Here is a 57671-nt window from a genome sequence, read left to right as displayed (position 1 = left end):
CGCTCGCGGGTGGTCAGCGCCAAGGTGATCGTGCAGTTCGTCGAGACGATGACCGGCATCCGTGCCGTCAAGGCGTTCCGCAAAGAGAAGCGCAACGACGTCGAGTTCGGCGAGGTGTCGGACGAGTACCGACGCGTCAACCTGAGACTGGTGCGACTGTTCGGCACGTTCGAGCCGGCCCTGATCCTGATCTCGAACGTCACCATGGCCGCCGTGCTGCTGTGGGGGGCGTTCCGCGTCGTCGACGGTGGACTTCTCATCGGGTCGCTCCTGGCCGCCGTGATGTACATCCGCAACTTCTTCAGCCCGCTCGAAGACGTCGCGACGTTCCTGAACTCCTACCAGTCCGCTTCGGCGGCCCTCGAGAAGGTGTCGGGCGTGCTCGAAGAGGAACCGAGCGTGCCCGACCCGGTGAAGCCGGTGGATTTGTGGGAGGCGCGCGGCGGCATCCGCTTCGACGGCGTCGAGTTCTCGTACGGCGCCGGCAAGACGGTGCTGCCCGACTTCACGCTCGACATCCCCGCCGGACAGACCGTGGCGCTGGTCGGCACGACCGGTGCGGGCAAGTCCACCCTCGCCAAGCTGGTGTCGCGGTTCTACGACCCGACGCGCGGCGCCGTGCTGCTGGACGGCGTCGACCTGCGCGAGCTGCACCCGAAAGATCTGCGACGCGCCATCGTCATGGTCACCCAGGAGGCCTACCTGTTCAGCGGCACGGTCGCCGACAACATCGCGCTGGGCAAGCCCGACGCCTCGCTCGACGAGATCCGTGCCGCAGCCCGGGCGGTGGGGGCGGATGCCTTCATCCAGGCGTTGCCGGACGGGTACGACACCGACGTGAACAAGCGCGGCGGCCGCGTGTCGGCGGGGCAGCGGCAGCTGATCTCGTTCGCGCGCGCGTTCCTGGCGAACCCGGCGGTGCTCATCCTGGACGAGGCGACCGCATCGCTCGACATCCCGAGCGAGCGGCAGGTGCAGGAGGCGCTGCAGACGCTGCTGGCCGACCGCACCGCGATCATCATCGCGCACCGGCTGTCGACCGTGGCGATCGCCGACCGGGTGCTGGTGATGGAGCACGGCCGCATCATCGAGGATGACGCCCCCGCCGCGCTGATCGCGGGCACGGGCAAGTTCGCCCAGCTGCACGCCGCCTGGCGCGAGTCGCTGGTCTGAGCGCCACCCCGATCCGCGAGAGACCTCGGCGAGAGAACGAGAACTCCGCGAGAGACCCCGCGAGAGAACGAGAACTCCGCGAAAGAACAACGGACGGACGAGGGTGTGGGGAATACCCGCGCTCTCGTCCGTCAGATGATCTCTCGCGGTGAGGGGTGGGGCCGAGCGCGGTGCGAGGCGTCAGGGTGGCGGGGAGCGCGGCGAGGGGCGGTGGCGAGCGCGGTGAGGCGCGCGTAACGCGTCACGGGTGGTGCCGAGCGCGATGAGGGCGCGCGGCGCGGTGAAGGGGCGCGGCGCGGGAGCACGGCGCGGTGCCGGGTGGTGGCGGGCGCGGGCGAGGCGTCAGAGCTTGATCTCGGCGACGACCTCGCCGTACTCGGTCTCACCCACCGGGGTGAATCCGACGCGCTCGAAGAACTTCGCCGGGCCGCCGCTGCCGGCCTCGTAGATCACGTTCACGTGGTCCATGCCGCGCCTGCGGGCCTCGTCGAGCAACCCCTCGACGGCGAAACGCCCGACGCCGCGGCCCTGCTCGTCGGCATCCACATTGATGCGCCACAGCACCGAGCGGAAGTACTCCTGCGGGAACTCGGGGTCGAAGTTCGCGCTGATGAAGCCCACGACCTCGTCGCCGTCGACCACGACGCGTTGCCACGAGGTGTTCGGATTGACGACCGTCGCGGCGATCCCGTAGCTCACCGGCGAGAGGAACTCCTCTTGCCCCGGCTTCAGTGAGAAGTTGTTGACCGCGACGATCGTCGACGCGGACAGTTCCACCAGTCGCAGGTCACCCATAACGCCAGAGTAACGGCATTTGCCGACACCGCACACGCCCCGGCGCCGGACCAAACCCGACGATCGCCCCGAGATATCTCGATATCAAGATATTTTGGCGCACGCGATAAGCTGAGAAGACCCCTGTCGACGCAACAGAACGAAGAGGCGAGCGGTGACCGACTCCACCATCATCTACACCTACACAGACGAGGCGCCGGCGCTGGCCACGGCATCCTTCCTCCCCATCGTGCGGGCGGTCGCCGGCACCGCCGGCGTCGACGTCGCCACCCGCGACATCTCGCTCGCCGGACGCATCCTGGCCGCGTTCCCGCAGAACCTCACGCCCGAGCAGCAGGTCGGTGACGCGCTCGCCGAACTGGGGGGTCTGGCCACCCTGCCCGAGGCGAACATCATCAAACTGCCCAACATCTCGGCATCCATCCCGCAGCTGAAGGCGGCGATCGCCGAGCTGCAGGGCAAGGGCTATGACATCCCCGACTACCCCGACGAGCCGACCACGGTCGCAGACAAAGACGTCCGCGCCCGGTACGACCGCATCAAGGGGTCGGCGGTCAACCCGGTGCTGCGCCAGGGCAACAGCGACCGGCGCGCACCCCTGTCGGTGAAGAACTACGCCCGCAAGCACCCGCACGTCAACAAGCCGTTCCCCGCCGGATCGAAGACCCGCGTCGCGACGATGGGGCACGACGATTTCAAGAGCAACGAGAAGTCGGTCGTCATCCCGAACGACGACGTGCTCACCATCCAGCACGTCGCCGGCGACGGCACGGTCACGGTGCTCAAAGACGGGCTGAAGGTGCTCACCGGTGAGATCGTGGATGCCACGTTCCTGTCGGCCGCGGCCCTGGACGCGTTCCTCGCCGAGACGTTGGCGACCGCGGCCGCCGAGGACGTGCTGTACTCGGTGCACCTGAAGGCCACGATGATGAAGGTCAGCGACCCGATCATCTTCGGCCACGTGGTCAAGGCGTACTTCCCCGACGTGTTCGCCCGCTACGGCGACGCCCTCGCCGAGGCGGGCCTCAGCCCCGACAACGGCCTCGGCGCGATCCTCGCCGGGCTCGACAAGGTCGACGGCGGCGCGCAGATCGCCGAGGCCATCACCGCCGACCTGGACCGCGGGCCCCGGCTGTCGTACGTGAACAGCGACAAGGGCATCACCAACCTGCACGTGCCCAGCGATGTGATCGTGGATGCCTCGATGCCCGCGCTGATCCGCAACGGCGGCAAGCTGTGGGGGGCCGACGGGGGAGAGGACGACACCCTCGCCGTCATTCCGGACTCGTCGTACGCCGGCGTGTACCAGGCCGTGATCGACGACGTGATCGCGAACGGGCCGCTCGACCCGGCCACGATCGGCACGGTGCCCAACGTCGGGCTGATGGCGCAGGCGGCCGAGGAGTACGGCAGCCACGACAAGACGTTCGAGATCCAGGCCGCGGGCCGGGTGCAGATCGTCGACTCCGAGGGCGAGGTGCTCATCGAGCACGAGGTCGCCCCCGGTGACATCTGGCGCGCCACCCAGACCAGAGACATCCCGGTGCGGGACTGGGTCAAGCTCGCCGTCAGCCGCGCGAAGGCCACCGGCGTGCCCGCCGTGTTCTGGCTCGACGCGAACCGCGCCCACGACGCCCAGCTGATCGCGAAGGTCGCCACCTACCTCGGCAAGCTCGACACCACGGGCGTCACCACGACGATCCTGCCGCCGGCCGAGGCGGCGCGGTACTCACTGGCGCGCATGCGCCAGGGGCTGGACACCATCTCGGTGACCGGCAACGTGCTGCGCGACTACCTCACCGACCTGTTCCCGATCCTCGAGGTGGGCACCAGCGCCAAGATGCTCTCGATCGTGCCGCTGCTGGCCGGCGGCGGGCTGTTCGAGACCGGCGCCGGCGGCTCGGCCCCCAAGCACGTGCAGCAGCTGCTGGCCGAGGACTACCTGCGCTGGGACTCGCTGGGGGAGTTCTTCGCCCTGGCCGCATCGTTCGAGCACTACGCGCACGTGACCGGCAACGCGAAGGCCCAGGTGCTCGCCGACACCCTCGACCGGGCGACCGGCACGTTCCTCGAGAACGACAAGTCCCCGGGCCGCAAGCTCGGCACGATCGACAACCGCGGCAGCCACTTCTACCTCGCGCTGTACTGGGCGCAGGAGCTGGCCGCCCAGGCCGACGACGCCGACCTGGCGGCGGCGTTCGGGCCGGTGGCCGCCGCGCTCGCCGAGAACGAGCAGACCATCGTCGACGAGCTGTTGGCGGTGCAGGGCCACCCCGTCGACATCGGCGGGTACTACCGTCCCGACGGTGAGCGGGTGGCGCAGGTGATGCGCCCCTCGGCCACGCTGAACGCCATCATCGACGGCCTCGGCTGATCGTCGCAGACACGCGACGAGGGGGCGGATGCTGTGGCATCCGCCCCCTCGTGTGTGCGCTGCGGTGTCGCACGTGTGCGCTGCGGTGTGGCACGAGCGCCGGAGCACGTCCGGGGTGGTGGCGGGCGCTATAGCCGGTGACGGCTGCCGCACACCGACGGTGTGGGCGTGTGGCGGTCCGGTCAGTGCTGGACGGTGACCTGCATGCCGTACGGCGCCCAGTCGTACACCCACTTGGCGATGTCGATCGGCATGTTCACGCAGCCGTGACTCATCACGTGCCCGAAGTTGTTGTGCCAGTAGGTGCCGTGGAAGCCGACGTTCGGCGCGAAGTACGTCACCCACGGCACGTCCTTCGTGCAGTACTCCGCGCCGGGGAAGCACCCCATGTCTTGCTTGGCGACCTTCGCGAACACCGTGAAGTGCCCGGTCGGGGTGGCGTGGTTCGCGTCGCCGGTCGAGACCAGGTAGCTGTGCACGAGCGTGCCGTTCTGGTAGAAGTACGCCCGCTGTTCGCTGAGGTCGACCACGGCGGTGCGGGTGATCTTCGTGGTCTTCGCCGCGGTCACCGTCACCGGCAGCGTGTACACGGCGTCGCCCTTGGCCAGCTGCGCGGCGAACGCCGCGGCGATGCCCGAGGTGTCGCCGAGCACGCGGCCGTCGAGCGTCTCGACCTCGTAGTGCAGCACCTTGCCGGCGGTGTTCGTGATGGCGGTGCCGTTCTGCGGCTTGCGGTCGACCTTCGTCGCCAGGGTGTCGACGACCTTCTGGATCGCGGCCTGGTCGGCCGAGATCGTCAGGTCACCGTCGTGCGCGGTCACCGTCAGCCAGGTCGACGCGGTCTTCGCGTCGACCGGCACGGTGCGCTCGTCGCCGACGTAGAAGCCGAGCTTCGGCAGCATCCCGTTGAGCGTTTTCGCCGTGGCCACCGCGGTCTCGGTGCTGATCGCCGGCGCCGCCGGCACCTGCGCGGCCGAGACGGGCACCGTCTGGATCCCCTGCGCGAACGCGTCCTGCAACGCGGTGGTGATCGCGGCGAGATCGACCCGGGTGCCGTCGGCCGCCGGCGTGGTCACGTAGGTGCCCGATGCCGCGTCGAATCGCACCGTCGCGTCGGTGGCGTCGCGGTACAGGCCGGGCGCGACCTTGCGCAGCGCCGCGTCGGCGGTCGCCGCATCGACGGTGACCGGGGCGGGGCGGGTGCCCGAGAACCAGGCTCCCAGGTTCCACATCGGGTGCTCGCGGAACGCGCTGTCGGCCAGCGCCCGTGCGTCGACCTTCGCGCCCAGCTGCGCGCCGCTGAGGGTCGCGTCGATGCCCTCGCCGCGCAGTTCGATGCGCGTCTGGTCGAGGTGCGACTGGATCGCCGCGGCCGCCGCACCCGGCATCATGCCGCCGACCTGCACGCCGGCGACGGCGGTGCCGGGGGCGATGAGCACGAGGGATGCCGCGACCAGTGCGACGAGCACGAGGGCCAGCGGCGTGCCGATCCACAGTCCCAGACGGCGTCGTCGCGTGCGCGCGGGCGCAGGCGCCCACGCGTATGCCGCACCGTCCTGCGGTGCGCTCGATCGATCTGGCGTTTCTGGCACGCCGTCACCCCCGTTTGTGTTCCCCTGATATCCATGGTACGCGACGGCGCCGACACGGAAAGGCGCGCGGAGGAGGGCCAGGAGCCCGGCGGCGGCCGCGACCCGCTCGTCGTCGCGCGGCGGGTGGGAACGACGACGCCGCACGGCAAGATAACGTTTTTGTAAAGACCCTGAGCAAAACCCGGGTACCGGCTTGCATGCGACCCTTTCGTAAGGTCTACTAACAAACATGTCTGCATCGGAAGTGCGGCGCGGCCCTTCCTCTCCCGAACCGGCACCGGCCGCGGTGCCGTACGCCCTCGCGCCGCTGCGTCACCCGCGCCACGGTGCCAAGGTGCTGCCCGAGCACGCCCGTGCCCACAACCGCGCGCTGGTGCTGCAGACCCTGTTCCACCGCGGCGCGATGAGCCGCGCCGACCTGTCGCGTGAGACCGGGCTGACCCGCGTCACCATCTCAGACCTGATCGCCGAGCTCATCGCCGACGGGTTCGTCGCCGAGAAGGGCGTGCGCGAAGTGTCGCGGCCCGGCAAGCCCGCAATGCTCGTCGACCTCGACCACAGCGGCCACCGCATCGTCACGCTCGACCTTTCGGGTCCCGACACCTTCGCCGGTGGCATCCTGACCCTCGACGGCACCATCGTGGTGCGCCGCGAGATCCCGCACCCGGGCGCCGACGGCGACGTGGTCGGCACCATCGTCGCGTTCGCCGCCGACCTGGTGCGCGACTCGCACGCGCCCGTGCTCGGTGTCGGTGTTGGATCGCCGGGTGTCGTCGACGACGCGGGCGTGGTGCTGACCGCACCCAACCTCGGTCTGACCGGCTTCGACCTCGAAGGCACCCTGCGGCGCGCGCTCGGCGTGCCGGTCGTGGTCGCCAACGACGCGAACGCCGCCGTGCTCGCCGAGTACACGTTCGGCGGCGCCGGCGACGACGTGATCCTCGTCAAGGTCGGCCGCGGTGTCGGCTCGGGGCTGCTCTCGGGCGGACGCCCGATGGTCGGCAGCCGCTTCGCCGCCGGAGAGATCGGCCACGTCACCGTCGCCACCGACGGCGGTCCGCTGTGCTCGTGCGGCAAGGTGGGATGCCTCGAAGCCTGGATCTCGGTGCCGTCGCTGACCGCGCGTCTGGCCGGCGCCGACGACGACGCCCGCACCGGCGTGCTGCGCGACGCGGGCGAGCGACTGGGCATCGCCCTGGCGCCCGTGGTCGGCGCGCTCGACCTCTCGGAGGTCGTGCTGTCGGGCCCGGCCGACCTGCTCGACGGGCCCCTGGCCGTCTCGGCGGCCGACACCCTGCGCACCCGCACCCTCGCGAAGGTGCACGAGGGCATCCGCGTACGGATGACCGAGCAGGGCCAGGACATCGTGCTGCGCGGCGCCGCCGTCATGGTGCTGTCCGGACAGCTCGGGGTGTCATAGGCACCGCGTCACCGGCGCCGTGTCGCAGACACCCGCAATACCCCCCCGGATAGGCCACCCGGCCTGTCCACCTCACCAAGAGAAACCGAACAAGGAGAGAGACAGAATGCGCACATCACGCATCGTCGCGGTCGGAGCCGCCGGCATCGCCGCCGCGCTGGCGCTGAGCGCCTGCTCGAGCGGCGGCACCGGTGGCACGGGTGGCGACGACTCGTCGGCACCCGGCACCATCGGCAAGGTCGACGGCTCGGGCCGCACGCTCACCGTCTGGTCGATGACCGGAGACCTGTCGGATGACACCATCGCGGCCATCAACACGAAGTTCGAGGCCGAGACCGGAGCCAAGGTCAAGGTCGAGACGCAGCAGTGGAAGGACATCGCCACCAAGATCACCACGGCGCTGGCCACCGACACCCCGCCGGACGTCATCGACATCGGCAACACCCAGGTCTCGACGTTCGCCGCCAGCGGCGGGCTCGCCGACCTGACCGCGTACAAGGACGCGTTCGCGCAGGGGCAGACCTGGCTGGCCGGCCTGGCCGACCCGGCGACGATCGACGGCAAGCTGTACGCCGTGCCGTCGTTCGGCGCGACCCGCACCGTGATCTACAACAAGACCATGTGGAAGGATGCCGGGGTCACCGCCGCGCCCACCACGTACGACGAGCTGACGGCCGCGCTCGAGAAGGTCAAGGCCAAGAACTCCGCCGCGGACTTCTCGTCGTTCTACCTGCCCGGCCAGTACTGGTACGCGGCCATGCAGTGGGTGTGGGACGCCGGCGGGGACATCGCCGCGCTGAAGGACGGCAAGTGGGTCGGCGGGTTCTCGTCGAGCCAGTCGCAGTCGGGTCTTGAGGCGTGGAAGCAGTTCCAGAACACCTACTCGTCGAAGGCCAGCCAGACGCTGAACACCGACAAGCCCGACCAGGACCAGGTGTTCGCCGACGGCAAGGCGTCCGCGATCATCGGCAACAACTGGGAGATCGGGGCGATCGAGAAGGCCAACCCGAAGATCACCGACGCCGACCTGGGCACGTTCGCCATGCCGGGCGCCTCGGGCACCCAGCCGGTGATGCTGGCCGGCTCGGACTGGGGCATCGCCGCCAAGAGCAAGAACCAGGATCTGGCCCGCGTGTGGGTCAAGATCGCGGCCAGCCCCGACATCCAGAACACCAACGTCGTCAAGGACGGCTGGATCCCCAACAGCGTCGAAGGGTCGAAGGCGGCCGTCGACAGCGGGAACCTGACCGAGCTGCAGACCGCGTTCTTCCAGGCTGCGCAGAACTCGAAGGCCACCCCGGCCTCGGGCAACTGGGCTCAGCTGGAGGACCCCGGCTTCAAGCAGTTCTTCCAGTCGATCGCGTCGGGCACCAAGTCGCCCGCCGACGCCGCCAAGGCGTGGGACGACACGATCAACTCCACGCTGAACCAGTGATCCGCCTCTGACGAAGAGACAGCATGAGCACCTCTCCCGCGACGATCGTCGCAGGTGAGGGCGTGGCCGCCGCCCCCCGCCCGCGGGCGGGCGGGCGGCGGCCCCAGCCCCCTCGCCATTTCTCCAAGCAGTCGCGTTTCGCCCCGCTGTGGCTGCTCTCGCCCGCCGGGATCGTGATCCTCGCGCTCATCGTGGCGCCGATCGTGTTCCTGGTCTACACATCGTTCACCGATTTCAATCAGCGGACGCTGTTCACCGGCGAGTACCACGGCGTGGGGGTCGAGCAGTACACACGCATCTTCACCGACCCGCAGTTCTGGGCCTCGACCGGCCTGACCTTGGTGTTCACGGTGGCCCTGGTCGGCGGGAGTCTGATCATCGGGGTCGGCGTGTCGCAGCTGATGACCAAACTCGGCACGGCGATGCGCTACATCGTCACGATCGTGCTGATCTTCGCCTGGGGCATGCCGAACGTCGCCTCGGCACAGGTGTGGAACTGGCTGTTCCAACCCGGCTACGGCGTCATCAACTGGCTGCTCGCGCAGCTGCATGTCTTCGGCGACACCACCGACCTGTCGTGGTGGAACAGCACGCCGCTGGCCCTGTTCAACATCTGGATGCTCGTGGTGTGGCAGGCGGTGCCGTTCATCGCCCTGACCACCTATGCCGCCCAGACCCAGATCGACGGATCGCTCATCGAGGCGGCACGCATCGACGGCGCCGGGGAATGGCGCATCTACTTCTCGGTGGTGCTGAACAGCCTCAAACCCACCCTCCTGCTGATCACCGTGCTGTCGATCATCTGGGACTTCAACGTGTTCAACCAGATCTGGCTGACCACCCAGGGCGGCCCAGACAACGGCACCGCCACCCTCGGGATCTGGGCCTACCTGACGGCATTCAACCAGTTCAAGATCGGCACCGGCGCCGCCATCGCGGTGGTCACCACCGTGATGCTCATGATCATCAGCGGCTTCTACATCCGAAGCCTGCTTCGCTCGGGAGAAGACCTGTGAGCGCCACCGTCACCGAGACCGAGGCGGTCACCACCCGCACCGCCGCGCCCGCCCGGCCCGCGCGCCGGCGTCGTCGGCCGCACATCGGCGCGAACGTCATCGCCATCGTGTTCAGCGTGGTGTGGGTGTTCCCCGTCTACTGGATGCTGATCACCGCGTTCAAGCCCCGCTCGGACGTGATGACACCGACGCCGCAGTTCCTGCCGATGCATCCCACGCTCGAGAACTTCATCAACGCGGTCACCAAGACGAACTTCCTGCTGAACCTGCGCAACAGCATCATCGTGGTCGGCTGCGCGATCGTGTTCGCGATGCTCATCGCGTTGTTCGCCTCTGCGGCGCTCAGCCGGTTCCGGTTCCGCGGGCGGCGCACGATCATGGTGCTGATCCTCGCCGTGCAGATGCTGCCGGGAGCGGCGCTGCTGATCCCGCAGTTCCTGATCTTCAACGACCTCGGCCTGCTCAACAAGTACATCGGTCTGATCCTGGCCTACGTGGCCGCGGTGCTGCCGTTCTCGATCTGGTCGCTGCGCGGATTCTTCGTCACCATCCCGGTCGAGGTCGAAGAGGCGGCCATGATGGACGGGGCCGGCACCTGGACGATCCTGTGGAAGGTGCTGTTCCCGCTGGTGATCCCCGGCCTGATCTCGACGAGCATCTTCGGGTTCATCACCGCGTGGAACGAGTACATCCTCGCCTACACGTTCATGAAGGACACCACGATGTACACGCTGCCGGTGTGGCTGGTGTCGTTCGCGATCCCGAACCAGCCCGTCGACTACGGGGGTCAGATGGCGGCATCCCTGCTGTTCTCGTTGCCGGTGGTCGTGTTCTTCCTCATCATCCAGCGGCACCTGGTCACCGGGATGTCCGCGGGAGCGGTCAAGGGCTGATGCGCCGCGCGCGAGCAGCCGCCTCCCGTCGGGAGGGCGGCCGATGAGGGTGGGGCTGGATGTCGGCGGCACCAAGACCGACGCCGTCGCCGTGGACGAATCCGGGACGATCACCGGCCGGGTGCGGCTGGCGACCGGATGGGGGCCCGACGGGGTCACCGCCACGGTCGTCGAGGCCATCGGCGCGCTCGCACGCGAGCGCCCAGGCGACGACCCGATCCGCTCGGTCGGGGTGGGCATGCCCGGCCAGGTCGTGCCCGGATCCGCCCACGTCACGCACGCGGTCAACCTCGGGGTGGCCGAACTCGACCTGCCCGGGCGGCTGCAACCGCGGCTGGGGGTGGCGGTCGCCGTCGAGAACGACGTGAAGGCCGCCGCCGTCGGGGCCCACGCGCTGCGCCGCCGACAGGGCGAGACGCTCGCCTACCTCAATCTGGGCACCGGGGTGGCCGCCGGCATCGTGCGCGACGGGCGGCTGTGGCGCGGGCCGCGCGGCACCGCCGGCGAGGTCGGGCACATCTCGGTCGACCCCGACGGCCCGCCCTGTCAGTGCGGGCAGCGCGGCTGCATCGAGGCGCTGGCGGGCGGTGCGTCGATCGCCCGCCGCTGGGAGCGGCCGTCGTCGTTGCCGGTGCGCGACATGATGGATGCCGCCGACGCGGGCGATCACACCGCCCGGCGGCTGCGCGGCGACCTGATGGCCGGCGTGGCGGCGGCCGTGCGCATCCTCGTGCTCACCGTCGACGTCGACGTGGTCGTGCTCGGCGGCGGGATCACTGCGCTGGGCGATAGGCTCAGGAACGGTGTCGTGGCCGAACTCGACGCCAGTGCCGAGGCATCCGCCTTCATGCGCTCGCTGCACCTGCGCGAGCGCGTGGAACTGCTGCCCGCCGGCTCCGCCGCCGCAGCCTTCGGGGCGGCGCTGATCGGTGCCGCCCGTGACCGCGAACACCCCCAGGAGAGCATGATCCATGGCTGAAGTCGTCATCGTCCCCGACGCCGCGAGCGCCGGCGCCCTCGTCGCCGACGAGATCGTGTCGCTGATCACCGCCGACCCCGAGGTGGTGCTGGGCCTGGCGACCGGGTCGACGCCCCTGCCGGTGTACCAGGCGCTGCGCGAGCGGTTGGCCGGGGTGGACGTGTCACGCGTGCGCGGGTTCGCGCTCGACGAGTACGTCGGCATCGACCCCGGGCATCCCGAGAGCTACCGCAATGTCATCCGCCGTGAGGTGGTCGAACCGCTGGGGCTGGACCCCGAGCGCATCCATGTGCCGAACGGGGCGCTGGCGACCATCGAGCACGCGGGCGCGGACTACGAGCGGGCGATCGCCGCCGCCGGCGGCGTCGAGCTGCAGATCCTCGGCATCGGCACCGACGGGCACATCGGGTTCAACGAGCCGGGCTCGTCGTTCGCGTCGGCGACGCGGGTGAAGACCCTCACCGAGCAGACCCGGCACGACAACGCGCGGTTCTTCGATTCGATCGACCAGGTGCCGATGCACTGCATCACGCAGGGGCTGGGCACGATCCTGCGCGCGCGGCACCTGGTGCTGCTGGCATTCGGCGAGGGCAAGGCCGAGGCCGTGGCCGGAGCCGTCGAGGGGCCGGTGACCGCGTCGCTGCCCGGATCGGCGATCCAGCTGCACCCGCGCGTGAGCGTCGTGGTCGACGAGGCCGCGGCCTCCCGTCTGCGCTTCGCCGACTACTACCGGTACACCTGGGAGAACAAGCCCGCCTGGCAGGGGCTGTAGGCCAGGTCAGGCGCGGGTGAGCGCGCGCGTGCGTATCACGAGCGCCCGCTCCGAGGCATCCGCCACGACGGCCGTACTCACGCGGGGCTGGGCCGTGTCGGCCACGCTTACGGGGCGAACACCTTGCCCGGGTTGAGGATGCCCTGCGGGTCGAACACGTCCTTGATCTGCCGCTGCAGCCGCCACTGATCGTCGCCGAGCTCGTCGGTCAGCCACCGGCGCTTGAGCACGCCGATGCCGTGCTCGCCGGTGAGGGTGCCGCCCAGGCGCAGTGCGGCGTGGAACAGGTCGTCCGCGGCATCCCAGATGGCGGCCGGCACCTCGGGTCCGTCGAAGATGAAGTTGGGGTGCAGGTTGCCGTCGCCGGCGTGCGCCACCGTCGGGATCACCACGCCGTGCTCGCGCTCGACGCGCGCGATCTCGTCGAACATCTCGGCCAGCCGGCTGCGCGGCACCGACACGTCCTCGATGAGGGTGGTTCCCAGGGTCTCCATCGCCGGGTGCATCGACCGGCGGATCTGCAGCAGCCGCTCGCCCTCGTCCCGGTCGGCCGACACCTGCACAGTTCCGCCGTGCGCGCGCAGCACGTCGGCGATCGCGGCGGCCTCGGCGGCGGATGCCGCGCCGTCGGTCTGGATCGTCAGCTGCGCGGCGTGCGGGTCGGCCGCGGGCAGATCTAGCAGCCGGTGCACGGCGGCCAGGCACGTGGCATCCATCAACTCCATGATCGACGGCTGGATGCCTGCGGCCGTGACGGCGGCCGACGCCGCGGCGGCGGTGCGCACGTCGGGGAACGTGGCGGTGAGGGTGTGCACCTGGCCGGGCACGAGCCGGCGCAGCTTGAGGGTCGCACCCACGACGACGCCGAGCACGCCCTCGGAGCCGATGAACAGGCTCGTCAGGTCGAGCCCGGTGACGCCCTTGACGCTGCGGTGCCCCAGGTGCAGCAGCCGACCGTCGGCGAGCACGACGTCCAGTCCCAGCACCGCATCGCGCACGACCCCGTACTTCGCGCACAGCAGACCGCCGGCGCCGGTGGCGATGTTGCCGCCCACGGTCGAGATGGCGCGGCTGGCCGGGTCGGGCGCCCACCACAGGCCGTGCGCGGCGAGTGCGTCGTTCAAATCGCCGTTGAGGATGCCCGGCTCGACGACGGCGAGCAGGTCGTCGGCTCGCACCTCGAGGATGCGGTCCATCGCGCGCAGCGACAGCGAGATCTCGCCGGCGCCGGTGTTCGCCCCGCCCGCCAGGCCGGTTCCGGCGCCGCGGGGCACCACGGGGGTGCCGGTCTCGCTCGCGATGCGCAGCGTCTGCTGTACGTCGGCGACGGATGCCGCGTGCACGACCGCGAGCGGGGTGCCTGCGGCCGCGTGGCCCGACTTGTCGGCGCGGGCCGCCTGCCGCGCCGTCTCGGAGGCGTCGACTCGATCGCCGAGCGCGGCGCGCAACCGGGAGAGGACGTCGGTCATGGTGCGCTCGGGTCGGTCATGGTGGTTTCGGCCGGCGGTCAGGTGAGGCGACGGCGTCCGGCGATCACTCCGGCGGTGACCGCGACGACGGCGAAGGCGAGGCCGATCCAGGCCTGACCCATGTCCCACCAGGCGATCGTCGCGGCCGCGTACACGAGCAGTTCGACGACCGCACGGATGAACGGATGCACGCGGATCACCGCGCGCGGCGACACGAACAGCGCCCACAGCAGGATCGCGACGACCGGCAGGCCGACGCCGAACACGATGTTCCAGGGGAAGACCCACCCGGCGAAGCCCCAGAACGCGAGCGTGAAGAACGCGAACAGCTCGCACAGGAACGCGACGAGGTCGACCGCGGACAGCGGCGCGCGCGTGCCCGGGGCGGGTGCGGCGTGGTCGGGGGAGGCCATGCGTCCAGTCTACGCGGGGCCGTGCGGCGGGATGCTCGGTGTGCGACGGGCCGTCAGGGCTTCTCGGCGGCCACTGCCTGCGCCTGGTCCGCAGACAGGCCCGACAGAGCCAGGACCGACGAGGTGATCGTCGAGGAGTCGATGCCGGGGTAGCTCACCGTGATGGCGGCATCGTCCAGGATCTCGGCCAGGGTGGGGTGCAGTTCGATGTGCCCGACGCCCTGGGAGTTCAGCGAGATCGTGCTCGGGCCGCGGTCGCCGAGCCGGACGACGACGTCGGAACCGGGAGTGCCGGTGATCGTCACCGAGACCACCCATGTGGCACCGTCGAGCCCGCCGCCGGACTCGCCGAACGCCAGCGGCACCTGCACCGGCGGAGCGGGGTCGGTGGTGCCGGGGTCCGTCGTGCCGGGGTCGGGGTCGGTCGTCCCGGGGTCGGTCGTCCCGGGGTCGGTGGGGTTACCGGGGTCGGTCGGTTCAGGGTTGGTGGGGTCTGTCGCACCCGGGTCGCCGGGATCGGTCGGCTCAGGGTCGGTCGGCTCAGGGTTGTCGGGGTCTGTCACGCTCGGGTGGCCGGGGTCCGGGTTCGTCGTGCCGGGGTCGGGGTCGGTGCCCGGGTCGTCGGGGCCTGTGCCGGGGTCAGTGGGTTCCGTTGTGCCCGGGTCGGCCGGGTCGGTCGGATCGGTGCCGGCATCCGGCGGCGCTGTCGTGCCGGGGTCGCTGGGGCCCGTTGTGCCGGGGTCGGTCGGCTCCGTCGGATCCGTGCCGGGGTCGGTCGGCACTTCGGGCTGGGTGCCGGGGTCGGTCGGGTCGGTCGGCTCTGTCGTGCCCGGGTCCTCAGGGCCGGTTGCGCCGGGATCCGCAGGGTCTGCACCGGGGTCACCGGGGGCCGGCGCCGGATCCGGCCGGCCCGAGGGAGCGGGCGGCGGTGCGACTTCGGCGGTCGCCGGGGGAGTGGCATCCGTCGCCGGCGGCGCCGGATGGGCGACGGGCGGCTCGGGATCCGTCACCGGCGGGGAGGCGGGCGGGGTACCCGGCAAGATCGGGTCCGGGGTCGGCGCCGACCCGTCGCCCTCGACGTCGGCGACACCCAGTGCCGGTGCCGGCGCGGCACCGTACTGCTGCTGTTGCTGGGCGGTAGGCGCGCTCGGCGCGTCCATGAGTGCCCGGGGAATCACGACCGCCGCGACCGCCACGGTGGCGGCCACCAGCACGCCCGCGGTGGCCAGTCCCGCCATCGCACCGGCCCCGGCGAACACGCCGCCCGAGGCTGTGCCGGCCGACCCGGCGCCGGCGGCCGTGCCGCCCGGCCCTGCAGCGCCCGAACCGGCTGCACCGGCCCCGGCCAGTGCGGTACCCGACGATGCACCGCCCGATCCGGCCGCGCCGGCGAACGCACCGCCCGATCCGGCCCCGGCGGCACCTGCGGCCGCCACTCCCGGCATCCCGGCGAGGACCGCCCCCTCCACGACAGCGGACGGCATCGCGGCCACCGCCGTCACCGGCGCGCCCAGCTGCAACCAGGTCGCGTAGCCGGCCGCCCCGGTGCCGAGCACGAGCGGCAGCAGCACGAGCGCGAGCCGGTCCGAGACATCCTTCGCCTCGGCCGCCACGATCGCACAGCGCGCGCAGTCATGCAGGTGGCGATCGACCTTGGCCCGGTCGCGCTTGCCGAGCCCACCTCGGGAATACGCGCCCAGCCGCTCGATCGTCCACTGGCACGGCGATCCGTCGGCCACCGATCGCAGATGCGCCTGGACCCACGCCTGCCGCAACCCCTCGCGCGCCCGCACCGCGAGCTGGGCGACCGCGTTGGCCTTCATTCCCAGCAACGGCGCGATCTCGGCCGGCTTCATCTGCTCGATCTCGCAGTACCAGAGCACCTCCTGCCACCGCGTGGGCAGGCTGCGGAACGCCTGATGGGTCAGGCCCCGGTCGAGCGCGTCGCTCACGGCCTGCTCGTCGGTGGCCGGGTCGGGAACGCTGTCGAGCTCGTCGATCGCGCCCTCGGTGCGGGCGCGGCCCCAGCCGGCAGCCGTGTTGCGGATGCTGCTGAACAGGTAGGCGCGGAACGAGCCGGTCGGTCCGCCGCCGCGCTGGATCGAGCGGAAGATGCGGGTGTACGCCTCTTGCACGAGGTCGTCGGGGTCGAGCGAGTCGGTCACCGACCGGGCGACGGCGATGCCCGAACGGTAGTGTCGCCGCCACAGTTCGCCGAACGCGTCGACGTCGCCCGCGCGCGATCGCTCGACGAGATCGGCGTCGGCCGTCTCGTGCAGCGCGCGGCGATGCTCGCCGGTGCGGCGACCTCTCATCGACTCTCCCCGACGCGTGACGAAGCGGCGGCTCGGGCAGCCGCGCGTCTTTCATTGTGGTCGACGGCGGCGACGGATGCCACCCCCACCGCCGGTTTTTCATGTTCTGCCGGTGGTTTTTCGGGTTCTGCCGGTGATTTCGGAGCATGCGGGACTTTTTCCGCGAAGTGGCGTCATGATCCCGGCATCCCCGCGTCTCATGGACAGACGAGCCTGTGCGGACCTGGGGAGGGACGTACCGGCGGGACCGCCACCCGAAGGCGGTCGGCGACACGGACGCACTGGGGAGCACCGTCGGTCGCATACCTGCATGTCCCGAGGGGGGATGGTCTGCAGGTGTCGGTCGTCGCCCGCGACCGGCACGCGACGGGTGCCGGATGCCCACTGGGGGAGGGCATCCGGCCCCGTCGCTGCATCGGAGCCGGGCGCGGTTCAGCGTTCCCCGTCAGCGTGGTTGTGCCAGCGCGCCCGAATCGGCGTGCGCTGGTCAGCGCGCGGGTCGGCGTGCGCGAGTCGCCGTGCCCGAGTCGGCGTGCGCGGGTCACGGTTCCCGAGTCGGCGTGCGCGAATTCGGCGTGCCGAGCGAGCGTCTGCGGGCCACGGTGTGCGGGGTCGGCGTGCCCCGTCGACCTGCGTGGCTCCGCGTGTCCGGTCAGACCGGGTCGCCGTCGACCCACACCCGGCGCACGGTCAGGTCCGCGTCCAGCAGCACCGCGTCGGCGGCGTACCCGACGGCAAGCGATCCGAACCGGTCGGCGACGCCGATGGCCGCGGCCGGCACGGCGGTGGCCGCAGCGATCGCGTCGGGCAGTGGCATCCCGACCCGCTGCACCATCAGTCGCACCGCGGCGTCCTGCGTGAGCGTGGAGCCGGCGATCGAATCGCCCTGCGCGAGCCGGGCGACCCCGTCGCGCACGGTCACCGCGAGCCCGCCGAGCTCGTAGTCGCCGTCCGCTGCGCCGGCGGCGGCCATCGCGTCGGTGATCAGCGCGATGCGACCGGGTGCACCCTGGACGAGCAGGCGGATCACATCCGGATGCACGTGGGTGCCGTCGGCGATCACCTCGAGCCGCACCCGCTCATCGCTCAGCGCGGCCACGACCGGCCCGGGCGCGCGGTGGTGGATGCCGTTCATGGCGTTGAACGCGTGCGTGAGGATCGTCGCCCCGGCATCGAACGCGGCCTGCGCGGTCTGCTCGTCGGCATCGGTGTGCCCCACCGCGACCGCGACACCGGCCGCGACGAAGCGTCGCACCGCCGCCATGCCGCCGGGCAGTTCGGGGGCGAGCGTGACCTGTCGCAGGGTGCCGGCGCCCGCCTGAAGCAGGCGATCGACGGATGCCTCATCCGGCGCACGCAGCAGCGACGGGGTGTGCGCACCCTTGTGGCCGACATCGAGGAACGGGCCCTCCAGGTGCGAGCCGAGGATCGTCGGATCGGTCGCGGTCAGCCGCGCGACGGTCGCGGCACGCTCGGCCAACCGGTCGAGGTCGGCGGTGACCAGCGAGAGCACCGCCCGGGTGGTGCCGTGCGCGCGGTGCACGGCACGCGCGGTCGTGATCGCGTCGGGCCCGTCGTCGTACGCGGCGCCCCCGCCGCCGTGCCCGTGGATGTCGATGAAGCCGGGGGTCAGCCACCCGCCGTCCGCGTCGTCGGCGGCACGGGGTGCGAGGGCACGCCACCCGTCGCCGGTGCCGCGGCCCAGCACCCGGCCGCCGTCGAACGCCACCCAGGCATCCTCGGTGACGACCCCGTCGTCGACGAGCGCGGCCGAATGGATGACGCGGTCGACGCTCACCGGTCGGCCCAGGCGATCTCGGGTGAGCGGAAGAACGCGATGCCCGCGCGGGTCCACAGCGGTGAGAGGGCGCCCACCCGTTCACGGAACGAGTCCCAGGTGCGCTCGGGGGCGTCGGGGCCGGGGGCCGCCGACCAGGCGATCTCGGCGGCCGCGGCGATGCGCGGGAAGGCGAGGGTGTCGATGTCGGCGGCGGTGCGCATCGTCTCGGCCCACAGCGGCGCCTCGATGCCGAGGATCGCGTCCTCGCCTGCGCCGGCCACGACCGCGGCGGGATCCCACGCGTACGCGTCGTGCACGCTGGTGGGGCCGTTCGCCCAGGTGAGGCCGAGTGCGGTGTCGGCGTCGTACTTCTGGTCGAGGTAGATCGCGTCGGCCGGCGAGAGGATGAGCTTCGAGCCGGCGCGCACGAACGTGCGTGCCTTCTCGTCGGCGCCGTCGGTGGGCGCGACGTAGCCCCAGTACTGGCCGATCGTCGACGGCGCCAGATCGTCGGCCGTGCCGGCCTCGTGCCAGGCGATCGGCGTCTTGCCGAGACCGGCCACCAGCGCGGTCACCCGCCGCATGTACTCGGCGAAGTCGGCCGGGTCGGTGCCGTGCGCCTCGTCGCCGCCGACGTGCAGGTACGGCCCCGGCGTCAGTTCGGCCAGCTCGCCGTAGACATCCTGCAGGAACGCGTAGGTCGCGGCATCCCTCGTCTTCAGTGACGAGAACCCGACCGCCAGCCCCTGGTACGGCTCGCCCGCGGTGGGCATGCCGCCGCCGAACGTGCGCACCGTGTCGAGCACGGCGTCCGAGAGCACGACGGGCTCGGCCAGCTCAGGGTAGGCGAGGCCGACCGCGTGCGTGTGGCTGGGTCCGTCGATCTCGGGCACGACGATCATGTGGCGGGATGCCGCGTGCGCGACGATGCGCGCATAGTCGGCCTTCGTGTAATACCCGCCGGCGTCGCCGCCGATCGCGGTGCCCGACGCGCGCGCGGTCAGCTCGGGGCGGGAGTCGATCTGGATGCGCCAGCCCTGGTCGTCGCTCAGGTGCAGGTGCAGGGCATTGAACTTCAGGGCCGCGGCCCGGTCGATGTAGCCGAGCACGGTCTCGACCGGGAAGAAGTGACGGGCGACGTCGAGCATCACGCCGCGGTAGGCGAACCGTGGGGCGTCGGCGATCGTCACAGCCGGCGCGGTGACCGGGGAGGTGGGTGCGGGGCTGGGTGCGGTGGTGGGCGCGCTGGCGTCGGTGTCGCCGGGGGCGGCAGTGGCGGTGGCATCCGTGTCGCCGGTTGCAGCGGTGGCGGTGTTGCCCGTGTCGCCGGGGGCGGCGGCACCGGGGGTGGCGGCGGTGCCCGTGTCGGCCGTGTCACCGGGGGCGACGGCGGTGCCGGACGGGCGCAGCAGCTGCGCGAGGGTGTGCACGCCGTAGAAGAGGCCGGCCTCGTCGGCGCCCGAGATCCGCACCCCGTCCGCCTCGATCCGCAACTCGTACGCCTCGGTGCTGCCGCTGCCGATGACCCGGAGCGTGATGTCGCCGTCGCGGGCCGGTCCCGCGCTGACGGCGAGCGTGAGCCCGGTGGCGGTGCGCAGCACGTCGACGGCGAGTTCGGCCGTGGCCCGGGCGTCGTCGTCGGCGACGAGCCGGGCGTCGGGGGTGAGCAGAAAGTCGTCGGCCGAGGCATCCGTGCGAATCGACGCGGGCAACGGGACCAGTGCGGGCATGGGGGGCTCCTCGGCTCGGATCGGGCTCGCGCGCGCCGGGCGTGCACGCCGTGAGCATCGTACCGACGGCCGGTCGAAGCAGTGCCTGACCGGCCAGGGCGTCGACGACCGCGGACGGGCGCGAAGCTTGATGTAAGGAACACTAACAAAACGGCGGAAGAAGACACAGGGGCGCGCGGTGGCACGCGGTCGATCGACCATGTGCGCCCGGCGTGGGCCGAGGCATCCGCTATGCTCGGACATGTCGCGACTGGCGTTGAGGTGGGTCACCACCGGGAAGCGACCGACCGGCATTCGACCGCGCGCCTGGGCCGATGTGGAATCCCTGTTCCTTCAGTTCGAAGAGTTCTGTGACCGCCGAGTCGAGGAGACCGTCATGACCGACCGCTACTTCAACGCCCCGCTCGCCGAGGTCGACCCCGAGATCGCGCAGGTGCTCGAGCGCGAACTCGAGCGACAGCGCGGCTATCTCGAGATGATCGCCTCAGAGAACTTCGTGCCGGTCTCCGTGCTGCAGTCGCAGGGCTCGGTGCTCACCAACAAGTACGCCGAGGGGTACCCCGGTCGCCGCTACTACGGGGGCTGCGAAGAGGTCGACGTCGCCGAGGAGCTCGCGATCGCCCGCGCGAAGGAGCTGTTCGGCGCCGAGTACGCGAACGTGCAGCCGCACTCGGGGGCGACCGCCAACGCCGCCGTGCTGCACGCGATCGCGCGCCCCGGCGACACCCTGCTGGGCCTGTCGCTCGACCAGGGTGGCCACCTCACGCACGGCATGAAGATCAACTTCTCGGGCCGTCTGTACAACATCGTCGCGTACGGCGTCGATGCCACCACCTCGCTCATCGACATGGACGAGGTGGCGCGCCTGGCCCGCGAGCACAAGCCGAAGGTCATCATCGCCGGATGGTCGGCCTATCCGCGTCAGCTCGACTTCGCCGCGTTCCGCGCGATCGCCGACGAGGTGGGCGCCATCCTCTGGGTCGACATGGCGCACTTCGCCGGACTGGTCGCCGCCGGGCTGCACCCCAACCCGGTGCCGCACGCGCACGTGGTCTCGTCGACCGTGCACAAGACGATCGGCGGGCCGCGCTCGGGCTTCATCCTCACCAACGACGCCGACATCGCCAAGAAGATCAACTCGGCGGTGTTCCCCGGCCAGCAGGGCGGACCGCTCATGCACGTGATCGCCGCGAAGGCGACCGCGTTCAAGATCGCCGGCACGCCCGAGTTCGCCGAGCGCCAGCAGCGGGTGCTGTCGGGGGCGAAGATCATCGCCGACCGGCTGTCGCAGCAGGACGTGAAGGATGCCGGCATCACGGTGCGCTCGGGTGGCACCGACGTGCACCTGGTGCTGGTCGACCTGCGCGACGCCGCGATCGACGGCAAGCAGGCCGAGGATCTGCTGCACGAGATCCACATCACGGTGAACCGCAACGCGGTGCCGAACGACCCGCGGCCGCCGATGGTCACCTCGGGGCTGCGCATCGGCACTCCGGCGCTGGCCACGCGCGGGTTCGGCGATGCCGAGTTCACCGAGGTCGCCGACATCATCGCGCAGGCGCTGCTGCCCGATGCGGACGTGGCGGCGCTGCGCACCCGCGTGGCGGCGCTGACCGCTGCGTTCCCGCTGTACCCCGACCTGCAGCAGTAGCCCGACGGATGCCGAAGGCTTTCGCGATCGCGCGGGCTGCGGCATCCACCCCCGCAGCGGTGCGCGTGGCTGCGGTCTGCGGCCGTGCGCGCGGCTGCGGTCCGCGGCCCGGCAGCCCGGGCCATGTCGGCGAGAATCGCGATCGCGGTCGAGAATCGCTGCGATGCGTGCATTCTCGACCGGGATGCCGATTCTCGGGCATGATTCGACACGGTGACGATTCGATGAGGGAGCAGACGATGACGGCACGGATGCTGGACGGCAAGGCCGCCGCGGCGGCGATCAAGGCGGAGCTGGCCGAGCGGGTCGCCGCGCTGAAGGAGCGAGGGGTCACCCCGGGCATCGCGACGGTGCTGGTGGGCGCGGATCCCGCGTCGCAGCTGTACGTGGGGATGAAACACCGTCAGTCCGAGCAGGTGGGGATGAACTCGATCCACGTCGAGCTGCCCGCTACGGCGACGCAGGCCGAGGTGGAGGCGGCGATCGACCGGCTCAACGCCGATCCGGCCTGCCACGGCTACATCGTGCAGCTGCCGCTGCCGAAGCATCTGGACACCGATGCGATCCTGGAGCGGATCGACCCGGCCAAAGACGCCGACGGGCTGCATCCGACGAACCTCGGCCGGCTCGTGCTCAACGTGAACGGACCCATCGACACGCCGCTGCCGTGCACGCCGCGCGGGGTGATCGAGTTGCTGCTGCGCAACGACTACGACCTGAAGGGCAAGCACGTCGTCGTCGTCGGGCGCGGGGTCACGATCGGCCGGTCGATCGGGCTGCTGCTGACCCGTCGCGAGATCAACGCGACCGTCACGCTCACGCACACCGGCACCGTCGATCTGCCCTCGTACCTGCGACAGGCCGATGTGATCGTGGCCGCGGCGGGGGTCAAGCACATCGTGCGCGCCGAGGACGTCAAGCCCGGTGCCGCGGTGCTGGATGTCGGGGTCACGCGCGAGACCGACCCCGTCACCGGCAAGCGGCGGGTGTTCGGAGACGTCGACCCGGCCGTGGCCGAGGTCGCCGGGTGGCTGTCTCCGAACCCTGGCGGGGTCGGCCCGATGACGGTCGCCCTGCTGATGACCAACGTCATCGAGGCCGCCGAACGCTCGGCCGGCTGAAGCCCCGCGACGTCCCGCCCGGGTCGGGCGGCGGCCCGCTCGGTCTGCGAGGTCGGCGACGGGCGCTCGAGCCGGGCGACGGCCCGCGAAAGTGCTTCTGACGGACGAGGATGCGGGTATTACCCGTGCTTTCGTCCGTCAGAAGCACTCTCGGCGAAGGGCGGGCAACTGACCGCTCGATTCGGGCGATGGCCCGCGAGGTCGGGTGAGGGCCCGCTCGGGTCGGGTGAGGGTCCGCTCGGGTCGGGTGAGGGTCCGCTCGGGTCGGGCGGGCGCCCGCGAGGGCCGCGAGGTCGGCGACGGCCCGCTCGAGCGGGGCGAGGGCCCGCGAAAGTGCTTCTGACGGACGAGGATGCGGGGATTACCCGCGCTTTCGTCCGTCAGAAGCACTCTCGATGAAGAACGGGAGCACTCTCGGCGAAGGGCGGGAGCACTCTGGGCGAAGGGCGGGAGCACTCTCGGCGCAGGGCGAGGGCGGCGGCGCTCAGCCCAGGTCGTCGAGCATCTTGCGCTGCTCGTCGGTGAGGCCGTCGCGCAGCTCGGCGCGGCCGGACTGTTCCGCGGCGGCCGGGGTCGTGGCATCCGTCGCCTGCGCGCCCGTCGCCTTGTCGTAGAGGGCGGATGCCTGGGCCTCGACCTTGTCGTCGACCAGGTCGTAGACCGCCCAGCCGATGATGAGGATCACCGGCGGCAGCAGGTATCCCCAGAACCAGCCGTGCACGTTCACGCCCGACAGCAGCACCGTGACGATCCACACCAGGAACGCGACCGCGAGGGCCAGCAGTCCTTGCACGACCTTCTCGCCGACCTTCGTGCGCTGGGCGGCCGAGCGGGCGGCCATGCCGCGGAACCAGCGCGTCACGACGGGCTTGACCCAGATCACGAGCGCCGTCATGACGATGCCCGCCCACAGCGCGGCCCAGCCGACACGCGCGGGCGTGAGCCAGCCGATCAGCAGCAGCACCACCACGTTGAACACGAGGAGCGAGCAGAACCGCACGATCCACTTCTTCATGGCTTCAGGATGGCACGCCGGGCGCCCGTGCGGCGGGTCCGGACGGGCGCAGCCATGTGTTTGGGGCGGATCTGTGCGGTTTCGGCTCCACAGATCCGCCCCAAACGCGCAAATGCGCCCCAAACCGGAATTGGTCGGGGTCGAGACGGGGACCCCACAGGGTGGGGTGTCACACCCCAGACCCCGGCCGCAGGTCAGTACGAGGCGCGGGCGGCGCGGGCGGAGTCGGGGATGAACCGGGCCGCGAGGGCCTCGGACGAGCGGGCGAGCATCGCCACATCGGCCCCGACCGCGACGAAGTCCGCCCCCTGGGCGATGTACGCGTCGGCCACGGCCGGATCGAACGCGTTCACGCCGACCGGCTTGCCCGCGGCCTTGACCGCCGCGAACGTGCGGTGCACGGCATCCACCACGTCGGGATGCGACTGCTGCCCGAGGTGCCCCATCGACGCGGCGAGGTCGGACGGGCCGACGAACACGGCGTCGATGCCCTCGACGGCGGCGATCTCGGCGGCGTGCTCGACCGCGGCCGCGGTCTCGACCTGCACGGTCAGCGACACGTGCGTCGCGCCGTCGCCGAGGTACCCGTCGACCCGGTTCCAGCGGGCACTGCGCGCCAGTGCGCTGCCGACGCCGCGCACCCCCACCGGCGGGTACCGCGTCGCCGCGACCGCAGCCCGCGCCTCGTCGGCCGACGACACCATCGGCACGAGCAGGTTCTGCGCGCCCAGGTCGAGCACCTGCTTGATCGCGACGGTGTCACCCCACGGCACGCGCACCACCGGCGCGATCGGGTACGCGGCCACCACCTGCAGCTGCACGAGCACGCTCTCGAGCGAGTTCGCCGAGTGCTCCATGTCGATCAGCAGCCAGTCCAGACCCGAACCGGCGTCGACCTCGGCGATCAGCGGCGAACCCGAGCACGCCCACATGCCGACGAGGGGCCGGGATGCCTCGGCCAGGCGTTCGCGGAAGGTCGAGCTCAGACGAAGCGACATGTGATGGTTCCCATCGGTCCGTAATCGCACAGCACGCTGTCGCCGCGCTGCACCCACATCGGCCGGGTGAACGACCCGGCCAGGATGATCTCGCCCGCCTCAAGGCGCGAGCCGTGCTGGTGGAACTTGTTCGCCAGCCAGGCCACGCCCGTCGCGGGATGGTTGAGCACGCCCGCCGCGACCCCGGTCTCTTCGATCGTCTCGTTGCGGTACAGCATGGCCGCCACCCAGCGCAGGTCGATCTGGTCGGGCCGCATCGGCACGCCGCCGAGCACCATGCCGCCGTAGGCGGCGTTGTCGCTGATGGTGTCGACGATGGTGCGGCCCTCGAGCTCGATGTGCGAGTTGAGCACCTCGAGCGCGGGAGTCACGTACTCGGTGGCGCGCAGCACGTCGAACAGCGAGCAGTCCGGGCCCTCGAGCGGTCGGTTCAGCACGAACGCCAGCTCGACCTCGATGCGCACGTTCGAGAACCGGTCGAACGGGATGGTGGCTCCGTTCTCGTACACGGTGTCGTCGAACATCACCCCGTAGTCGGGCTCGGTGATGCCGGTCGCCGCCTGCATGGCCTTGGAGGTCAGGCCGATCTTGCGGCCGACGAGGCGCCGGCCCGCGGCGAGGTTGGTGTCACGCCACACGCCCTGGATCGCGTACGAGTCCTCGACGGTGGCATCCGGGTAGCGCGCGGTGATGCGGGGGATGACACTGTTCGTGCGGTCGGCTTCGGCCAGCTCGTCGGCGATCCGGGCGATGACCTCGGAATCGAGCATCCTGTCTCCTTGTCGTGTCGTGTCGTGTCGTGTCGTGCCGGAGCGCTGGGTCGGTTCGACTTGCGGCGCCGCTCGGAGCCCGGATCGTTCGCCTCGGTCGCCGTGCTGCCTCGCTCGACGACTGGGGGATGACCGCCCGGTGTCGGTCCCCCCGCGAGGGAACGAAGGTCCGAGTCGAAACGTCTCGCGTCGTGGGACGTTCGACCGGCTGCGCTCGCGGGGCGACCGAACTCGCGGGGCGACCGGGGGTTGCCTACAGCTGGTGGCCGAGCTTGTACTCGCCCTGCTTCCACTCCGGCATCGATTCCTCGCCCTGCTCGGGGCGGGTGTAGCTGAAGCCGTCGGCGCCGATCGTGACCGCCATCTCCGAGGCATCCGTGCGCGCCACCACCGGCTGCGGGTTGCCGTCGAGGTCGAGCACCAGCGAGGCATCCGTGTACCAGGACGGCACCACCGGGTTGCCCCACCAGTCGCGGCGCTGGTTGTCGTGCACGTCCCAGGTGACCACCGGGTTGTCGGGGTCGCCGGTGTAGTAGTCCTGCGTGTAGATCTCGACGCGGTGGCCGTCGGGGTCGCGCAGGTACAGGTAGAACGCGTTCGAGACGCCGTGGCGGCCCGGCCCCCGCTCGATGCGGTCCGACATGCGCAGCGCGCCGAGCTTGTCGCAGATCGAGAGGATGTTGTGCTTCTCGTGCGTCGAGAACGCGACGTGGTGCATGCGCGGGCCGTCGCCGCCGGTCATGGCGGTGTCGTGCACGGTGGGCTTGCGGCGCATCCAGGCGGCGTAGACGGTGCCGGCCTCGTCCTGGATGTCTTCGGTGACGCGGAAGCCGAGGTCCTGCATGAACTTCGTGGCGCGCGGCACGTCGGGGGTGACCTGGTTGAAGTGGTCCAGGCGCACCAGGGCGCCCGGCGTGTACAGGTCGTAGCGCCAGGCGAGACGCTCGACGTGTTCGACGTCGTGGAAGAACTCGTACGGGAACCCGAGCGGGTCGGTCACCCGCACCGAGTCGCCGATGCCCTTGGTGAAGCCTTCGGCGCGACGCTCCACCCGGCAGCCGAGCTCGGTGTAGAACGCGACCGCCCGATCGAGGTCTTCGGGGGTGCGCACCCGGTAGCTGAACGCGGCGACGGCGGCCACCGGCCCCTGCCGCAGCACCAGGTTGTGGTGGATGAACTCCTCGAGTGAGCGGAGGTAGACGGTGTGCTCGTCCTCCTCGGTCACCGTCAGGCCCAGCACGTCGACGTAGAAGTCGCGGGAGCGCTGCAGGTCGGTGACCACCAGCTCCATGTAGGCGCAGCGCAGGATGTCGGGGGCCGGGGCGGTGGGCGTGGGCACCGGGTTGTCGGTGTCGATCGGGGCCTCTTGCGAGACGTAGAAGCCCGACGAGGTCAGTGTCATGTCGTGACGGTTGGTCATGTCAGCGTCCTTGCGTGAGTGCCGGTCGCAGGCGACCGGTGGGGGGTGGGATCAGCGGGGGTCCGGGTCGTCCAGCTCGACCTCGGTGTGGTGCTGCTGCTTGCCGAAGGTGGGGTTGTGCACCTTGCCGAGCGTGATGTGCACGGCCTGCTGGTCGGTGTAGAAGTCGATCGAGCGGTAGCCGCCCTCGTGGCCGAGGCCCGAGGCCTTGACACCGCCGAACGGGGTGCGCAGGTCGCGCACGTTGTTCGAGTTGAGCCACACCATGCCGGCCTCGATGTTCTGCGCGAAGTTGTGCGCACGCTTGAGGTCGTTGGTCCACACGTAGGCGGCCAGGCCGTACTTGGTGTCGTTGGCCAGAGCCAGCGCCTCGTCGTCGGTGTCGAACGGGGTGATCGCCACCACCGGCCCGAAGATCTCCTCCTGGAAGATGCGGGCCGTGGGTGCGACGTCGGCGAACACCGTCGGGGCGACGAAGTTGCCCTCGGGGAACCCCTTCGGGCGGCCGCCGCCGGCGACCAGACGCCCCTCGGTCTTGCCGAGTTCGACGTAGCTCATCACCTTCTCGTAGTGCTCGGGGTGAACCAGCGCGCCCACCTCGGTGTCGGGGTCGTGCGGGTAGCCGACCTTGACGCGCTTGGCCTGTTCGGCGTACCGGTCGACGAACTCGTCGTACACGTCGCGCTGCACCAGGATGCGGCTGCCGGCCGTGCAGCGCTCGCCGTTCAGCGAGAACACACCGAAGATCGTCGCATCGATCGCGGCGTCCAGGTCGGCGTCGGCGAACACCACGGCGGGCGACTTGCCGCCGAGCTCCATCGACAGGCCCTTCAGGAACGGCGCGGCGTTGCCGAAGATGATCTGCCCGGTGCGGCTCTCTCCGGTGAACGAGATCAGCGGCACGTCGGGGTGCTTCACCAGCGCGTCGCCGGCGTCCTCACCCAGACCGTTGACGAGGTTGAACACGCCCTGCGGCAGGCCCGCCTCCTCGAAGATCCCCGCCCACAGCGACGCCGACAGGGGCGTGAACTCGGCCGGCTTGAGCACCACCGTGTTGCCGGTGGCCAGCGCCGGGCCGAGCTTCCACGACTCGAGCATGAACGGCGTGTTCCACGGCGTGATGAGCCCGGCGACACCGATCGGCTTGCGGTTGACGTAGTTGATCTGACGGCCCGGCACCTTGAAGGTGTCGTCGGCCTGCGCCACGATCAGGTCGGCGAAGAACCGGAAGTTCTCGGCCGCGCGCCGGGCCTGGCCGAGCGCCTGGGTGATCGGCAGGCCCGAGTCGAACGACTCGAGCTCGGCGAGCCGCGCGTCGCGGGATTCGACGATGTCGGCGATGCGGTGCAGGATGCGGGAACGCTCACGCGGCAGCATCCGAGGCCACGGACCCTCGTCGAACGCGCGCTTGGCGGCGGCGACGGCCTTGTCGATGTCGGCCTTCTTGCCGGCAGCGGCGGTCAGATAGGTCTGGTTGGTGACGGGGTCGAGCACGTCGAACGTGTCACCGTCGACAGAATCGACCGTCTGTCCGTCGATGTAGTGCTGGATGCGGTCGGGCAGGTCGGCGGGGACGTGCCGGGCGGCGAGGGTGGTGTCGGTCATGGATGTTCCTCCGTCAGTGGTGGGAGTCGGGATGGCGGGCGGCGAGGAACTGGTCCATCGTGCGCCAGCGGTGGGTGCGGGCGGCCAGCTCGATCTCGAGCGGGTCGGCGTTATCTTCGATCAGCTGCACGATGTGCTCGTGCTCGTCGACCGAGTGCCCGGCGCGGCCGGGGATGAACGCGAAGGTCGAGTCGCGCACGCCCGGCAGTCGGCGCCAGCCGCGGTGCACGAGCTCGAGGATGTGCGGGTTCGGGCACCGCTCGAACAGTGCGGTGTGGAACTGCTGGTTGAGCCGGGTGAACTCGTGCGGGTCGAAGTGATCGAGCAGCCGCCGCATCCGCTCGTTGACCGCGCGGGCGCGGGCCAGATCGGAATCGGTGAGGTGCGGGGCGGCCAACGAGATCGCCGAGCCTTCGACAAGGCCCAGGGTCTGCATCGTGTAGACGTACTCGCTCTCGTCCGCGACGGCCACGCGTGCGCCGACGTTGCGCTCGAACGTCACGTAGCCTTCGGCTTCGAGCCGGCGGATCGCCTCGCGCACCGGCACCACGCTCATGTCGAGCTCGTCGGCGATCGTGCCGAGCACCAGCCGGTAACCGGGCGTGTACTCGTGGTGCGCGATGCGGTCGTGGATGTACGCGTACGCGCGCTGGGACTTGCTGAGGGTCGCGACGGCTGTGCTCATCGGCCCTCCTCACGCTGCTCATAGCGCTCGCGCCAGGCGGCGTTCATGGGGAACAAGCCCTCGATGCGCTCGCCGTCGGCGACCCGGTCGGCGATCCAGCCGTCCTCGTCCTCCTGCGCGAGGGCGGCGTCGACCACCTCTTCGACCAGGCCGGGCGGGATGACGATGACTCCGTCGCCGTCGCCGACGATGACGTCACCGGGCTGTACGGCGACGCCGCCGCATCCGATCGTCACGTCATGGTCCCACGCGACGTGGCGACGGCCGAGCACCGCGGGGTGTGCGCCCTTCGAGAACACCGGGATGCCGACGGCCGCCACGGCGTCGTAGTCGCGCACAGCGCCGTCGGTGACGATGCCGGCGGCGCCGGCCGCATGGGCGCGGATGGCGAGGATGTCGCCGAGCGTGCCGGCCGTGGCATCCCCGCGCGCCTCGATGACCATGACCTCGCCCGCGCCCAGCGCGTCGAACGCCTGCTTCTGCGGGTTGTAGCCGCCGCCGTGGGCCTTGAACAGGTCTTCGCGGTTGGGGATGAACCGGAGGGTGCGGGCGGTGCCGATGAGCTTGGTGTCGGGGTGCATGGGGCGGATGCCGTCGATCACGACGTTGTTCAGTCCACGCTTGCGCAGCTGCGCCGACAGCCCGGCGACGGGGGCCTTCTCGAGCTTGGCGCGCAGCTCGGGAGTGAGCACGAACGCGGCGGCGGCGGGTTGGGCGGCCGGGGCCAGGCCCGCCGCCTCGCGCGAGCCCCAGGCATCCGCCCGCTGCGCGTCGTCGACGGCCGGCACCGAGCCGACGGCGGGGTCGAAGCCGTGCTCGCCCTGCACGACGGTGGTGACCAGGCGGCCGCTGGACGGGGCGCCGGGCGCGGTCGGGGCGTCGACCTCGACCTCGACGACGTCGCCGGGGACGACCACCGACGAGCCGGCGGGGGTGCCGGTGAGGATGACGTCGCCGGGCTCGAGTGTCATGTGTTGGGAGAGGTCGGCGACGAACTGCGCGAGCGGGAAGATGAGGCCGGCGGTGGTGTCGTCCTGCACGAGCTCGCCGTTCACCCAGGTGCGCAGCCGCAGCGCGTGCGGGTCGACGGTGCGCGCGTCGATGAGCCGCGGGCCGATCGGGGTGTAGCCGTCGCGGCCCTTGGAGCGCACGTTCGAGCCCTTGTCGTTCGCGCGCAGGTCGTAGACGCCGAAGTCGTCGGATGCGGTCACCCAGCCGACGTGGTCCCATGCGCGCTCGAGTGGCACGTGACGGGCGGCGGTGCCGATCACCAGCGCCACCTCGCCCTCGAACGCGAGCAGCTCGGTGCCGGCGGGGCGCTCGATGGTGCTACCCGAAGCGGCGACCGAGCTCGCGGGCTTGAAGAAATACGAGGGGGAGGCCGGGCGCCGGCCGCGCTGGTCGGCACGGGACGCGTAGCTGAGGTGGACGGCGATGATCTTGCCGGGCCGGCCCGGAAGACCGGCGAAACGCGGATCGGCGGTGGTCGTGGCATCCGTCGTCGACGTGCTGTCAGTGCTCATGAGCTCCCTCGCCCTTGTGTTGTATCTGAAATCGTATATGATCATCCTGCGTCCGGCAAGAGGATGGTTCCGCTCACCACGACGAGTGGGGCACCCTGGGGTACCGGAGACAGCGCAGTCTCAGCGACAGATCTCATCGACAGAGGAGTCAACAATGAGTTCACCCAACGCGGGTGATGCGGCCGGCGGTCTGACACCGACCGGCACCATCGCCTCGGCCGCCGACCGGCGGCGAGTGGTCTTCGCGACCGTGGTCGGCACCACCATCGAGTGGTACGACTTCTTCATCTATGCCTCGGCGGCCGGACTGGTGTTCGCCGACCTGTTCTTCAAGCCGGCAGGCCCCGGGTTCGCCCAGATCCTGTCGTTCATCACCGTCGGCATCAGCTTTCTGTTCCGTCCGCTGGGCGCGTTCTTGGCCGGGCACTTCGGTGACAAGATCGGGCGCCGCCCGATGCTGGTGCTCACCCTGCTGCTGATGGGCGCGGCGACCACCCTGGTCGGTGTGCTGCCGACGTATGCCGTGATCGGCATGGCCGCGCCGGTGCTGTTGATCCTGCTGCGCGTGCTGCAGGGCATCTCGGCCGGCGGCGAGTGGGGTGGCGCGGTGCTGATGGCCGTCGAGCACGCGCCGAAGGCCAAGCGCGGTTTGTTCGGGGCCTCGCCGCAGATCGGCGTGCCGATCGGGCTGCTGCTGGCCTCGGGTGTGATGGCGCTGATGGCGCTGATCGCCCCCGGCAAGGCGTTCCACGACTGGGGCTGGCGCATCCCGTTCCTGCTGTCGGTGGTGCTGATCATCATCGGCTACTGGGTGCGGCGTCGCGTGTCCGAGAGCCCGGTGTTCCAAGAGATCGCCGAGCGCAAAGAAGAGACGCGCATGCCGATCGTGCAGCTGTTCCGCCACCACGCGCTGCTGGTGATCATCGCCGCGCTGGTGTTCGCAGGCAACAACGCGGTGGGATACATGACCACCGGTGGATACGTGCAGCGCTACGCCACCGACCCGGCCGGGCCGGTGCAACTGGACGCCGGCCCCGTGTTGTGGGCGGTCGCCGGATCGGGACTGACCTGGCTGGCGGCCACGTGGCTCGCGGGCTGGTGGTCCGACAAGCTGGGGCGCCGCACCACCTACATCATCGGGTGGATCCTGCAGCTGGTGGGTGTGTTCCTGCTGTTCCCGCTGACGAACGTCGGCAACGTGTGGGTGCTGTTCGCGGCGTTGGCGATCCTCACCGTCGGCCTCGGGTTCACCTACGGACCGCAGGCGGCCCTGTACGCCGAGTTGTTCCCGGCGTCCATCCGGTTCTCGGGGGTGTCGATCTCGTACGCGATCGGCGCGATCCTGGGCGGGGCCTTCGCCCCGACCATCGCGCAGGCGATCTTCCAGGCGACCGGCTCGACCTGGGGAATCACCTGGTACCTCGCTGGAATGACCGTGATCGGCCTGATCGCGACCCTGTTGCTGCGCGACCGCAGCGGCATTCCGCTCGGCCCGGAGTTCGAGGCCGAGCAGGCCAAGAGCCCCATCCACGGGCTGGCCAGGGCCTGAGCCGCACGGCGTCCCGCCGACGCCGGAGCAGACCTGCCGGTGTGGCGGATCCCCCGGATCCGCCACACCGCAGCGCGCCTGGCCCGGGCGCTGGTGTCCTGCGTCACGTCCCCAGATGGGCGACGTCACGTCCCCAGATGGGCGACCCTCTCATCGTGCCCGGGAGCCGGCCGTGCCTGAAGCCCCGACATATGAGGGCACCGCCCTGGCTGCCCCCGCGCGTCGCCGTCTGCGCGTCGCCGCCCCGCCCAAGCCTCCACCCAGCCCGTCGCCGCCCCGCGCACGCCTCCACCCAGCCCGCCCCCGCCCCCACTTGTGGGGGCACCCACGTACGGTTCTGGCGGCGAACATGAGGCGGCGCTAATGTCAGGCAGAAGAGCCGGGTCGTTCTTGGGGGCTGCGGGCGTATCGTAAGGGGACGCGATGAAAGTCGGACTGGTGGATGACCACGACATCGTGGGGCTGGGGATCGAGGCGGTCGTCGCGCAGATCGACGATCTCGAGTTCGTCGGGGCCGTCGGTACGGTCCGAGAGCTGCTGGCGACGTTCCCGGACGTCGACATCGCGGTTCTGGACCTGCGGCTCGCCGACGGATCATCGCCGGTCGCGAACGTCGAGCGCCTCACCGCCGCCGGCGTGCGGACCCTGATCCTCACCTCGGGCGAGAGCCCGTATCTCATGCGCGCCGTCGCCCGGTGCCCCATCGTCGGTCTGGTCCGCAAGTCGGCGCCTCGCAGCGTGCTCGAAGACACGCTCCGCAAGATCGTCGACGGCGACGTCGAGCTGTCGACAGAGTGGGCCTCGGTCATGGACTCCGATCCCGAGCTGGCCGCGGCCGGCCTGAGCCCGCAGGAAGAGCGGGTGCTCGCGCAGTTCGCGCAGGGAGTCAAGGCGCAGACGGTCGCCTACGAACTGGGCATCACCAAGAACACCGTCGACGACTACGTGCGCCGCATCCGTGCGAAGTACGCCGCGATCGGGCGCCCGGCGCACACCAAGATCGATCTGTACCGACGGGCCGTGGAGGACGGCATCCTTCCCTCGGCTCTGCTGCCGGACGCCCACTGACGATGACCACGGCGCCCGCCCCCGTCGACGACACGGCACTGGTCGACCGGTTCGCGCGGCGTCGGCTGTACCGACTCATGACGATGTCACTGGGCATCACCGCCATCGTCGAAGCAGCGAGCGTCATCCCCGCCATGCTCACGCAGCGGTACGTGCTCACCCCTGCGCTGACGATCGTCGCGCTGGTCGTGCTGGTGGCGCCGGCGGTGCTCGCGCTGTGCCTGTTCGCCCACGCCCGGTTGCGGGTGCTGCGCGGCCTGTGGCGCATTCAGGCGCTCGGGATGCTGGTGGTGTACCTGGCCGTACCCGTCGTGCTGGGCGGCACCCGGCTCGCCGAGGGTTTCGGGCTCACCTGGTTGGGTGAGCTCGAGATCGTGCCGGCCTGTGCGGCCGTGCTCGCCTGGAGATGGCGGGGAGTGCTGGCCTACGCGATCGTCTGGCAGGCCACGATGTTCTCGATCGCACTGCTGTGTGCCGAGAATCCCGTCCTCGGCCGCGCCCTGGGGGACGCCCTGCGTCAGTTGTTCTTCATCGCGATGTTCATGTGTCTGGCCTTCGCGCTGCTGCGCGCCGGGCGTCTGCTCGACACCGCCGTCGACGTGGCGGTGCGCGAATCCCGCAAGGTCGCGGCCGCCGATGCCCGCCGAACGGCGCGCACGCGCGTGCAGATGCTCGTCCACGACCGCATCATCGTCGCGCTGCTCGCCTATGCGGGCGGAGAAAGTCCCCAGCGCGCCCGGGAAGAGGCGGCGACCGCCCTCGACGACATCCGGCGTGCACCGCACGAGACGGCGACCGAGAGCACGCCCCGACAACTGGCGTGGCGGTTGCAGGCGACGACGACCCGCCTGGACCCGAGCATCCGATTCGACTACGTCGCCACCACCGACGGAGACATCCCCGCGGACGTCTGCGCCGCCCTCGAGGAGGCGTTCGCGGAGGCGGTGCGCAACAGCGTGCGTCACGCCGATGCTGGAACGCCGGTGACGCGCCAGGTGCGGGCCGACGTCTCGGCCGACCGGATCGAGGTCGTCGTGCTCGACGACGGCTGTGGATTCGATCCCCGACACATCGCCTCGACCCGACTGGGCGTGCGGCAGGGGATCATCCGTCGCATGCAGGGCGTGCCCGGCGGTCGTGCAGACGTCCGCAGCACGCGGGGGTACGGCACCACGGTGACGCTGCGCTGGGAGCGCCCATGAGCACGCTCGCTGCGGGCCCGCGACGCATACCCGACGACGACATCGGTCACTACCTCGGGTTCTTCACCGTCGTGCCCTGGCTGCTGTTCGCGCTGTATCTGGTCAATCTGCTCTTCTCCGCACTCGTGCTCGGTGCGCCGACGGCGCGCACGCCCGCAGGGCTGGCCGCACTCGCCGCCGTCATCGGCGGCCTGCTGCTGATCGTGCTTCCCTCGCGCACCCCGCTGCCGCGCTGGCGCACCGGGGTGATCCTCGCCGTGATCGTGTTCGCCGCGGTCGCGGTGACCTGGCAGCTGCCCGCCGACGTCACCGATCTCGGCTATCTGACGTGGGAGTACAACCCGTGCGATCTGCTCATGTTCTGCCTGGCGATCCGTGCGCGCATCCTCGCCGCGTGGGTCGGGCAGGTCGCCATGCAGCTGGTCGTCGCCACCTGGAGCATCGCTCAGACCGGGTCGCCGGTGCACGGCCTGCTCTCGAGCTACACTCAGGCCTTCCCGCTGGTGGCATGCTCGGTGTTCGCCTTCGGCCTGCATCACACGGCTCGGCAGATCGTGGCGCACCGCTCCGCCGAGCGGGCACGCGCCGAGCAAGAGACCCGCGAACAGACGGCAGCCGCAGCGCTGGACTCCGAGCTGCAGGCCGTGCGTGCCATGGCCGAGCCGGCGCTGCAGCAGATCGCCGCCGGCGGCTCGCCCGACCCGGCGGGTGTGCGCGCGCTCGAAGCGGCTCTGCGTGACCGCGTGCGCAGTCCGAGCCTGGCGGTCGAGCCGCTCACCTCGGCGCTGCGCCGGGTGCGCGAACACGGCGTCGACGTCCTGGTGCTCGACGACCTCAAGGGCCAGGCGCTGACCGACACCCAACGACGCGCGGCCGCAACGTGGGGGGCGGAACAGATCACACACGCGCACGGCGCCACCATGACCTTGCGGGTGGCCAGCGTGAACGGCACCCCCCACGCTACCCTGACCGTCGACGGCACGAGCATCGCGCATGAAGCGCTGTGAGGGTGTCGGCGACCGGCCGGATAGTCTGCGGGTGTGACCGAGACCGCCGTCCCCGGACGCCTCGCCCTGCTGCGAGCATCCATCGCCGTCGTGGCGCGGGGCGGATTGCGCGCGCTCACCTACCGGGCCGTGGCCGCCGAGGCGGGCGTGTCGCACGGGCTGGTGCGGCACCACTTCGGCACCCGCGACCAGCTCATCGCCGCCGCCCTCGACCACGCCGTCGACGAGAGCCTGCGTGCGACGAGCATGTTCGACGAGGTGACGGATGCCGCGGGCTTCGCCGCCGGCATCGAGACCCTCGCGCAGCAAGACGGCGACATGCAGGCGTTCCAGTACGAGCTGCTGCTCGAGTCGCGCCGCCGACCCGAGCTGCGACCGCATGCGCAGCGGTACTACGACGCATACCGCGAGGCGAACGCCGCCGCGCTGCGCCGGCTCGGGGTCACCGATGCGGCGCTGATCGACGCGATCTGGTTCGCCCTCGACGGCCTGGTGTTCCGGCAGGTCGTGCTGCCCGAGGATGTCGGTCCCGTGCTCGACCGGATCCGCGCGCTGGTGCGGGACGCGGCATCCGCCTGACCCGGCCGTCGCGGTGCGGAACGCGGCATCCGCCCGACCCGGCCGTCGCGGTGCGGGACGCGGCATCCGCCTGACCCGGCCGTCGCGGTGCGGGATGCGGCATCCGCATGACCCGGCACCCGCGTGAGGCCTGGTCCTGCGGCTCCGCTTGATCCGGCCCATGGAGGGGGATCCATGCGCCGCCGCTTCGTCGCCCGCCTCCGCGCGGTGTGCACAACTGCGGGGATTTTCGGCGACACGCCGGGGCGCGGCCGCGGGACACGGCGTGTCGCGAAGAATCCCCGCCGTTGTGCTCGCGGGCACGGATGCCTCGAATCGGGCCGGATGCCTCGAACCGGGTCGGATGCCTCGGGCGCGCACGGATGCTGTGAGAAGACCGTCATCCTGCCCACCGGGCTTGACTATCCAAATGGATAGTGCGTAGGGTGACGGCACCACCACGACCCGGTGGCATCCCTCAGCGACCAAAGGCGGTTCCGCATGTCCTCCGACCTCTCCACTCGCCACGTGATCGTCGTCGGCGCAGGCTTCTCGGGCCTCGTCGCCGCGCGCGAACTCGAAGGCGCCGGCATCCGTGTCACCGTTCTCGAGGCCCGCGACCGCATCGGCGGGCGCGCCTGGACCGAGGAGCGGATGGGCCACACCCTCGAACTCGGCGCCACCTGGGTGCACTGGTTCCAGCCGTTCGTGTGGACCGAGATCGTCCGCTACGGCCAGACGATCTACCCCAGTCCGTACCACGAGCAGGCGTACTGGATCACCGGCGACCAGGTGCACTCCGGACCGGAGTCGGAGATGGATGCCAAGCTCGCCCGGCCGCAGGAGCGGATCTTCGAGGGATCGCGCGAGTTCTTTCCGTACCCGCACGAGCCGCTGCATGTGCTGGACTCCGGCGACGATGAGCTCATCGCCCGGTTCCGCGCCGCCGATGCCGGGAGCGTGCTCGACGCGCTGCGCGACGGCACGTTCACGCAGGAGGAGATCGACCTCGCCGATGCGTACTGGAACGCCGGCTACAACGGCTACTCGGCCACCGCGTCGCCGCTGATGGCCAAGCACTGGGCCGCGCTCAGCGACCACCGACTGCCGCTGCTGGACGAGCAGACGCTGCGGTTCAAGCTCACGAACGGGATGCGCGGCATCTACGAGGCCATCGCCGCCGACGTGCGGGGTGAGATCCGGCTGAACACGCCGGTGTCGGCTGTGACGCACGACGCGGACGGGGCGACGGTGACGTTGGCCGACGGGCAGGAGCTTTCGGCCGACGCCGTGATCGTGACCGCGCCGCTCGGGGCGCTGAAGAACCTGTCGTTCGCGCCCGAGCTGCCCGAGAAGGCGCGCGAGGTGATCGCCGAGGGGTGGAACTGCACCGGCTTCAAGATCTGGATCAAGATCCGCGGCCACCACTCGTTCATCGCCACCGCACCGACGGGGCACCCGATCGCAATGACCCGCAGCGAGTACTTCCTCGATGACGGCACGACGATCCTCGTCGGGTTCGGGCCCGACCGCACGAAGATCGACTGGGACGACCGTGACCAGATCCAACAGATCATGTCGGAGTGGCTGCCCGAGATCGAGGTGATCGAGGCCACCAGCCACGACTGGGGCGGCGACACCTGGACCGGGCAGACGTGGGCGACGCCGCGGTCGGGTCAGTTCCTCGAGGGGTGGAGCCTGTTCCGCGGCACCGACACGCGGCTGCGCTTCGCCGGCGCCGACTGGGCCAAGGGCTGGAACGGCGTCGTCGTGGACGGCGCGATCGAGTCGGGCATCACCACCGCCCGCGGCCTGATCGACGAGTTCCGCGGCGCCTGAGCTGCCGCGGGTTTCGGCCCTGCCTCCACCGAGGGGACGTTGTGGACGAAGTTGTGCTTCTTCGTTCTTCGGCTGCCGCGCCGTACTCCGGGTCTACTCTCGCCCACGGGGCGAGTACCTGAGCGGCACGACGAGAAGAACTGGCTCCGTGCCCTGGTGCTTCTCGTCGTGCGACTCGGCGCGGCTATTTCCGCCAGTGTCCCAGGTAGCTGCTGGCCCAAACGTTGCCGGAGTAGTTCGCTGTCCTTGCGGGGGCATGTCGGCCATCGTTCTGGTCATACACCTGACCGTTGTAGTAGATGCCGATGTGTCCATATGGAGCGCTTCCCCAGACGAGGATGTCGCCATTCTTGAAGCTCTTGTTTGTCGACCAGGCGAAGCCCTTGGCCTTCAGCTGGTTCCCGCCAGTGCCGGCAGACCGATAGTCAACAGCATTGCCCCAGCTGCCACTCTTGATGCCATAGACCCGCCACAGATACTGGCTAACGAGTGAAACGCATTCGCCCGAGAATCCTCCCGCGGCGTTGGCCCAGGTCTTGCCTCTCGTGTCAGAGACGAAAGTCGCAAGGCTGACTCTGGGGCACGCGGCTGTGACCGCGCTGTTGCTGCCGGTGTTGACGTTGGTATCGGCGATGTAGTTGCCGTCAGATGTTCGGTACCAGAGGTTGCTTGTGCCGGCCCACCCCGAGATGCTTTGGCCCCACGTGTAGCATGCGAGCTTCACCTTTGCGGCCTTCGCGTAGGTGCCCTTCTTTGCATAGTTGGTGAGATACGGTCCGCTCATCTTTGCAGTCGCAGCCATAACGGAGTAGCTCTTCCAAGAACTGCAGCTGTAGGCGGTCTTTCCCTTAACGTCTTTGCATGTGGCGCTGAAGCTCTTCGACCCAGCGAGGGTGCCCAGCTTCACTTTGTTGCTTGACGCCCACGTCGTGGGCGTACCTCCACACCCGACGGCGAGTTCGACGCTGGTCGAGGCCTTGCCAGACTTGATGGCAAAGGTATAGTCAGAAATCCAAGATGCCCCAGAGCGCGCTGTCCGCTTCGCCCAGCCAGACCCTCCGTTTGATGATTGGATCCAGATCCCCGTGACCGCGGCGCCGGACTGGCAGGCCACTGTGCCGGAGACCGTCATGGTGGTTGCCGCCGCTGCTGGAAGCGCACCGCTGACCACGAGTGCCAGTGAAGCGAGCAAGGTGAGAACCTGGGCTCGAACACCCCGGACAGTTCGCCTCTTCTTCGGGTCGTCCATGGGAAGTCCCTTCTTACAGATGGATGATGATGTCGCCCAGTGTCACGGAGGGTCGTCAACAGCGTTAGCCCCGATAACTGGGGGCGCGCCGCACGATCTTTCATGGGTCGACGCGGGACCGGTCCGAAGCGGGCTCGGTCAGCCGCCGATCGAGGTGCGGATGGCGTCGGCGGCCTGCCGCAGGCGCTCGGCGAGTTCTGCGGCACGGTGCTGGTCACCCAGCGACACGACCGCGATGGCCGCCGGAGCGTGACCGCGCAGCGGCAAGGGGACAGCGACGGCGTGCAGGTGGGGGATCACCTCGTCGTGACTGACCATGTAGCCCACGGCTTCGGCGTCGTGCAACTGCCTCTCGACCTGCGCGGTGATCGTCGCGGGCCACTGCGTGCGCGGCAGCAGGCTGAGCACCGCCCGGCCCGGTGCCCCGATGCCGAGGGGATGCCGCGACCCGGGCCGCTGGGCGACCGACGCGCCGGCGTGTCGTGGCTCGACGCTGACGAGCGTCACGCACTCGTCGCGGTCGAGCACCACGAGAAAGCAGGTCAGGCCGACGTCGTTGGCCACGGCGGTCAGCTCGGGCAGCGCCTCGGACTGCAGGTCGCGGGCGACACCGGCCGCCAGCGCGGCCAGCCGCGCACCGAGTTCGATGCGCCCCGCGTCGGTGCGCGAGGTCAGACCGTGGTGTTCGAGCGTGCGCACCAGCCGGTACGCGACCGACCGGTGCACGCCCAGGCGCTGGGCGACCTCATCGATCGCGAGCGGGTCACCGGCGTCGCTGAGGATCTCGAGAATCCGGATGCCACGGCTCAGGGTCTGGCTCGCCGGTGTCGAATCGGCCGGTGCCCGACGCGACGCGGTCGCGCTGTCTACGGCCATGTTCCCTCGCTCTCGGACGGGTCGCCGGGGCTTGCCGGGCGACGCCGATTCGTATACGATCTGTTCAATAGTAGAGTGTCGCGTTCCAATATAGAACACAGCGGTCGCGCGCGACACCCTCGACGCCGAGGAGATCCCATGCAGTTCCACCACAACGGTTACGTCTCGGGTGAGCCCCGCGTGCAGCCCGCCGCCGGCACCGGCATCGACCGTCCCGACGACCTTCCCGACGAGATCGATGTGCTGATCGTCGGTTCCGGCCCCGCCGGAATGCTGCTGGCGGCGCAGATGTCGGCGTTCCCCGACGTGGTGACCCGTCTCATCGAGCGCCGCGACGGGCGTCTCGTGCTGGGTCAGGCCGACGGCATCCAGCCCCGCAGCGTCGAGACCTTCCAGGCCTTCGGATTCGCGCCGCACATCATCAGCGAGGCGTACAACATCGGCTGGATGAACTACTGGACGCCCGACCCGGAGCACCGCGAGAACATCATCCGCACCACCCGGCAGGCCGACTATGCGAAGGACATCAGCGAGTTCCCGCACCTGATCGTGAACCAGGCACGCGTGCTCGACTACTTCGCCGAGGCCGCAGCCCGGGGACCCGCGCGCATCACGCCCGACTACGGCGTCGAGTTCACCGGCCTCACCGTGCATCCCGAGGGGGAGTACCCGGTCGAGGTGCAGGTGCGGTACGTCGCCGGCCCGCGCCAGGGCGAGGAGCGCACCGTGCGCGCGAAGTACGTCGCCGGCGGTGACGGCGCCCGCAGCCGGGTGCGCGACGCCATCGGCCGCAAGCACATCGGCAAGTTCGCGATGCACGCCTGGGGGGTGATGGATGTGGTCGTCGACACCGACTTTCCCGACTGGCGCACCAAGTGTGCGATCAACGCCGAGGCGGGCAACATCCTGCACATCCCGCGCGAGGGCGGCTACCTCAGCCGGGTGTACGTCGATTTGGGCGAAGTGCCCGAAGACGACCACCACAAGGTGCGCGAGACCCCGTTGGAGCGGATCGTGGAGCGGGCCAACGAGATCCTGCACCCGTACACGATCACGGTGAAGCAGGCGGCCTGGCACAGCGTCTACGAGGTCGGGCACCGGGTCACCGACAAGTTCGACGACGTCGACGTGGATCAGGACCACGCGCCGCATGTGTTCTTGATGGGGGATGCCTGTCACACGCACTCGGCGAAGGCCGGACAGGGCATGAACGTGTCGATGCAGGACGGGTTCAACCTGGGCTGGAAGCTCGGGTCGGTGCTCACCGGCCGCAGCCCGGAGTCGCTGCTGTCGACGTACTCGGCCGAGCGGCAGCCCGTCGCCCAGCAGCTCATCGACTTCGACCGGGAGTGGTCGTCGCTGATGGCCCGCAAGCCCGAAGAGATCTCAGATCCGCAGGAGCTGGCGAACTTCTACATGGCCACCAGCGAGTTCCCGTCCGGGTTCATGACGCAATACCCGGCGTCGCAGATCGTGGCAGGCTCCGGCCACCAGGAGCTGGCCGCCGGGTTCCCGGTGGGCAAGCGGTTCAAGTCCGCCCAGGTGGTGCGGGTGTGCGACGGCAACGTCGAGCACATCGGCCACCACCACCTCGCCGATGGCCGCTGGCGCATCTACGCGTTCGCCGACGCGGCCGGCCAGGGTGAGGCATCCGCCCTCGCCGACTGGGCGCAGTGGCTGCAGACCTCGCCCGACTCGCCGGTCGTGCGCTACACGCCCGCCGGCGGTGACGAGGACGCCGTGTTCGACGTCAAGGTGACGTATCAGCAGCCGTTCGAGGACGTCGAGGTGCTGAAGGCGCCCGAGGTGTTCCGGCCGCGGTGCGGCACGCTGAAGCTCATGAACTGGGAGAAGGTGTACGCCGCCGGCGAGGGCATCGACATCTTCGCCGAGCGCGGGCTGTCGCGCGACGGCGTGGTGGTCGTGGTGCGTCCCGACCAGTACGTCGCCGCAGTGCTGCCGCTGACCGCGACCGACGAGCTGGCCGCGTTCTTCGCCCAGAACATGGTGCCGGCCGCCGGCTGAGCTCGGGCGGCGCGGCGCGGCCGCGCGAGGCCGCACGTCGCGGCGCTGCCGCGCGCCGCTGAGCATCGCGCCGCACGTCGCAGCGCCCGCATCGCTGAGCGTTGCGCCGCACGCACCGCAGCCACCGGCCCCAGCAGGAGTGCAGCCGAGGCATGCATCGCAGGGGCGCGGTCGAGGCATCCCGTCGCAAGTGCGGACTCCAGCAGCCGCCGCATGCGCGGGCCCCAGCATCCGTCGCAGGCGTGCGGCCGGATGCCGGGACCCGGGCCGCGTCAGGAGTTCACGCGGATGATCTCCTGCTGGTACGGGGCGATCACGTGCGGCGAGATGCGGCAGTCCAGCAGCAGGAACGGGCGCTCGGATGCAGGGGTCGCGGCCCAGGCGGCGAGCCGGTCGAGATCGGCCAAAGTGCGCACGACGACCCCCTCGCCGCCGACCGCGTCGGCCAGCCCGGCGAAATTCACCTCGGGGATGAGCATCGGCGCGGTCGCCAGGCCCTTCAGCCCGTACAGGTTCACCTCGGCGCCGTACGCGCCGTCGTTCCACACCACGGCCATGCCGCGCCCGCCCGCCACGCGCACCGCCGACTCGAGGTCGGCGACCGCCATGAGCCCGCCGCCGTCGCCGGTGGTGAGCACGATGGTCGACTCGGGACGGGCGATCGCCGCGCCCGGCACCGACGGGAACCCCTGCCCGATCGCCTGGAACGCGGTACCGACCATGATCATGCGGTCGGGCGAGGCCACCGGCCAGTACATGTTCGCCCAGCCGATGAAGTGCCCGCCGTCCGAGACGACGACGCGGTCCGCCGGCAGCAGCTGCCCGATCCGCTCGGCGACCGAGCGCGGGTCGAGCCGCCCGTCGGCGGCCAGCTCGTCGCCGTGCTCGCGTGCGGTCAGCGCGGCGACGTCGATGCTCTCACGCCAGCCGCTGGGACCCGCGCCGAGCGCGTCGAGCTCGCCGACCAGCGCGGCGGCGACCACGCCGGCGTCGCCCCGGATGAACCCGCCCACGTGCGGGTGGGTGGCCGCCGGCGCGATGTCGACCTGCACCACGCGTGTGCTCGGCGCGAACAGGTCGCCGAAGCGCATCGTGAACTGGTTGAGGGATGCCCCGAACACGACCGCGACGTCAGCCTCGTGCACGAGCGCCATGGCCCCGTCCGCGCCGAAGCCGCCCGTCACGCCGAGGTCGTAGCGGGCGTCGGGGAACACGCTGCGGCCGAGGGCGGTGGATGCGGTGACCGCGCCGGTGCGGTCGGCCAGCGCGCCGAGCGCTTCGCCCGCCCCGGCCAGATGTGCGCCGCGGCCGGCGAGCAGGAACGGCCGTTTCGCGCCCGCGAGCGCGCGGGCCAGATCCCGGATCGCGGCGGCCGAGAACGGACCGGCCGGCTGCAGCGGGCCCGGGAGGACCGGCTCGGGCGCCACCGGCACGGGGCCGGCTTCGAGCCGGGCGACGTCGTAGGGGATCGCCAGCACGGTGGGCACGCCGTACGAGAGCGCGTGTTCGATCGCGATCACGGTGGTGGCCGCGGCATCCGCTCGTCCCACCGTGTAGGTGCGGGCACCGACCGCCGACGCCATTGCGATCTGGTCGACGTCCCACGGCCGCGGGCCGCTGGTGGGCTCGTCGCCGACGACGAGGATCAGCGGCACATGCGCCTGCACCGCCTCGGCGAGGGCGGTGAGGGTGTTGGTGAAACCGGCGCCGTACGTCGCCGTGGCGGCGGCGAGCCGGCCCGAGGCGCGGAAGTGGGCGTCGGCGGCGACGACGGCGCCGGCCTCGTGCCGCACCGCGGTGTACGAGGCATCCGTGTTGCGCTCCAGCGCGTCGAGGAAGTAGGCGTTGCCGTTGCCCATCACCCCGAACACATGGTCGATGTGGCGGGCGAGGGTCGTGGCGACATGGGCGGAGACGGTGGGCATGGTGTTGCCTTTCGAGACACGGAGGTTTCAGGATCCGTATGTGTCTCGCTCGCCGCGTCGCGCGCTTCGTGCCCCTTTTTCGAGCACCGGCCGGGTATCGCGCAGGAGCTCTGCGGCCGGACGAGTCGAGTATATCGACGGCTGACGGATGCCTCGGGCCCGGGCCGCCTCAGCCGCCGGGGCCGCCTCGGCCGCCTCGGACGCCTCGGCCGCCGGGCTGCCGCTCATCAGCATGGGCGCATCACCCGATCCGCTCCGCTCGAGTCGGGCACAGTGCGGGTGTCGCGGTCGTGGACTCGCACATTGCGCCGACTTCTCGGCTCCGGGATGCCGTGCAGCCGGTCGTGATGCGAACCTCCGCCGGCGACGGCATCCGCTCGAGTCGGCGCAACGTGCGGGTGTTGCGGTCGTGGACTCGCACATTGCGCCGACTTTTCGGAGCGGGATGCCGGTCAGCCGGCCGTGATGCGAACAGCGCGTGCTCGGCGGTCTCGGCTCAGCCGAGATCGATCCGTATGCCCGCTGCGGTGACGGCGACGTGCAGCGAGGTCAGGTCGGGCACGACGGCGACCGCTCCTGCGTCGGTGGCCCGCGGACCCACGCCGATCACGGTCATGCCGGCTGCGAGTCCCGCGGCGATGCCGGTGGGGGAGTCCTCCAGCACGAGGCAGTCGGCCGGATCGACGTCGAGCAGCCGCGCCGCGAGCAGGAACCCCTCGGGGTCGGGTTTGCTGCGCGAGACGTGTTCTGCGGTCACGCGCACCTGCGGCATCCCGAGCCCGGCCGCGGCCATGCGGGCCGAGGCGAGTCCCTCGTCGGCGGAGGTCACCAGCGCGTGGGGCGCGTCGGCGAGCGTGGCCAGCAGCGCGGCCGCGCCCGGGACCGCGACGACCCCGTCGGTCTGCGTGGTCTCGGCCTGCAGCATCGCGGCGTTCTCGGCCCGGTTCACCGCCGGGTCGCGGCCCGGGAGCAGCAGCGCCATGCTCTCGTGTCCTTGGCGGCCGTGCACCACTTCGAGGACGGCGGCCGGGTCGACGCCGTGCGCCGCGGCCCACTGCAACCACAGCCGCTCCACGATCGCGGTGGAGTCGACGAGGGTGCCGTCCATGTCGAGCAGGACGGCGCGGACGGTGATCGCGAGCGGCATTCCTCCATCCTCCCGCGGCCGCCACCTGTCATCGGGCCGCGGCGTGCGCGGTCGCGGTCATCCGCCGGGCGTTGCGCGAACGGTGCGACATCAGCAGCGCGGATGCTGCCAGCGCCGTCGTCGCGGACGCATCCACGGCGACCGGCAGCGGCGCCCGGTGAGCGAGGGGCGGATGCCGCGGCCGCCCCGAGGCCGGTGTCAGTCGTCCGTGTCCGTCACCGGCGGCACGGGCATCCGACCCGGTGCCGGCGGACGCGGCGCAGACCACGACGAGAACCGCGAGACCACCGGCACCAGGGTGATCACGCCGTGGAGGAGCAGACACGGCATGACCGGATGTCGCCACACGGGCGGCTGCGCACGCGCGACGCGCGATCGGGGCCGCGCTGCGGCATCCGTCGTCGACGTCGTCAACGCGTGCATGCGGCGACGATACGGCGCGCCCGAACCCGCGTGCCGGGCGCGCGTCGAGACCGTACGCGGGGGGACATGCCTTTCGCGCTCGCAGTCAACCCGGGCGCTGTGGGCCCGGCGGACAATGGGGGCATGAGGCGGCGTGTGCCGCCGGGATGACCCGAGTTCATGAAGGAGACACCGATGTCCGAAGCCGCGCTGAGCCCCGACGAGGCCGCCCTGCTCGACCGCGTCCAAGCCCCCGAAGGGCAGGGCCGCGAGATCCTCGACGCCGCCACGCGCGAGGTCATCGGTCGCGCACCCGTGCAGACTGTCGCCGACCTCGACGACGCGATCGCGCGCGCCAAGGCCGCGCAGCCGGGCTGGGAGGCGCTCGGCCATCAGAAGCGCAGCGACCTGCTGCTGCAGGCGGCCGACGCGATCGACGCGCGCGCCGAGGCGTTGGCCCGGCTGCTCTCGCGCGAGCAGGGCAAGCCGCTGAACGGTCCGAACGCGCGCTTCGAGCTGGGTGCGTGTTCTGCCTGGCTGCGGGCGACCGCGGCGACCGTGCTCGAGCCCGAGGTGCTCGTCGACGACGGCGAGACGCACGCCGAGCTGCACTACAAGGCCATCGGCGTCGTCGGGGCGATCGGACCGTGGAACTGGCCGCTGATGATCGCGATCTGGCAGATCGCGCCGTCGCTGCGCATGGGCAACACCGTCGTGGTCAAGCCCAGCGAGTACACCCCGCTGAGCGTGCTGGCGATGATCTCGGTCATGAACGAGGTGCTGCCCCCCGACGTGCTCATCGGTGTCTCGGGTGACCGCGAGGTCGGCGCCCGGCTGGCCGCACACCCCGACGTCGACAAGGTGATGTTCACCGGTTCGACTGCGACCGGGCGCAAGATCATCGAGAGCTCGGCCGGCAACCTCGCCCGTCTCACCCTCGAGCTCGGCGGCAACGACGCCGGCATCGTGCTGCCGGGCACCGACCCGAAGGCGATCGCGCAGGACCTGTTCTGGGGCGCGTTCATCAACACCGGGCAGACCTGCGCGGCGCTGAAGCGCCTGTACGTGCACGACTCGATCTACGACGACGTCGTCGACGCACTCAAGGAGGTCGCCGAGCAGACCCCGATGGGCGTCGGCCTGAGCGAGGACAACGTGCTCGGCCCGCTGCAGAACACGCAGCAGTTCGACATCGTCAACCGGCTCGTCGACGACGCGAAGGCCCGCGGCGCCCGCATCGTCACCGGCGGCGCCCCCGCCCCCGAGCTCGGTGAGCTGTTCTACCCGATCACACTCATCGCCGACGCCACCGACGGCATGGCCGTCGTCGACGAGGAGCAGTTCGGCCCCGTGCTGCCGATCGTCAAGTACTCCGACGTCGAGGATGCCATCGCCAGCGCCAACCGGTTGGACGTGGGCCTGGGCGGCTCGGTCTGGGGACCCGACCGCGACGAGGCGCGCAAGGTCGCCGCGCGCATCCAGTCCGGCACGGTGTGGATCAACTCGCACGGCGGCGTGCACCCGATGATCCCGTTCGGCGGTGTCAAGGGCTCCGGCTACGGCCTGGAGTTCGGGGTCGAGGGCCTGAAGTCGGTCGCCGTGCCGCAGATCATCAACGGCTGAGGCACGGCTGACGAGTGCGGCGGGCAAGGGGAGGGATGCCGCATCCCTCCCCTTGCTGCCGCGCGCCGCGATGTGTCGGTCGTGAACCGGGACCGACCAGACGCGGGATGCCACGGCATCCCCCCGGGTCAGCTGTGTGCGCTCAATGCGAGGCGCGGTACTCGCTCGGCGCCACGCCGTACGCGGCCTTGAACGCACGACTGAAGTGCGCGGCGTCGGCGAACCCCCACCCGGCGGCGATGGCGGCGACGGAACGGCCGGCGTGCAGCGGATCGATGAGGTCGCGGCGGCAGCGTTCGAGCCGTCGCATCCGGATCCACGTCGACACGGTCGTGCCATGTTCTTGGAACAGGCCGTGCAGATGACGGGTCGAGATGAAGTGCGCCGCGGCGATGGATGCCGGTGACAGATCGTCGGCGAGGTTGCGGTCGATGTATGCGTGGATGCGCTGCATCAACGCGCGATGCGGGTCGGCGGAATCATCCAGCCCCAGCTCGTGCGAGAAGACGGTCGTGATCAGATCGAGTGCGGTGTGGGCCAGGCGCGCGCCCACAGTGCCGTTGAGCTGCTCGAGATTCGTTCCGAGCTGGCCGAGATACGGCGTCACCACGGCACCCAGGCCCTGGTCGCCGGCGATGCGCACCGCGGTCAACTCGCCGACCATGTCGGGTGGCAGCGTGATGAGCTGGCGGGGGAACATCGCCACCAGGGTTCGGAAGGGTGTGTCGAACACCAAGGAGTACGGCCGGCTGGTGTCGTAGACGGCCAGGCTGCCGGGCTCGAGCACCGCTTCCCGGCCGTCCTGGATGAGCAGGCCGCGACCGGCGAGCATGAGGCTCACCTTGAAGAACGCGCGGTCGTCCCGAGCGATGAGCCCGGCGGTGCGCTCGACGACGTGGGCGGATGCCTGTACATCGGTCATGTGCACGTCGTCGACGCCGGCCGCACGGATGACCCCGCGGAAGCCGTGGGCCGGGGGAGCGGTGACCTGCAGCGGCACGAACGAGTCGTTCACGGCCGCGCGGAACGCGCTGATGTCGTGTGCCACCGCCGTCGTGACCGGGTCGGGCACCATGGTCGCCGATACGGGCATCGTCACCTCGCAGTCTCGGGCGTACCAGGATTATATACGATCCAGCCGGGGTTGTCGCGGATGCTCGAGCCGAGCGCGACGGCGAGTGTGCGCCGGGCCGACGACCGCCGGGGCCACCGGGCTCAGGCTGACGGGCGGGCTCGTGGACAGGTGCGCTGGGACGGGCATGCGGACACGGCCGCCGGGCGGACCTGTCGGGCGGGCGTGCCCCGACGGGCAAGGATCGTGCCGTCCCGGTCATGCCGGCACCGGACGGCAGCAGCCAGGATGAAGGCGGCACGGGCGCCCGAGCCCGCACACGCACCGAAGGAGCTGTCATGTCTGCCCCCACCACTGCGACGACGCGCACCGCCGCGCATCGTCGCCTCGGCGTCTTCGCCGTGGCCTTCATGATCGTCGCGGCATCGGCGCCGCTGACGGTCGTCGCCGGAGGGGTCACGAGTTCGTACTCCGTGACCCACGTGACGGGCATCCCGTTCGGCTACATCGTGCTGGCCGTCGCCCTCGCGATCTTCGCGATCGGGTACGCCGCGATGAGCCGGTTCATCACCAACGCCGGCGCGTTCTACGCCTACATCGCCCAGGGCATCGGCCGGCCCGCCGGCGTCGGATCGTCGGTGCTCGCCCTGATCGCCTACAACGCCATGCAGGTCGGCATCTGGGGGATGTTCGGGTTCCAGGTCTCGTCGTTCATCGAGCAGAAGACCGGATGGGCCAGTCCGTGGTGGCTGTGGGTGCTTGCCGGGATCATCGTCGTCGGCGTCATGGGTGTGAACCGCGTCGACCTGTCGGCCAAGGTGCTCGGTGTGCTCGTGGCGCTCGAGTTCGTCGTGGTGATCATCTTCGACGTGGTCTCGTTCGCGAATCCGACCGAAGGGTTCACCGCCGCGCCGATGACGCCGGGTGCCCTGTTCGTTCCCGGGGTCGGCGCCGTGCTGGCGTTCGGCATCGCCGCCTTCATGGGCTTCGAGTCGGCGGCGATCTACGGCGAAGAGTCGAAGGACCCCAAGCGCACCATCCCGCGGGCGACGTTCCTCGCGGTCTGCGTGATCGGTGTCTTCTATGCGATCTCGTCATGGGCGCTCGCCCTGGCCATCGGCCCCGACAAGATCACCGACCCGGCCGGGATCACCGCCGACCAGGCCGGGCCGCCGCTGTTCTTCGACTTCGTCGCCGCGCACCTGGGTGAGTTCTGGGTCGACATCATGTCAGTGCTGTTCATCACGAGCCTGTTCGCCGCGCTGGTGAGCTTCCACAACGCCGTGTCGCGATACGCGTTCTCACTCGGCCGCGAGGGGGTACTGCCCGCCGTGCTCGGCACGGTGCGCGTGCGCAGTGGCGCGCCCTGGGCGGGCTCGCTCGCGCAGAGTGCGATCGCCGTCGTGGTGGTGGTGGGTTTCGCGATCGGCGAGATCGGTTGGGATCCGGCATCCGGGCCCTTCCCCGTGCTGACCCTGTTCACGTGGCTCACGAACCTCGGCGCGTTCGGACTCGTGCTGCTGATGGTGCTGGTCTCGGCCGCCGTGATCGGATACTTCCGTCGTGACGCCCGCGACGTGGGGGCCGGCAGCCGACTGCTCGCACCGATCGTGGCATTGATCGCGCTCGGTGCCGTGTGGGTGCTGATCCTGATGAACTGGGATGTGCTGCTCGGCCAGGCCGAATCGAGCGCGCTGACCTATCTGCTGCCGGCGATCCTGCTGGTGCCGTCGATCGCAGCCGTGTTCTGGGCGCTGTGGCTGCGCAAGGCTCGGCCGCAGGTGTACGCGCAGATCGGCCACGGCGCCGAAGAGCAGCTCGCGCCGCACCTGGGAGCCGAGCCCGTGGGGATCTGACGCCCGGCGCCCGACGGTGCGGCACGCAACGGGGTCCCAGCCGTCAGGTTGGGACCCCGTCTGCACGGCTGTGCCAGCCGGGTGGCTGGGACACCGTCACGGGCGCTCGTCAGTGGTCGCCGTGGCACGCGTCGTCGGTGGCGCCCGATGTCGGAGGCGGTCGCCATGATGGCGCCATGGCCGCAGAAGGCGTCAACCGAGAAGGCGTCAACCGAGCAGGCGTCAGCCGAGAACGCGTCAATCCAGAACGCGTCAACCCGCAGCGCCTCATCGCCGAGCGGCTGCGCTCGCATCGGCTGGCCGCGCCGGCGGCCGGTCCTGGCGAGGCGGCCACGCACATGCTGGCCGTGCAGGCGCAGGATTTCACCGCCGGCCGGTGGGCGCTCGCCGCCCGCTCACGTGCCGAGCCCACGTTGCGCCGCGTCGACGCCGCGTTCGACGCGGGCACTCTGGTGCGCTCGTGGACGATGCGGGGGACCATCCACATCGTTCCGGCGCGCGACCTGGGCTGGATGCTTTCGGTCACCGCCGACCGGCAGCGGCGACAGGCCGCGGCGGTGCATGCGCGCGAGGGCCTCGACGACGATGTGCTGCACCGTGCCGAGCGTCTCGTGCGTGCGGCGTTGCGCGGGGGAGGGCGGCTGACCCGCAGCGAATTCCTCGCCGTGCTCGACGCCGGCGGCGTGCCGGTGGCGGGCCAGCGCGGCTACCACCTGATCGTCGCGCTCGCGCTGCGCGGCGTGGTGTGCTGGGGTCCGGTCGTGCCGCGCGCGGGCGCACCCACCCGTGAACAGCACCTCGTGCTCGTCGACGAGTGGGTGACGGATGCCGCGCACCCCGCAGACCCGCTCGCCGAGCTGTTCGTCCGCTACATCGCCGGGCACGGACCGGCCGGCGCCGAGGACTTCGCCTGGTGGACCGGGCTGCCCCTGGGCGACGCGCGGCGGGCGGCTGCGGCATCCGTCCCACGCCTGACCGAGGTCGACGCCGGACAGTACGTCGCACCCGCCCGGCCCCGGCGTGCGTCCGGCGCGCCCCGGGTGCTCGCGCTCGGGCCGTTCGATGAGTACTACATCTCGTACGCCGACCGCGGGCCGGTCGCCGATGCCGGGGTGCGGGATGCCGTCGGCCCGGGCCGCAACGGCATGGTGCGGGCGATCATCCTCGCCGACGGCCGGGTCGTCGGCACCTGGACGCACTCGCTCGCCGCCGGTCGGCACACCGACCGGCCGGTCCCCGCGCTGCTGGTGGCCGGCACCGCCTCGGCCGACGAGGTGGCCGCGGCCCTCGACCGCTACGCCCGCTTCATCACCTCCTGACGCGCCGCCTCCGCGCCCGAGTTTCACCGCCTCCGCGCCCGAGTTTCACCGCCGTCGCGCGCGAGTTGCACCTTGGTCGCCCGCGTGTTGCATCTTGGTCGCCCGCGTGTTGCACCTCCGTCGTCGGCGAGTTGCATCTCCGTCGCCGCCGAGTTGTACCTCGGTCGCCTGGGTTCCCCACCGGCGGCATCCTCGAACCCACGGGCGCCGGGTCGCAGAAGAGGCCGGTTCGGGATGCCGCGGGCGGCGCGTTCTGCGACCGGCCCGGCGGCGGGTCGCAGAACGTGACGTCTGCGACCCCGCCAGGCCGCATGTTCTGCGACCGCGAGTGGCCCGCGGCATGCGACCGCGAGCGCCCGCGCCATCCGACCGCGAGTGGCCCGCGCCATCCGACCGCGAGCGCCCGCGCCATCCGACCGCGAGCGGCCGCAGCAACCGACCGCCGGCCACCTACTCGGCCGCGTGCCGGTCGAGGAACGCGTACACCTCGCTGTCGTCCACGCCCGGGAACGCGCCGCGCGGCAGCGGACTGAACATCTGCATGTGCACGCGGGCGCTCGGCCACGCCTTGCCCTCCCAGCGCGCGGCCAGGCCCGGATCCGGCCGATGGCAGCACGCCTCGTCGGGGCAGGTCGACACCGCCCGCTTGGGGGTCTCGCGGCCGCGGAACCACTTGGCGTCGTCGAACGGCACCCCCACCGTGATCGAGAACTCGCCGTCGGAGGTCGAGCCGGTCTGCGTCGCGCACCAGAACGTGCCCGCCGGGGTGTCGGTGTACTGGTAGTGCTCGGTGGTGCGGTTCTGCTCGGCGAACGCCGACCGCGCCGAGAACTTGCGGCACACCGGCTGCCCCTCGACGCTGCCGGTGACATCCATCGGCAACGGCAGGTCGTCGTTCTCGTACACCCGCGAGATCGCGCCCGACCCGTCCACGCGCAGAAAGTGCAGCGGGATGTCCAGGTGCACGGTGAGCAGGTTCGTCATGCGCATGCCGGCGGCCTCGTGCGTCACCCCGAACGCGTCGCGGAAGTCCTCCACCGCGAGGTTGCGGTCCTTCTTCGCCTGCTGCAGGAACGCCACCGCCGCTGTCTCGGGCATCAGGCAGCACGCGGCGTAGTAGTTGATCTCCAGCCGTTGCCGTAGAAAGTGCGCGTAGTCGGTCGGCGGTTGGTGCCCGAGCAGGCGGTGCGCCATCGCCTGCAACGCCATCGAGCGCAGTCCGTGCCCGCCCGGGATCGACGCCGGCGGCAGGTAGATGCGCCCGTTCTCGAGATCGGTGACCGATCGCGCCGAATGCGGCAGGTCGCTCACGTAGATCAGCTCGAAGCCCAGCTGCTCGGCCATGATGCTCACCGTGCGGTGGGTCAGCGCCCCCGAGGTGTGTCCGGCCGCCTTCAACTGCTTCTCGGCGAGCTTCTCGATCTCGGGCAGGTAGTTGTTCTTCTCGCGCATCCGCAGCCGCAGTTCGGTGTTCGCCCGCCGCGCCTCCTCAGGCGTCGCGATCGCCTCACGCTCGCGCCGCTGCAGCTCGCGGTGCAGCCCGAGCACCGACTCCAGCATCTCGTCGCTCGTGCCCTTGGTCACCTTGATCGGCGCGATCCCCAGCCGCCGGAACACCGGGCTGGACTGCGCGCGGTCCAACTCGATCTCCAGCGCCGCCCGCCGGTTCGGCGGCTCGGACGAGAGCAGGTCGGTGACGTCCGTGCACGTCGCCTTCGCGATCTCCTGCAACAACGACAGCTTGGGTTCGCGCTTGCCGTTCTCGATCAGGCTCAGGTGGCTGCCGGCGACGCCCACCTGGGCGCCGAGCTCGTCCAGCGTCATCCCGCTGCGCACACGATGATGACGGATGCGGTGGCCCAGGGTGGTCAGTTCGACAGAGGACGCCATTCCTTGATGTTAGCGAAAGAATCCATGTTCTTTGCACCAAATTGGGCCGAAAGATCCAGAAGTGAGGTGGGAGAGTGGGAACCACGGACGATCTGATCGCAGGATCCGAGCGTCCGGACCGCCGACTGATGGGAGCAGCCATGGCACTTGCCGAATCGTTCACCCGTACCGCGTCGACCGGCCCGCGCGCCGTCCGCGAGGTGCGCGACTTCGGCCGCCGCCCCGACATCGCCGGGCCCGGCATGCAGGCTCTCGTCGACTGGGTCGACGAGATCGCCGCGCTCACGCAGCCCGACCGCATCCACTGGGTCGACGGTTCGCGTGCTGAGAACGACGCGCTGCTGCGCGAGATGGTCGACGAGGGCAAGCTCATCAAGCTCAACCCGGAATGGCGGCCCGGCTCGTACCTGGCCCGCTCCGACCCCAAGGACGTCGCCCGCACCGAGGCGCGCACGTTCATCTGCTCGGCCCGCGAAGACGACGCCGGCCCCACGAACAACTGGGCCGACCCCGCGCAGATGCGCGAAACCCTCAACGGGGTGTTCGCCGGGTCGATGCGCGGTCGCACCATGTACGTCATCCCGTTCTCGATGGGTGCGGTCGGTGGCCCGCTCTCGCACATCGGCGTGCAGGTCACCGACAGCGCGTACGCGGTGGCATCCATCGGCATCATGACCCGCGTCGGCGAAGACGTCACGCGCCTGATCGCCGAGGGCGCCGACTGGGTCAAGACCGTGCACTCGGTGGGTGCGCCGCTTGAGCCGGGGCAAGAGGATGTCGTCTGGCCGTGCAGCGACGAGAAGTACATCGTGCACTTCCCCGACACGCTCGAGGTGTACTCGTACGGGTCCGGGTACGGCGGCAACGCCATTCTCGCCAAGAAGTGCTTCGCGCTGCGCATCGCGTCGGTGATCGGCCGCAATGAGGGCTGGCTCGCCGAGCACATGCTGCTGATCCGGGTGATCTCTCCCGAGGGCCGCAAGTACCACGTGGCCGCCGCGTTCCCGTCGGCCTGCGGCAAGACCAACCTCGCGATGCTGCGCCCGACGATCCCCGGCTGGCGGGTCGAGACCCTCGGCGACGACATCGCCTGGCTGCGCCCCGGTGAGGACGGGCGGCTGTGGGCGATCAACCCCGAGGCTGGCTTCTTCGGCGTCGCGCCCGGCACCGGCGAGTCGACCAACGTCACCGCGGTCGAGACGCTGTGGGGCAACACGATCTTCACGAACGTCGCCCTGCGCCCCGACGGTGACGTGTGGTGGGAGGGTCTGACCGACGAGATCCCCGAGGGCCTCACCGACTGGCAGGGCAACCCGTGGACGCCCGGGTCGGGCCGCCCCGCGGCGCACCCGAACTCGCGGTTCACGGTGAGCGCCGCGCAGTGCCCGCAGATCGCGGATGACTGGGAAGAGGCGGTGCCGCTGGACGCGATCCTGTTCGGCGGACGTCGCGCCACCAACGTGCCGCTCGTGGTCGAGGCGACCGACTGGACGCACGGCGTGTTCCTCGGATCGAACATCTCGAGCGAGCGCACCGCCGCCGCCGAGGGCACGGTCGGCGAGCTGCGCCGCGACCCGTTCGCGATGCTGCCGTTCTGCGGCTACAACATGGCCGACTACTTCGGGCACTGGCTCAAGGTCGGGCAGTCGCTGCGGTTCGACAAGGCGCCGCGCATCTTCCAGGTCAACTGGTTCCGCAAGGGATCGGACGGCCGCTTCCTGTGGCCGGGCTTCGGCGACAACGCGCGCGTGATCGAGTGGATCATCCGTCGTGTCGACGGCGCGGTCGGCGCCGTCGACAGCCCGATCGGCCGGCTGCCGCGCACGGCTGATCTGAACCTGGACGGCCTGGATGTCACCGAGCAGGACCTCGAGGAGCTGTTCGCGGTCGACCCCGCCACCTGGTCGCAGGAGGCGGACCTCACCGAACAGTTCTACGGCATCTTCGGCGACCGCATCCCGGCGGCGCTGCAGGCCGAGCTGTCGGCGCTGCGCTACCGGCTCAAGCAGGCCTGAGACCGCTCGCGCGGGACTGCCCGCGCGACCCGTCGTCCCCGGCGACCGGCACTCCCTGGTCGGACGCCGCGGGTACGCAGCGGGCGGGTCGGAGTCATCCTTTTGACGGAAGGACCTCCGGCCCGCCCGCCTTTTCGTGCGCGCCGTCCAGGCTGCCAGCGGGAGCAGGTCTCGAACGGGCGGGCAGCGGGTTTCCGCGACCGCAACGCGGCCCAACGCGGGCATCGTCGCACCCTCGACCGGAATCAGCACCACGATCCCGGCGAGGATGCCGACGACTCACCCGGCCGGCGAAACGTCGGGGCTAGTGTTCGTAGCCGACGAACTCGAACTGCTGTGCGTCGTCGATCTTCACCGAGTACGTGATCTTCGCGGTTTTCTGCGCCGCCGGAGGTGTGAAGGAGACCACATTCTCACTGCCGCAGGGACCGTCGCCCTCGTACGTGCCGTTCTGGTACACGGTGGCGTGCCCCGCGCCTGCGTTGCATGCGACGATCAATGTCACTCGCGAACCGCTGGCGACGCGGGCACTGACCGATGCTCCTCCTGCAGTATCGGTGTCGAACAGAAGACTTCCACTGTCGAGGTCCGCTTCCGGGTGCTGCTGAAGATACGTCGGAAGCATTCCCACGGTGGGATTGGCGAGCACATCCGCCCAGGTGAGAAGACCCTGCTCGATGGGCGGGGAACTCTGCGGCACCGGGGCATTCGTGCTGGCTCTGGTTGCACCCGGCCGCGGGGAATCAGGCGACGCGGTACATGCCGTTGCAATGCAGACCGTGGCGCAAGCCGCTGCGACTGCGCCTGCCCACCTCCGTCTGCGGGTGCTCAACTGACCTTCCCGTTGTCGAAGTCGATGTCGTGAGTGATGCCGTCGTAGTTCTTCGTTCGGGTGTACGTCGTGCAGTTCGGCGACTGATACGTCACAGTGGCGGTGATCCGGTACTTGGGGTTGCCGATAGCGAGATACCCACGCGAGTAGCTCTTAGGGATCGCCCACGAATCGCGGTACGTGGTGTTGCTCGTCCACGTGTTGGAAACCGAGATGCCGAGAGTTGCGGACGCCTTTGCGAAGATGACGCCCGCTTCGGCTGTCGCCGAGGCGCTTACATCGACTGAGAACGTGGTGCCGGCACCACGACTGATACTGATCGTCGTTCCCCCTGGGCCGGTGACGCGCGGCCCGTCCTGATGGAACCCAAGATATGTGGCCTTGGTCACTTTGTAGCTGACAGCTGTGTCTGAGAGGGGGGTGACGGGAAGCGACTGTGCGCTCATGGGATTGCTGTTGATGCAAGCACCTGAAGGTGACGCTGTCCCAAGCTGGTCGGGACTCGTCGAGTCGCCGGCGAACGCAGGCGCCGCAAAGCCTACGAGTGCGAAGGTGAGGATAGTAGCGAGAACAAATCTCGTAGTCTTCCGGGGCACCACCAACTCCTTTGTGAGTGTTGTCAAACGCGCGTCGCCTGTCGACGGCAAACAGAGCTTACGTTGGAAAGTGCATCACGTCAACGTGGCGACGAGACTCACGGAAGATGCCCGCGAAACGCCCTCGGTGCCTCAGTTGAGATTGCCCGCGAAACGGTGATCGTCGTGGCATGGGAAGTGAGCGGGTGGAGATCACGGCGAAGTATGCCCGGGCGTATGCGAAGGCGTCGAAGAAGGAGCGTGGCCGGTTGCTTGGACGAGGTCGTCGCGGTCACGGGCTGGTCGCGGGACAATGCCTGCCGTTGCCTCACGCTGGCGGCGAAGCCGCGTGCGGTGAGCAAGGCCCGTAAGCCGAGGGGCCGGAAGTTCTCGTATGACGCGGTGAAGGTGCTGCAGCGGGTGTGGGCGTGGTCTGGGCATGAGTACGGCAAGTATCTGGCGGTGTCGATGCCGACGCATCTGGACTCGCTGGAGCGGCACGGCGAGCTCGTTGATGGGAAGGCCAGGTACTGTCCTGAGGTCCGTGCCGAGCTGCTGCAGATGAGTCCGGCAACGATCGACCGGTACCTGGCTCCAGCGCGCGCGAAAGACCCGCTGCGGGGGCTGACCAGCACACGGCCCTCGCCGTTGCTGCGCACCTCGATCACCGTCCGTAACGCCGGCGACGAGGTCGAGGA

Annotated in this window: 43 protein-coding genes, 1 pseudogene and 1 riboswitch (1 of these 45 running past the window's edge); of the genes and pseudogenes, 22 read left to right on the top strand and 22 right to left on the bottom strand. The window is 70.4% G+C overall.

From position 1 onward, the window contains the following. A protein-coding gene (locus tag H577_RS0111375; protein ID WP_029146052.1) for an ABC transporter ATP-binding protein crosses the window boundary here: on the top strand, positions 1 to 1173 show its 3' portion. It extends 639 nt beyond the left edge of the window; 1173 of the gene's 1812 nt are visible here — the last part of the coding sequence; the start codon falls outside the window, past its left edge; its stop codon occupies positions 1171 to 1173. A 342-nt stretch (positions 1174 to 1515) separates the two neighbouring features. On the opposite strand, the gene H577_RS0111370 is transcribed toward H577_RS0111375, so the two are convergent. Next, positions 1516 to 1968: a GNAT family N-acetyltransferase gene (locus H577_RS0111370; protein WP_029146051.1), complete on the bottom strand. Its 453-nt coding sequence runs from the start codon at positions 1966 to 1968 to the stop codon at positions 1516 to 1518. Between the two features lie 154 nt (positions 1969 to 2122). Here H577_RS0111370 and H577_RS0111365 point away from each other — a divergent pair, with 154 nt between their 5' ends. Next, positions 2123 to 4342, top strand: a complete 2220-nt coding sequence (locus H577_RS0111365) for an NADP-dependent isocitrate dehydrogenase (RefSeq protein WP_029146050.1) — start codon at positions 2123 to 2125, stop codon at positions 4340 to 4342. Positions 4343 to 4524: 182 nt separating this feature from the next. Here H577_RS0111365 and H577_RS16290 read toward each other — a convergent pair whose 3' ends face one another. Next, a complete protein-coding gene (locus H577_RS16290) occupies positions 4525 to 5934 on the bottom strand; it encodes a L,D-transpeptidase (RefSeq protein WP_156876639.1) in 1410 nt (469 codons plus the stop codon). A 229-nt stretch (positions 5935 to 6163) separates the two neighbouring features. Between H577_RS16290 and H577_RS0111350 the strand changes: the two genes are divergently transcribed. The 6 genes from H577_RS0111350 to H577_RS0111325 all read left to right on the top strand — a co-directional run bounded on the left by H577_RS0111350 (position 6164) and on the right by H577_RS0111325 (position 12449). Further along, the gene (locus tag H577_RS0111350; protein ID WP_029146049.1) at positions 6164 to 7354 is read left to right on the top strand and encodes an ROK family transcriptional regulator; all 1191 of its coding nucleotides are present in this window, start codon (positions 6164 to 6166) and stop codon (positions 7352 to 7354) included. Between the two features lie 106 nt (positions 7355 to 7460). Then, positions 7461 to 8789 carry an extracellular solute-binding protein gene (locus H577_RS0111345; protein ID WP_029146048.1) on the top strand — a complete coding sequence of 443 codons (1329 nt, stop codon included), beginning with the start codon at positions 7461 to 7463 and terminating at the stop codon, positions 8787 to 8789. 23 nt (positions 8790 to 8812) lie between these two features. Beyond that, entirely contained in the window at positions 8813 to 9805 is a 993-nt protein-coding gene (locus H577_RS0111340; RefSeq protein ID WP_029146047.1) for a carbohydrate ABC transporter permease, read from the top strand. Continuing rightward, positions 9802 to 10698, top strand: a complete 897-nt coding sequence (locus tag H577_RS0111335) for a carbohydrate ABC transporter permease (protein ID WP_211217926.1) — start codon at positions 9802 to 9804, stop codon at positions 10696 to 10698. Before H577_RS0111340 ends, H577_RS0111335 begins: the two co-directional genes overlap by 4 nt. A gap of 43 nt (positions 10699 to 10741) precedes the next feature. Next, positions 10742 to 11677: an ROK family protein gene (locus tag H577_RS0111330; RefSeq protein WP_029146045.1), complete on the top strand. Its 936-nt coding sequence runs from the start codon at positions 10742 to 10744 to the stop codon at positions 11675 to 11677. Beyond that, positions 11670 to 12449, top strand: a complete 780-nt coding sequence (locus H577_RS0111325; protein WP_029146044.1) for a glucosamine-6-phosphate deaminase — start codon at positions 11670 to 11672, stop codon at positions 12447 to 12449. Before H577_RS0111330 ends, H577_RS0111325 begins: the two co-directional genes overlap by 8 nt. Before the next feature lie 107 nt (positions 12450 to 12556). On the opposite strand, the gene H577_RS0111320 is transcribed toward H577_RS0111325, so the two are convergent. The 5 genes from H577_RS0111320 to H577_RS0111300 form a co-directional block, all read right to left on the bottom strand. Then, entirely contained in the window at positions 12557 to 13918 is a 1362-nt protein-coding gene (locus H577_RS0111320) for an FAD-binding oxidoreductase (protein WP_029146043.1), read from the bottom strand. Between the two features lie 38 nt (positions 13919 to 13956). Next, positions 13957 to 14331 carry a YrdB family protein gene (locus H577_RS0111315; RefSeq protein ID WP_029146042.1) on the bottom strand — a complete coding sequence of 125 codons (375 nt, stop codon included), beginning with the start codon at positions 14329 to 14331 and terminating at the stop codon, positions 13957 to 13959. Positions 14332 to 14384: 53 nt separating this feature from the next. After that, positions 14385 to 16646 (bottom strand): sigma-70 family RNA polymerase sigma factor, encoded by a 2262-nt coding sequence (locus tag H577_RS17090; protein WP_051191983.1) that lies wholly within the window; start codon positions 16644 to 16646, stop codon positions 14385 to 14387. A gap of 652 nt (positions 16647 to 17298) precedes the next feature. After that, entirely contained in the window at positions 17299 to 18444 is a 1146-nt protein-coding gene (gene nagA / locus H577_RS0111305; protein WP_029146041.1) for an N-acetylglucosamine-6-phosphate deacetylase, read from the bottom strand. Next, positions 18441 to 20156, bottom strand: a complete 1716-nt coding sequence (locus H577_RS0111300) for a beta-N-acetylhexosaminidase (RefSeq protein ID WP_051191982.1) — start codon at positions 20154 to 20156, stop codon at positions 18441 to 18443. The genes nagA and H577_RS0111300 overlap by 4 nt, the downstream gene beginning before the upstream one ends. A 236-nt stretch (positions 20157 to 20392) precedes the next feature. After that, a riboswitch (ZMP/ZTP riboswitch) is annotated at positions 20393 to 20475 on the top strand. A 57-nt stretch (positions 20476 to 20532) separates the two neighbouring features. Here H577_RS0111300 and glyA point away from each other — a divergent pair. Next, positions 20533 to 21807: a serine hydroxymethyltransferase gene (glyA, locus tag H577_RS0111295; protein WP_029146039.1), complete on the top strand. Its 1275-nt coding sequence runs from the start codon at positions 20533 to 20535 to the stop codon at positions 21805 to 21807. A gap of 239 nt (positions 21808 to 22046) precedes the next feature. Continuing rightward, positions 22047 to 22928, top strand: coding sequence for a bifunctional methylenetetrahydrofolate dehydrogenase/methenyltetrahydrofolate cyclohydrolase (locus H577_RS0111290; RefSeq protein ID WP_029146038.1), 882 nt, complete (start codon positions 22047 to 22049; stop codon positions 22926 to 22928). Between the two features lie 484 nt (positions 22929 to 23412). On the opposite strand, the gene H577_RS0111285 is transcribed toward H577_RS0111290, so the two are convergent. The 7 genes from H577_RS0111285 to H577_RS0111255 form a co-directional block, all read right to left on the bottom strand. Next, positions 23413 to 23943 (bottom strand): hypothetical protein, encoded by a 531-nt coding sequence (locus tag H577_RS0111285; RefSeq protein WP_029146037.1) that lies wholly within the window; start codon positions 23941 to 23943, stop codon positions 23413 to 23415. Positions 23944 to 24137: 194 nt separating this feature from the next. Then, positions 24138 to 24941, bottom strand: coding sequence for an HpcH/HpaI aldolase family protein (locus H577_RS0111280; protein ID WP_029146036.1), 804 nt, complete (start codon positions 24939 to 24941; stop codon positions 24138 to 24140). Then, the gene (gene hpaH, locus H577_RS0111275) at positions 24926 to 25711 is read right to left on the bottom strand and encodes a 2-oxo-hept-4-ene-1,7-dioate hydratase (protein WP_029146035.1); all 786 of its coding nucleotides are present in this window, start codon (positions 25709 to 25711) and stop codon (positions 24926 to 24928) included. The genes H577_RS0111280 and hpaH overlap by 16 nt, the downstream gene beginning before the upstream one ends. A gap of 253 nt (positions 25712 to 25964) precedes the next feature. Beyond that, complete coding sequence (hpaD, locus tag H577_RS0111270; RefSeq protein WP_029146034.1) at positions 25965 to 27131, bottom strand: 3,4-dihydroxyphenylacetate 2,3-dioxygenase; 1167 nt, start codon at positions 27129 to 27131, stop codon at positions 25965 to 25967. A 51-nt stretch (positions 27132 to 27182) separates the two neighbouring features. After that, positions 27183 to 28736 (bottom strand): 5-carboxymethyl-2-hydroxymuconate semialdehyde dehydrogenase, encoded by a 1554-nt coding sequence (gene hpaE / locus H577_RS16280; protein ID WP_051191981.1) that lies wholly within the window; start codon positions 28734 to 28736, stop codon positions 27183 to 27185. 13 nt (positions 28737 to 28749) lie between these two features. Beyond that, the gene (locus H577_RS0111260) at positions 28750 to 29421 is read right to left on the bottom strand and encodes a GntR family transcriptional regulator (protein WP_029146033.1); all 672 of its coding nucleotides are present in this window, start codon (positions 29419 to 29421) and stop codon (positions 28750 to 28752) included. After that, positions 29418 to 30944 carry a fumarylacetoacetate hydrolase family protein gene (locus H577_RS0111255; protein ID WP_029146032.1) on the bottom strand — a complete coding sequence of 509 codons (1527 nt, stop codon included), beginning with the start codon at positions 30942 to 30944 and terminating at the stop codon, positions 29418 to 29420. Before H577_RS0111255 ends, H577_RS0111260 begins: the two co-directional genes overlap by 4 nt. Before the next feature lie 154 nt (positions 30945 to 31098). Here H577_RS0111255 and H577_RS0111250 point away from each other — a divergent pair, with 154 nt between their 5' ends. The 6 genes from H577_RS0111250 (at position 31099) to H577_RS0111225 (ending at position 38167) form a co-directional block, all read left to right on the top strand. Then, the gene (locus H577_RS0111250) at positions 31099 to 32493 is read left to right on the top strand and encodes an MFS transporter (protein WP_029146031.1); all 1395 of its coding nucleotides are present in this window, start codon (positions 31099 to 31101) and stop codon (positions 32491 to 32493) included. Between the two features lie 423 nt (positions 32494 to 32916). Then, positions 32917 to 33561, top strand: coding sequence for a response regulator transcription factor (locus H577_RS0111245; protein WP_029146030.1), 645 nt, complete (start codon positions 32917 to 32919; stop codon positions 33559 to 33561). Between the two features lie 2 nt (positions 33562 to 33563). After that, positions 33564 to 34763 carry an ATP-binding protein gene (locus tag H577_RS0111240; RefSeq protein WP_029146029.1) on the top strand — a complete coding sequence of 400 codons (1200 nt, stop codon included), beginning with the start codon at positions 33564 to 33566 and terminating at the stop codon, positions 34761 to 34763. After that, on the top strand, positions 34760 to 35770 hold the full coding sequence (locus H577_RS0111235; RefSeq protein ID WP_029146028.1) for a hypothetical protein: 1011 nt from the start codon (positions 34760 to 34762) through the stop codon (positions 35768 to 35770). The genes H577_RS0111240 and H577_RS0111235 overlap by 4 nt, the downstream gene beginning before the upstream one ends. A gap of 33 nt (positions 35771 to 35803) precedes the next feature. Continuing rightward, entirely contained in the window at positions 35804 to 36349 is a 546-nt protein-coding gene (locus H577_RS0111230) for a TetR/AcrR family transcriptional regulator (RefSeq protein ID WP_029146027.1), read from the top strand. A 480-nt stretch (positions 36350 to 36829) separates the two neighbouring features. Beyond that, positions 36830 to 38167 carry an NAD(P)/FAD-dependent oxidoreductase gene (locus H577_RS0111225; protein WP_029146026.1) on the top strand — a complete coding sequence of 446 codons (1338 nt, stop codon included), beginning with the start codon at positions 36830 to 36832 and terminating at the stop codon, positions 38165 to 38167. Positions 38168 to 38351: 184 nt separating this feature from the next. Here the strand turns inward: H577_RS0111225 and H577_RS17690 are convergent, their stop codons facing one another. Further along, on the bottom strand, positions 38352 to 39416 hold the full coding sequence (locus H577_RS17690; RefSeq protein ID WP_156876638.1) for a CHAP domain-containing protein: 1065 nt from the start codon (positions 39414 to 39416) through the stop codon (positions 38352 to 38354). 138 nt (positions 39417 to 39554) lie between these two features. Next, on the bottom strand, positions 39555 to 40292 hold the full coding sequence (locus H577_RS0111220; RefSeq protein ID WP_029146025.1) for an IclR family transcriptional regulator: 738 nt from the start codon (positions 40290 to 40292) through the stop codon (positions 39555 to 39557). Positions 40293 to 40430: 138 nt separating this feature from the next. Between H577_RS0111220 and H577_RS0111215 the strand changes: the two genes are divergently transcribed. Further along, positions 40431 to 42317 carry an FAD-dependent monooxygenase gene (locus H577_RS0111215; RefSeq protein WP_029146024.1) on the top strand — a complete coding sequence of 629 codons (1887 nt, stop codon included), beginning with the start codon at positions 40431 to 40433 and terminating at the stop codon, positions 42315 to 42317. Positions 42318 to 42589: 272 nt separating this feature from the next. Here H577_RS0111215 and H577_RS0111210 read toward each other — a convergent pair whose 3' ends face one another. Beyond that, on the bottom strand, positions 42590 to 44242 hold the full coding sequence (locus tag H577_RS0111210; RefSeq protein ID WP_029146023.1) for a thiamine pyrophosphate-binding protein: 1653 nt from the start codon (positions 44240 to 44242) through the stop codon (positions 42590 to 42592). A 496-nt stretch (positions 44243 to 44738) separates the two neighbouring features. After that, positions 44739 to 45389, bottom strand: coding sequence for an HAD-IA family hydrolase (locus H577_RS0111205; protein ID WP_029146022.1), 651 nt, complete (start codon positions 45387 to 45389; stop codon positions 44739 to 44741). A gap of 597 nt (positions 45390 to 45986) precedes the next feature. Here H577_RS0111205 and H577_RS0111195 point away from each other — a divergent pair. Further along, a complete protein-coding gene (locus H577_RS0111195; protein ID WP_029146020.1) occupies positions 45987 to 47414 on the top strand; it encodes an aldehyde dehydrogenase family protein in 1428 nt (475 codons plus the stop codon). A gap of 142 nt (positions 47415 to 47556) precedes the next feature. On the opposite strand, the gene H577_RS0111190 is transcribed toward H577_RS0111195, so the two are convergent. Further along, the gene (locus H577_RS0111190) at positions 47557 to 48507 is read right to left on the bottom strand and encodes an AraC-like ligand-binding domain-containing protein (RefSeq protein ID WP_029146019.1); all 951 of its coding nucleotides are present in this window, start codon (positions 48505 to 48507) and stop codon (positions 47557 to 47559) included. Positions 48508 to 48824: 317 nt separating this feature from the next. On the opposite strand from H577_RS0111190, the gene H577_RS16275 reads away from it, so the two are divergent. Next, on the top strand, positions 48825 to 50342 hold the full coding sequence (locus H577_RS16275; RefSeq protein WP_051191988.1) for an APC family permease: 1518 nt from the start codon (positions 48825 to 48827) through the stop codon (positions 50340 to 50342). 176 nt (positions 50343 to 50518) lie between these two features. After that, entirely contained in the window at positions 50519 to 51661 is a 1143-nt protein-coding gene (locus tag H577_RS16270) for a winged helix DNA-binding domain-containing protein (protein WP_084516165.1), read from the top strand. 450 nt (positions 51662 to 52111) lie between these two features. Here H577_RS16270 and H577_RS0111175 read toward each other — a convergent pair whose 3' ends face one another. Next, positions 52112 to 53551, bottom strand: a complete 1440-nt coding sequence (locus tag H577_RS0111175) for an XRE family transcriptional regulator (RefSeq protein WP_029146018.1) — start codon at positions 53549 to 53551, stop codon at positions 52112 to 52114. A gap of 140 nt (positions 53552 to 53691) precedes the next feature. On the opposite strand from H577_RS0111175, the gene H577_RS0111170 reads away from it, so the two are divergent. After that, entirely contained in the window at positions 53692 to 55566 is a 1875-nt protein-coding gene (locus tag H577_RS0111170) for a phosphoenolpyruvate carboxykinase (GTP) (RefSeq protein WP_029146017.1), read from the top strand. A gap of 304 nt (positions 55567 to 55870) precedes the next feature. On the opposite strand, the gene H577_RS17685 is transcribed toward H577_RS0111170, so the two are convergent. Beyond that, on the bottom strand, positions 55871 to 56266 hold the full coding sequence (locus H577_RS17685; RefSeq protein ID WP_156876637.1) for a hypothetical protein: 396 nt from the start codon (positions 56264 to 56266) through the stop codon (positions 55871 to 55873). A gap of 128 nt (positions 56267 to 56394) precedes the next feature. Then, positions 56395 to 56844, bottom strand: coding sequence for a hypothetical protein (locus H577_RS17680; RefSeq protein ID WP_029146015.1), 450 nt, complete (start codon positions 56842 to 56844; stop codon positions 56395 to 56397). Between the two features lie 531 nt (positions 56845 to 57375). Here H577_RS17680 and H577_RS17970 point away from each other — a divergent pair. Then, positions 57376 to 57671 (top strand): annotated as a pseudogene (locus tag H577_RS17970) (integrase catalytic domain-containing protein); the annotation flags it as partial.

Origin of the sequence: Microbacterium luticocti DSM 19459 (genome assembly GCF_000422405.1) — a bacterium.
GTDB classification, from domain to species: Bacteria; Actinomycetota; Actinomycetes; order Actinomycetales; family Microbacteriaceae; genus Microbacterium; species Microbacterium luticocti.
The sequence above is the reverse complement of the archived record's forward strand: the minus strand, read 5'-3'. Positions and strand labels throughout refer to the sequence as shown.

What these genes read in the sequence shown, in the direction of transcription:
- hpaE (WP_051191981.1), bottom strand. Translation starts at nt 28,736, where the DNA reads ATGACCGACACCACCCTCGCCGCCCGGCACGTCCCCGCCGACCTGCCC.
- H577_RS0111190 (WP_029146019.1), bottom strand. Translation starts at nt 48,507, where the DNA reads ATGCCCGTATCGGCGACCATGGTGCCCGACCCGGTCACGACGGCGGTG.
- H577_RS0111340 (WP_029146047.1), top strand. Translation starts at nt 8,813, where the DNA reads ATGAGCACCTCTCCCGCGACGATCGTCGCAGGTGAGGGCGTGGCCGCC.
- hpaH (WP_029146035.1), bottom strand. Translation starts at nt 25,711, where the DNA reads ATGCTCGATTCCGAGGTCATCGCCCGGATCGCCGACGAGCTGGCCGAA.
- H577_RS16270 (WP_084516165.1), top strand. Translation starts at nt 50,519, where the DNA reads ATGGCCGCAGAAGGCGTCAACCGAGAAGGCGTCAACCGAGCAGGCGTC.
- glyA (WP_029146039.1), top strand. Translation starts at nt 20,533, where the DNA reads ATGACCGACCGCTACTTCAACGCCCCGCTCGCCGAGGTCGACCCCGAG.
- H577_RS0111235 (WP_029146028.1), top strand. Translation starts at nt 34,760, where the DNA reads ATGAGCACGCTCGCTGCGGGCCCGCGACGCATACCCGACGACGACATC.
- H577_RS0111285 (WP_029146037.1), bottom strand. Translation starts at nt 23,943, where the DNA reads ATGAAGAAGTGGATCGTGCGGTTCTGCTCGCTCCTCGTGTTCAACGTG.
- H577_RS16275 (WP_051191988.1), top strand. Translation starts at nt 48,825, where the DNA reads ATGTCTGCCCCCACCACTGCGACGACGCGCACCGCCGCGCATCGTCGC.
- H577_RS0111215 (WP_029146024.1), top strand. Translation starts at nt 40,431, where the DNA reads ATGCAGTTCCACCACAACGGTTACGTCTCGGGTGAGCCCCGCGTGCAG.
- H577_RS0111330 (WP_029146045.1), top strand. Translation starts at nt 10,742, where the DNA reads ATGAGGGTGGGGCTGGATGTCGGCGGCACCAAGACCGACGCCGTCGCC.
- H577_RS0111290 (WP_029146038.1), top strand. Translation starts at nt 22,047, where the DNA reads ATGACGGCACGGATGCTGGACGGCAAGGCCGCCGCGGCGGCGATCAAG.
- H577_RS0111300 (WP_051191982.1), bottom strand. Translation starts at nt 20,156, where the DNA reads ATGCCCGCACTGGTCCCGTTGCCCGCGTCGATTCGCACGGATGCCTCG.
- H577_RS0111260 (WP_029146033.1), bottom strand. Translation starts at nt 29,421, where the DNA reads ATGAGCACAGCCGTCGCGACCCTCAGCAAGTCCCAGCGCGCGTACGCG.
- H577_RS0111345 (WP_029146048.1), top strand. Translation starts at nt 7,461, where the DNA reads ATGCGCACATCACGCATCGTCGCGGTCGGAGCCGCCGGCATCGCCGCC.
- H577_RS17090 (WP_051191983.1), bottom strand. Translation starts at nt 16,646, where the DNA reads ATGAGAGGTCGCCGCACCGGCGAGCATCGCCGCGCGCTGCACGAGACG.
- H577_RS0111210 (WP_029146023.1), bottom strand. Translation starts at nt 44,242, where the DNA reads ATGCCCACCGTCTCCGCCCATGTCGCCACGACCCTCGCCCGCCACATC.
- H577_RS0111370 (WP_029146051.1), bottom strand. Translation starts at nt 1,968, where the DNA reads ATGGGTGACCTGCGACTGGTGGAACTGTCCGCGTCGACGATCGTCGCG.
- H577_RS0111220 (WP_029146025.1), bottom strand. Translation starts at nt 40,292, where the DNA reads ATGGCCGTAGACAGCGCGACCGCGTCGCGTCGGGCACCGGCCGATTCG.
- H577_RS0111175 (WP_029146018.1), bottom strand. Translation starts at nt 53,551, where the DNA reads ATGGCGTCCTCTGTCGAACTGACCACCCTGGGCCACCGCATCCGTCAT.
- hpaD (WP_029146034.1), bottom strand. Translation starts at nt 27,131, where the DNA reads ATGACCAACCGTCACGACATGACACTGACCTCGTCGGGCTTCTACGTC.
- H577_RS0111280 (WP_029146036.1), bottom strand. Translation starts at nt 24,941, where the DNA reads ATGTCGCTTCGTCTGAGCTCGACCTTCCGCGAACGCCTGGCCGAGGCA.
- H577_RS0111195 (WP_029146020.1), top strand. Translation starts at nt 45,987, where the DNA reads ATGTCCGAAGCCGCGCTGAGCCCCGACGAGGCCGCCCTGCTCGACCGC.
- H577_RS17690 (WP_156876638.1), bottom strand. Translation starts at nt 39,416, where the DNA reads ATGGACGACCCGAAGAAGAGGCGAACTGTCCGGGGTGTTCGAGCCCAG.
- H577_RS0111245 (WP_029146030.1), top strand. Translation starts at nt 32,917, where the DNA reads ATGAAAGTCGGACTGGTGGATGACCACGACATCGTGGGGCTGGGGATC.
- H577_RS0111205 (WP_029146022.1), bottom strand. Translation starts at nt 45,389, where the DNA reads ATGCCGCTCGCGATCACCGTCCGCGCCGTCCTGCTCGACATGGACGGC.
- H577_RS0111250 (WP_029146031.1), top strand. Translation starts at nt 31,099, where the DNA reads ATGAGTTCACCCAACGCGGGTGATGCGGCCGGCGGTCTGACACCGACC.
- H577_RS0111240 (WP_029146029.1), top strand. Translation starts at nt 33,564, where the DNA reads ATGACCACGGCGCCCGCCCCCGTCGACGACACGGCACTGGTCGACCGG.
- H577_RS0111325 (WP_029146044.1), top strand. Translation starts at nt 11,670, where the DNA reads ATGGCTGAAGTCGTCATCGTCCCCGACGCCGCGAGCGCCGGCGCCCTC.
- H577_RS0111315 (WP_029146042.1), bottom strand. Translation starts at nt 14,331, where the DNA reads ATGGCCTCCCCCGACCACGCCGCACCCGCCCCGGGCACGCGCGCGCCG.
- H577_RS0111225 (WP_029146026.1), top strand. Translation starts at nt 36,830, where the DNA reads ATGTCCTCCGACCTCTCCACTCGCCACGTGATCGTCGTCGGCGCAGGC.
- H577_RS0111170 (WP_029146017.1), top strand. Translation starts at nt 53,692, where the DNA reads ATGGCACTTGCCGAATCGTTCACCCGTACCGCGTCGACCGGCCCGCGC.
- H577_RS0111255 (WP_029146032.1), bottom strand. Translation starts at nt 30,944, where the DNA reads ATGAGCACTGACAGCACGTCGACGACGGATGCCACGACCACCGCCGAT.
- H577_RS17680 (WP_029146015.1), bottom strand. Translation starts at nt 56,844, where the DNA reads ATGAGCGCACAGTCGCTTCCCGTCACCCCCCTCTCAGACACAGCTGTC.
- H577_RS0111320 (WP_029146043.1), bottom strand. Translation starts at nt 13,918, where the DNA reads ATGACCGACGTCCTCTCCCGGTTGCGCGCCGCGCTCGGCGATCGAGTC.
- H577_RS0111350 (WP_029146049.1), top strand. Translation starts at nt 6,164, where the DNA reads ATGTCTGCATCGGAAGTGCGGCGCGGCCCTTCCTCTCCCGAACCGGCA.